Origin of the sequence: Natrinema versiforme, assembly GCF_005576615.1 — an archaeon.
Lineage (GTDB): Archaea > Halobacteriota > Halobacteria > Halobacteriales > Natrialbaceae > Natrinema > Natrinema versiforme_A.
Map to the genome: position 1 here is coordinate 342,931 of NZ_CP040331.1, position 56,535 is coordinate 399,465.

The 56,535-nt window shown below is 55.3% G+C and carries 55 protein-coding genes and 5 pseudogenes (2 of these 60 cut by a window edge); 43 read left to right on the top strand and 17 right to left on the bottom strand.

Going from position 1 to position 56,535, the window contains the following annotated elements; all coding sequences use genetic code 11:
- The 10 genes from FEJ81_RS20295 to tuf form a co-directional block, all read left to right on the top strand.
- Positions 1 to 626: the end of a TraM recognition domain-containing protein gene (locus FEJ81_RS20295; RefSeq protein ID WP_175416507.1), read on the top strand. It extends 2,428 nt beyond the left edge of the window; only the last 626 of its 3,054 coding nucleotides appear in the window; its start codon lies beyond the left edge, outside the window; the stop codon is at positions 624 to 626.
- A 356-nt stretch (positions 627 to 982) separates the two neighbouring features.
- Positions 983 to 2,239: a phage NrS-1 polymerase family protein gene (locus FEJ81_RS20300; protein WP_138247179.1), complete on the top strand. Its 1,257-nt coding sequence runs from the start codon at positions 983 to 985 to the stop codon at positions 2,237 to 2,239.
- Between the two features lie 193 nt (positions 2,240 to 2,432).
- Positions 2,433 to 2,708, top strand: a complete 276-nt coding sequence (locus FEJ81_RS20305) for a ribbon-helix-helix domain-containing protein (protein WP_006182422.1) — start codon at positions 2,433 to 2,435, stop codon at positions 2,706 to 2,708.
- Positions 2,689 to 2,982: a type II toxin-antitoxin system RelE family toxin gene (locus tag FEJ81_RS23905; RefSeq protein WP_138247053.1), complete on the top strand. Its 294-nt coding sequence runs from the start codon at positions 2,689 to 2,691 to the stop codon at positions 2,980 to 2,982. Before FEJ81_RS20305 ends, FEJ81_RS23905 begins: the two co-directional genes overlap by 20 nt.
- A gap of 242 nt (positions 2,983 to 3,224) precedes the next feature.
- Entirely contained in the window at positions 3,225 to 3,455 is a 231-nt protein-coding gene (locus tag FEJ81_RS20315; protein WP_006183651.1) for a UPF0175 family protein, read from the top strand.
- A 125-nt stretch (positions 3,456 to 3,580) separates the two neighbouring features.
- Entirely contained in the window at positions 3,581 to 3,874 is a 294-nt protein-coding gene (locus FEJ81_RS20320) for a PadR family transcriptional regulator (RefSeq protein WP_138247054.1), read from the top strand.
- A gap of 200 nt (positions 3,875 to 4,074) precedes the next feature.
- Entirely contained in the window at positions 4,075 to 4,434 is a 360-nt protein-coding gene (locus tag FEJ81_RS20325; protein ID WP_006183653.1) for a MarR family transcriptional regulator, read from the top strand.
- The gene (locus FEJ81_RS20330; RefSeq protein WP_006183654.1) at positions 4,431 to 4,772 is read left to right on the top strand and encodes a hypothetical protein; all 342 of its coding nucleotides are present in this window, start codon (positions 4,431 to 4,433) and stop codon (positions 4,770 to 4,772) included. The genes FEJ81_RS20325 and FEJ81_RS20330 overlap by 4 nt, the downstream gene beginning before the upstream one ends.
- Before the next feature lie 707 nt (positions 4,773 to 5,479).
- Complete coding sequence (locus tag FEJ81_RS20335) at positions 5,480 to 6,376, top strand: SOSS complex subunit B family protein (protein WP_138247055.1); 897 nt, start codon at positions 5,480 to 5,482, stop codon at positions 6,374 to 6,376.
- A gap of 749 nt (positions 6,377 to 7,125) precedes the next feature.
- Complete coding sequence (gene tuf, locus FEJ81_RS20340; RefSeq protein WP_138247056.1) at positions 7,126 to 8,397, top strand: translation elongation factor EF-1 subunit alpha; 1,272 nt, start codon at positions 7,126 to 7,128, stop codon at positions 8,395 to 8,397.
- 4 nt (positions 8,398 to 8,401) lie between these two features.
- Here the strand turns inward: tuf and FEJ81_RS23910 are convergent.
- Positions 8,402 to 8,635 (bottom strand): annotated as a pseudogene (locus tag FEJ81_RS23910) (PAS domain-containing protein); the annotation flags it as partial.
- Between the two features lie 389 nt (positions 8,636 to 9,024).
- On the opposite strand from FEJ81_RS23910, the gene FEJ81_RS20350 reads away from it, so the two are divergent.
- The gene (locus FEJ81_RS20350) at positions 9,025 to 9,948 is read left to right on the top strand and encodes a transcription initiation factor IIB (protein WP_138247058.1); all 924 of its coding nucleotides are present in this window, start codon (positions 9,025 to 9,027) and stop codon (positions 9,946 to 9,948) included.
- Between the two features lie 117 nt (positions 9,949 to 10,065).
- Here the strand turns inward: FEJ81_RS20350 and FEJ81_RS20355 are convergent, their stop codons facing one another.
- Positions 10,066 to 10,353, bottom strand: a complete 288-nt coding sequence (locus FEJ81_RS20355) for an amphi-Trp domain-containing protein (RefSeq protein ID WP_006431697.1) — start codon at positions 10,351 to 10,353, stop codon at positions 10,066 to 10,068.
- Positions 10,354 to 10,547: 194 nt separating this feature from the next.
- Between FEJ81_RS20355 and FEJ81_RS20360 the strand changes: the two genes are divergently transcribed.
- Both FEJ81_RS20360 and FEJ81_RS20365 read left to right on the top strand, forming a co-directional pair.
- Positions 10,548 to 11,486, top strand: a complete 939-nt coding sequence (locus tag FEJ81_RS20360) for a DUF955 domain-containing protein (protein ID WP_138247059.1) — start codon at positions 10,548 to 10,550, stop codon at positions 11,484 to 11,486.
- On the top strand, positions 11,479 to 11,709 hold the full coding sequence (locus FEJ81_RS20365; RefSeq protein WP_138247060.1) for a hypothetical protein: 231 nt from the start codon (positions 11,479 to 11,481) through the stop codon (positions 11,707 to 11,709). The genes FEJ81_RS20360 and FEJ81_RS20365 overlap by 8 nt, the downstream gene beginning before the upstream one ends.
- A 540-nt stretch (positions 11,710 to 12,249) precedes the next feature.
- Here FEJ81_RS20365 and FEJ81_RS20370 read toward each other — a convergent pair.
- Entirely contained in the window at positions 12,250 to 12,519 is a 270-nt protein-coding gene (locus FEJ81_RS20370) for a hypothetical protein (RefSeq protein ID WP_138247061.1), read from the bottom strand.
- 628 nt (positions 12,520 to 13,147) lie between these two features.
- Here FEJ81_RS20370 and FEJ81_RS20380 point away from each other — a divergent pair.
- Entirely contained in the window at positions 13,148 to 13,708 is a 561-nt protein-coding gene (locus FEJ81_RS20380; protein ID WP_138247063.1) for a hypothetical protein, read from the top strand.
- 468 nt (positions 13,709 to 14,176) lie between these two features.
- On the top strand, positions 14,177 to 14,368 hold the full coding sequence (locus tag FEJ81_RS20385) for a hypothetical protein (protein WP_138247064.1): 192 nt from the start codon (positions 14,177 to 14,179) through the stop codon (positions 14,366 to 14,368).
- 145 nt (positions 14,369 to 14,513) lie between these two features.
- Here FEJ81_RS20385 and FEJ81_RS20390 read toward each other — a convergent pair whose 3' ends face one another.
- A complete protein-coding gene (locus FEJ81_RS20390; RefSeq protein WP_138247065.1) occupies positions 14,514 to 16,160 on the bottom strand; it encodes an MBL fold metallo-hydrolase in 1,647 nt (548 codons plus the stop codon).
- A gap of 134 nt (positions 16,161 to 16,294) precedes the next feature.
- Positions 16,295 to 16,759: a hypothetical protein gene (locus FEJ81_RS20395; protein WP_138247066.1), complete on the bottom strand. Its 465-nt coding sequence runs from the start codon at positions 16,757 to 16,759 to the stop codon at positions 16,295 to 16,297.
- A 439-nt stretch (positions 16,760 to 17,198) separates the two neighbouring features.
- Here FEJ81_RS20395 and FEJ81_RS20400 point away from each other — a divergent pair, with 439 nt between their 5' ends.
- Together FEJ81_RS20400 and FEJ81_RS20405 are read left to right on the top strand one after the other, a co-directional pair.
- Positions 17,199 to 17,876 carry a nucleotidyltransferase domain-containing protein gene (locus FEJ81_RS20400; protein WP_138247067.1) on the top strand — a complete coding sequence of 226 codons (678 nt, stop codon included), beginning with the start codon at positions 17,199 to 17,201 and terminating at the stop codon, positions 17,874 to 17,876.
- Positions 17,866 to 18,363, top strand: a complete 498-nt coding sequence (locus tag FEJ81_RS20405; protein ID WP_175416508.1) for a hypothetical protein — start codon at positions 17,866 to 17,868, stop codon at positions 18,361 to 18,363. Before FEJ81_RS20400 ends, FEJ81_RS20405 begins: the two co-directional genes overlap by 11 nt.
- A gap of 1,488 nt (positions 18,364 to 19,851) precedes the next feature.
- Here FEJ81_RS20405 and FEJ81_RS23475 read toward each other — a convergent pair.
- A complete protein-coding gene (locus FEJ81_RS23475) occupies positions 19,852 to 20,028 on the bottom strand; it encodes a hypothetical protein (RefSeq protein ID WP_175416509.1) in 177 nt (58 codons plus the stop codon).
- 502 nt (positions 20,029 to 20,530) lie between these two features.
- Entirely contained in the window at positions 20,531 to 20,731 is a 201-nt protein-coding gene (locus FEJ81_RS20415; protein ID WP_138247068.1) for a hypothetical protein, read from the bottom strand.
- 145 nt (positions 20,732 to 20,876) lie between these two features.
- Between FEJ81_RS20415 and FEJ81_RS20420 the strand changes: the two genes are divergently transcribed.
- Positions 20,877 to 21,851: a hypothetical protein gene (locus FEJ81_RS20420; RefSeq protein ID WP_138247069.1), complete on the top strand. Its 975-nt coding sequence runs from the start codon at positions 20,877 to 20,879 to the stop codon at positions 21,849 to 21,851.
- A 4-nt stretch (positions 21,852 to 21,855) separates the two neighbouring features.
- Here FEJ81_RS20420 and FEJ81_RS20425 read toward each other — a convergent pair whose 3' ends face one another.
- Both FEJ81_RS20425 and FEJ81_RS20430 read right to left on the bottom strand, forming a co-directional pair.
- Positions 21,856 to 22,035, bottom strand: coding sequence for a hypothetical protein (locus FEJ81_RS20425; protein WP_138247070.1), 180 nt, complete (start codon positions 22,033 to 22,035; stop codon positions 21,856 to 21,858).
- 60 nt (positions 22,036 to 22,095) lie between these two features.
- A complete protein-coding gene (locus tag FEJ81_RS20430) occupies positions 22,096 to 22,488 on the bottom strand; it encodes a hypothetical protein (protein ID WP_138247071.1) in 393 nt (130 codons plus the stop codon).
- A gap of 798 nt (positions 22,489 to 23,286) precedes the next feature.
- Here FEJ81_RS20430 and FEJ81_RS20440 point away from each other — a divergent pair.
- Positions 23,287 to 23,382, top strand: a complete 96-nt coding sequence (locus FEJ81_RS20440; protein WP_229504826.1) for a hypothetical protein — start codon at positions 23,287 to 23,289, stop codon at positions 23,380 to 23,382.
- Positions 23,383 to 23,859: 477 nt separating this feature from the next.
- On the opposite strand, the gene FEJ81_RS20445 is transcribed toward FEJ81_RS20440, so the two are convergent.
- Together FEJ81_RS20445 and FEJ81_RS20450 are read right to left on the bottom strand one after the other, a co-directional pair.
- Entirely contained in the window at positions 23,860 to 25,137 is a 1,278-nt protein-coding gene (locus tag FEJ81_RS20445; protein WP_138247073.1) for a Cdc6/Cdc18 family protein, read from the bottom strand.
- A 1,189-nt stretch (positions 25,138 to 26,326) separates the two neighbouring features.
- A pseudogene (locus FEJ81_RS20450) lies at positions 26,327 to 26,854 on the bottom strand (DNA polymerase domain-containing protein); the annotation flags it as partial.
- A gap of 617 nt (positions 26,855 to 27,471) precedes the next feature.
- Between FEJ81_RS20450 and FEJ81_RS20455 the strand changes: the two are divergent.
- The 5 genes and pseudogenes from FEJ81_RS20455 to FEJ81_RS23915 form a co-directional block, all read left to right on the top strand.
- A pseudogene (locus tag FEJ81_RS20455) lies at positions 27,472 to 28,028 on the top strand (SOS response-associated peptidase); the annotation flags it as partial.
- Between the two features lie 397 nt (positions 28,029 to 28,425).
- Positions 28,426 to 28,713 carry a hypothetical protein gene (locus tag FEJ81_RS20460; RefSeq protein WP_138247074.1) on the top strand — a complete coding sequence of 96 codons (288 nt, stop codon included), beginning with the start codon at positions 28,426 to 28,428 and terminating at the stop codon, positions 28,711 to 28,713.
- A 55-nt stretch (positions 28,714 to 28,768) separates the two neighbouring features.
- Positions 28,769 to 28,969, top strand: a complete 201-nt coding sequence (locus FEJ81_RS20465; protein WP_006431713.1) for a hypothetical protein — start codon at positions 28,769 to 28,771, stop codon at positions 28,967 to 28,969.
- Between the two features lie 439 nt (positions 28,970 to 29,408).
- Positions 29,409 to 30,275: a ParA family protein gene (locus FEJ81_RS20470; RefSeq protein WP_138247075.1), complete on the top strand. Its 867-nt coding sequence runs from the start codon at positions 29,409 to 29,411 to the stop codon at positions 30,273 to 30,275.
- A 191-nt stretch (positions 30,276 to 30,466) separates the two neighbouring features.
- Complete coding sequence (locus FEJ81_RS23915; RefSeq protein WP_229504814.1) at positions 30,467 to 30,688, top strand: hypothetical protein; 222 nt, start codon at positions 30,467 to 30,469, stop codon at positions 30,686 to 30,688.
- A gap of 262 nt (positions 30,689 to 30,950) precedes the next feature.
- Here FEJ81_RS23915 and FEJ81_RS23480 read toward each other — a convergent pair whose 3' ends face one another.
- A complete protein-coding gene (locus tag FEJ81_RS23480; protein ID WP_175416510.1) occupies positions 30,951 to 31,109 on the bottom strand; it encodes a hypothetical protein in 159 nt (52 codons plus the stop codon).
- 214 nt (positions 31,110 to 31,323) lie between these two features.
- Here FEJ81_RS23480 and FEJ81_RS20480 point away from each other — a divergent pair, with 214 nt between their 5' ends.
- The 3 genes from FEJ81_RS20480 (at position 31,324) to FEJ81_RS20490 (ending at position 32,725) form a co-directional block, all read left to right on the top strand.
- A complete protein-coding gene (locus tag FEJ81_RS20480; RefSeq protein WP_138247077.1) occupies positions 31,324 to 31,650 on the top strand; it encodes a hypothetical protein in 327 nt (108 codons plus the stop codon).
- 52 nt (positions 31,651 to 31,702) lie between these two features.
- The gene (locus FEJ81_RS20485; RefSeq protein ID WP_138247078.1) at positions 31,703 to 31,924 is read left to right on the top strand and encodes a hypothetical protein; all 222 of its coding nucleotides are present in this window, start codon (positions 31,703 to 31,705) and stop codon (positions 31,922 to 31,924) included.
- Between the two features lie 78 nt (positions 31,925 to 32,002).
- Positions 32,003 to 32,725, top strand: coding sequence for a hypothetical protein (locus FEJ81_RS20490; protein ID WP_138247079.1), 723 nt, complete (start codon positions 32,003 to 32,005; stop codon positions 32,723 to 32,725).
- Between the two features lie 413 nt (positions 32,726 to 33,138).
- Here the strand turns inward: FEJ81_RS20490 and FEJ81_RS20495 are convergent, their stop codons facing one another.
- The 3 genes from FEJ81_RS20495 to FEJ81_RS20505 all read right to left on the bottom strand — a co-directional run bounded on the left by FEJ81_RS20495 (position 33,139) and on the right by FEJ81_RS20505 (position 40,607).
- Positions 33,139 to 33,492, bottom strand: a complete 354-nt coding sequence (locus FEJ81_RS20495) for a hypothetical protein (protein WP_138247080.1) — start codon at positions 33,490 to 33,492, stop codon at positions 33,139 to 33,141.
- A gap of 239 nt (positions 33,493 to 33,731) precedes the next feature.
- A complete protein-coding gene (locus tag FEJ81_RS20500; protein WP_138247081.1) occupies positions 33,732 to 37,169 on the bottom strand; it encodes a helicase-related protein in 3,438 nt (1,145 codons plus the stop codon).
- A 27-nt stretch (positions 37,170 to 37,196) separates the two neighbouring features.
- Entirely contained in the window at positions 37,197 to 40,607 is a 3,411-nt protein-coding gene (locus FEJ81_RS20505) for an Eco57I restriction-modification methylase domain-containing protein (RefSeq protein ID WP_138247082.1), read from the bottom strand.
- A gap of 172 nt (positions 40,608 to 40,779) precedes the next feature.
- Between FEJ81_RS20505 and FEJ81_RS24280 the strand changes: the two genes are divergently transcribed.
- Positions 40,780 to 40,905 (top strand): hypothetical protein, encoded by a 126-nt coding sequence (locus FEJ81_RS24280; protein WP_267877952.1) that lies wholly within the window; start codon positions 40,780 to 40,782, stop codon positions 40,903 to 40,905.
- Here the strand turns inward: FEJ81_RS24280 and FEJ81_RS20510 are convergent.
- Positions 40,902 to 41,536, bottom strand: a pseudogene (locus FEJ81_RS20510) (IS6 family transposase). The gene FEJ81_RS24280 and the pseudogene FEJ81_RS20510 overlap by 4 nt on opposite strands.
- Before the next feature lie 409 nt (positions 41,537 to 41,945).
- Between FEJ81_RS20510 and FEJ81_RS20515 the strand changes: the two are divergent.
- The 11 genes and pseudogenes from FEJ81_RS20515 (at position 41,946) to FEJ81_RS20575 (ending at position 51,439) form a co-directional block, all read left to right on the top strand.
- Positions 41,946 to 43,178, top strand: coding sequence for a tyrosine-type recombinase/integrase (locus tag FEJ81_RS20515; RefSeq protein WP_138247083.1), 1,233 nt, complete (start codon positions 41,946 to 41,948; stop codon positions 43,176 to 43,178).
- 325 nt (positions 43,179 to 43,503) lie between these two features.
- Positions 43,504 to 44,583: pseudogene (locus FEJ81_RS20525) on the top strand (site-specific integrase).
- A gap of 118 nt (positions 44,584 to 44,701) precedes the next feature.
- Positions 44,702 to 44,998, top strand: a complete 297-nt coding sequence (locus FEJ81_RS20530; RefSeq protein WP_138247085.1) for a toxin-antitoxin system TumE family protein — start codon at positions 44,702 to 44,704, stop codon at positions 44,996 to 44,998.
- A gap of 23 nt (positions 44,999 to 45,021) precedes the next feature.
- A complete protein-coding gene (locus tag FEJ81_RS20535; RefSeq protein ID WP_138247086.1) occupies positions 45,022 to 45,414 on the top strand; it encodes an HVO_A0114 family putative DNA-binding protein in 393 nt (130 codons plus the stop codon).
- 61 nt (positions 45,415 to 45,475) lie between these two features.
- Entirely contained in the window at positions 45,476 to 45,961 is a 486-nt protein-coding gene (locus FEJ81_RS20540; protein ID WP_175416511.1) for a hypothetical protein, read from the top strand.
- Between the two features lie 86 nt (positions 45,962 to 46,047).
- Positions 46,048 to 47,688: a hypothetical protein gene (locus FEJ81_RS20545; RefSeq protein ID WP_138247088.1), complete on the top strand. Its 1,641-nt coding sequence runs from the start codon at positions 46,048 to 46,050 to the stop codon at positions 47,686 to 47,688.
- Between the two features lie 328 nt (positions 47,689 to 48,016).
- Complete coding sequence (locus FEJ81_RS23920; RefSeq protein ID WP_229504827.1) at positions 48,017 to 48,217, top strand: hypothetical protein; 201 nt, start codon at positions 48,017 to 48,019, stop codon at positions 48,215 to 48,217.
- Positions 48,218 to 48,670: 453 nt separating this feature from the next.
- Positions 48,671 to 49,057, top strand: coding sequence for a hypothetical protein (locus FEJ81_RS20565; protein WP_138247089.1), 387 nt, complete (start codon positions 48,671 to 48,673; stop codon positions 49,055 to 49,057).
- Positions 49,054 to 49,281: a hypothetical protein gene (locus tag FEJ81_RS20570; RefSeq protein ID WP_138247090.1), complete on the top strand. Its 228-nt coding sequence runs from the start codon at positions 49,054 to 49,056 to the stop codon at positions 49,279 to 49,281. Before FEJ81_RS20565 ends, FEJ81_RS20570 begins: the two co-directional genes overlap by 4 nt.
- Positions 49,282 to 49,890: 609 nt before the next feature.
- A complete protein-coding gene (locus tag FEJ81_RS23485) occupies positions 49,891 to 50,067 on the top strand; it encodes a hypothetical protein (protein WP_175416512.1) in 177 nt (58 codons plus the stop codon).
- 937 nt (positions 50,068 to 51,004) lie between these two features.
- Entirely contained in the window at positions 51,005 to 51,439 is a 435-nt protein-coding gene (locus tag FEJ81_RS20575; protein WP_138247091.1) for a GlcG/HbpS family heme-binding protein, read from the top strand.
- A gap of 77 nt (positions 51,440 to 51,516) precedes the next feature.
- Here FEJ81_RS20575 and FEJ81_RS20580 read toward each other — a convergent pair whose 3' ends face one another.
- Entirely contained in the window at positions 51,517 to 52,335 is an 819-nt protein-coding gene (locus tag FEJ81_RS20580; RefSeq protein ID WP_138247092.1) for a TrmB family transcriptional regulator, read from the bottom strand.
- A gap of 428 nt (positions 52,336 to 52,763) precedes the next feature.
- Here FEJ81_RS20580 and FEJ81_RS20585 point away from each other — a divergent pair, with 428 nt between their 5' ends.
- From FEJ81_RS20585 to FEJ81_RS20595, 4 genes are all read left to right on the top strand, one after another.
- Positions 52,764 to 54,137 (top strand): ammonium transporter, encoded by a 1,374-nt coding sequence (locus FEJ81_RS20585; RefSeq protein WP_175416513.1) that lies wholly within the window; start codon positions 52,764 to 52,766, stop codon positions 54,135 to 54,137.
- Positions 54,130 to 54,477, top strand: coding sequence for a P-II family nitrogen regulator (locus tag FEJ81_RS24345; protein WP_175416514.1), 348 nt, complete (start codon positions 54,130 to 54,132; stop codon positions 54,475 to 54,477). Before FEJ81_RS20585 ends, FEJ81_RS24345 begins: the two co-directional genes overlap by 8 nt.
- Before the next feature lie 7 nt (positions 54,478 to 54,484).
- Positions 54,485 to 54,925, top strand: a complete 441-nt coding sequence (locus tag FEJ81_RS20590; protein WP_138247093.1) for a hypothetical protein — start codon at positions 54,485 to 54,487, stop codon at positions 54,923 to 54,925.
- 207 nt (positions 54,926 to 55,132) lie between these two features.
- Positions 55,133 to 56,535, top strand: partial view of a primary-amine oxidase gene (locus tag FEJ81_RS20595; protein ID WP_138247094.1) — the 5' portion only. The gene runs 583 nt beyond the window's last position; only the first 1,403 of its 1,986 coding nucleotides appear in the window; the start codon lies at positions 55,133 to 55,135; the stop codon falls past the right edge of the window.

The window sequence follows — 56,535 nt, forward strand, 5'->3', positions numbered from 1 at the left end:
TGCCAGCCTACTATAGCCATGATCGTGAAGCCGGGCAGTATACTGTCTACGAAGCTGGCGAAACCCATGTCTACGACTCGAGAGACGACTTTGAGGATGAATGGACGCCGATCAAACGGCCATTCCGACCTGCTGTTGACCTACCAGACTCGGATTATTCACGGGAGAGCTACCTCATTCTGATACTCTCTGACGATGAGCGTCCTGTACTCTTCCAGCAGGGCGAGACATACGGTTTGTCTGATTCGCCAACCGGTGAGGAACTATGGCCGGGCATCTCTTCAGGGAATCACTCTCGAGCAACGGAGTTGTCCTCATCAGTAGAGTCAGGTTCATCAGTATCGGAGCCAGTTGAGGTTGACCCAGACGGCGACGGCATTGAGGCGTTCGCAGCGATGTATATCAGAGAGGCGGATGGGGCACAAATTCCAAAGGCAGCACTGTTTCAGGCCTACTCGAGATGGACCGACCAGCACGATATTGATGGAACAAACGCGAGCTGGTTCGGTCGGAAGCTTTCGAACGTCGTCGACTATGAGGATACCCGAGTCAGAGACGGTGACGATCTCGTGACTGTCTATGCCGGTATCAATCTGACCAGAGATGGATCAGAGTTCCTTGAGTGAGAGATAATATCAGAACAATGAATATAATTCAGGCACTTGGCCCACTGAAAATCTCGCCCCACAACCTAAATTCCAAAATCCGATTAGTAACTGGTGTATCTGCCAGTATCCGCCATATAGCCGGATTTGTTCAGGGCAAATTTCCCGTTCAGGTCACGGAATTGGTACCTGTTCAGGGCAAAACCGCAGTACAGTGGCGGTGTTCAGGGCAAGTCGGCGCTCAAAACCAACTAGTATACAACGGGTTGCACCCGTTGGACAGGGTCACGGACAGTCTACCAGCCTACGGCATGTTTATCAGCACACTGATGGGTGGTATGCGACCAGATGGACGCGAAGTACGAGGCGGATCGGCGATGTCTGAACAGACGGTTTCGGTACTCCCCAAGCAGTTACGTGAGCGTGACCAGTGGGTGTGTTGGCGAGAAGAATCTCGAGATGGGAAACCAACCAAGATCCCGGTGACACCAGGCAGTGGTGAGTTCGCGTCTTCAACGGATCCAGAGACATGGGCGTCGGTCGAAACCGCGCTCGAGTACGCCGATTCGGGGGATGCAAATGGCATCGGGTTCGTGTTTACCGACAATGATCCCATTGTCGGCGTGGATCTCGATGATTGCCGAGACCCGAAGACCGAGACCGTCGACGATGCAGCGCAGGATATCATTGAGCGACTCGACTCCTATACGGAAATCTCCCCATCGGGAACTGGGTTTCATGTGCTCATCGAGGGAGAGCTCCCAGACGGCCGGAACCGGCGTGGAAGTATCGAACTGTACGACACGGCCCGGTTTTTCACCGTGACTGGTGCCACCCTCGAGGAGATGCCCAGTCGCGTTGCTCGTCGACAGGATGCACTCGAGGCGATTCATCGTGAATACGTCCAAGACAGTGAGAGCGATGGAGCGTCCGAGTCAGGGTACCGTGGTGTGACTGACGAGCAGGCTTCGACGGACACAGCAGGCGATGTTGATGTTGACCTCGAGGACGAGGAACTGCTCGAGAAGGCTCGAAATGCGTCGAACGGTGAGAAATTCGAGCGATTATGGCGTGGCTCGACTGCTGGGTACGAAAGCCAGTCAGAGGCCGATATGGCACTGTGCTGTCTGCTGGCGTTCTGGACCGGCGGCGACCACACTCGAATGGATCGACTCTTCCGGCAGTCAGGGCTTCTCCGCGAAAAATGGGACGACGTCCACTATGCCGATGGATCGACGTACGGCGAAAAGACCATCGAACGAGCGATTACAAGCACGTCTGAGTTCTACGATCCGGACGCTCGAGACGACTCGAGTGAAGCGAGTTCCAGACAGAACGAGTCGGCGATCACCGGCAGTCGTGACGAACCAGCGGAAAATCATGCATATCTGGTCGAGAAGAATCGACTGTTGACTGACCGCGTCGACGACCTCGAGGCTGCGCTCGAGGAGAAAGACGAACGCATCGATGCACTCGAGGCGACCAACGAAGCGCTTCGAGAACAACTCAGAGACTGTCAGGAGACACTCGAGCGTCGTGATCAGGCTTCGAACCCCGAGATGGATGAGGCCAGTGCTAATGAAGGCGACTCGATCTGGGGCCGTGCAAAGCAATTCGTTGGGGACGGCGACTGAAACCCGATTCATCGCTCCCCGCCGGGTTTATCGACTCCCGGAGGGGTGAGGAGTTCAACGATGACTGTAATCAACCAGGGAGACGAACAACGCATTGCGTGGTTGTACGGACCGGTTGTGAGGTGTGGCCATAATCTGATTTCAGCAATCTCGACGGTACTGTTTTGTGTATGTACTACGAACGTACAAGCGTATGTCCGAAGCTGAAACCAACAATGGTGATCCTGAGATTGAACGAATCAACCTTCGGATTTCCCAGTCTTTCCGCGAGGTCGTTGATGAGACGTGGCGCGAGCGGGGATTCAATAGCCGAAGTGAGTTTATTCGCTACGCACTGCGAGAGTCAGTGAATCATCCGGAGGGTGCTGGGTTCTGGAAGGACCTTGCAATTAGTGAAGCACAGTTTGATGACGGTGAGAGCCGCTCGAGCGAGGAAATCAAAGCAGCATATGGGTCCGACGACGAATGACGACGATTGGGAGTGGGCATTTTCGTCTCGAGCAGAAAACCAACTTGCGCAGTTACCTACAGAAACACAGGACCGAATCATCACGAAACTCGATGATGTCGTGTCCTCAGAGTGGCGCGAGCCAGCTGACTTCCTTGAGCCATTGACTAATTCGCCGTACAAGAAGTTACGAGTTGGGACCTATCGACTGGGGTGTCGGCTTCGATCGGAAGAACGCATCGTACGCGTGGAGAGCGTTCGGAAGCGAGACGGAGCATATTCAGCGGATGATTGATAAGTTGTTGAGACTCATAGTGTGGAGAGTTCAACGATAATACCTGAATGAAACGTTCTAATGGCTACTATAGTCCTCGCTTCTTGGATCGATAGCTGAGTTGGGCACTCGTAGTATGGAGTGGCAGCCTCTCGAAACACACTCGTTACTGGCATATTCAGGAATTGCCAGTCAACTCAAATCGACGACGTCAGACGAGGACACACTAATGACGCTGCCGCTCGAGTACACACCTATAACCCATGACAACTGATCGTTGCAGCCCCCATATCGACCATACTGAGGAGTTCGCCACTACTATCGGGCTCTACGTGCTCGGTGAAATCTCCCTAGGGAAGGCTGCAGAGCGAGCTGGTATCACCCGCTGGGAGATGACAGAGATTCTCACTGCAGCCGGTGTTGAGATTCGACTTGGCCCACAGACTATGGACGATCTCAAGGACGAGCTCGAGACAGCGCTCGACATCGAATGAGCGAGTCGTCCGCTGTGGTTTTGTCAAGATCTGAGACTCGCTTCTCACGTACATGCTATCCCTGAATCACGTTTTCTTTCACCAGTTCTCGGAACGCTTATAGCTCTATACTCAATAATTTCGATATGTACGATTTGACTGCCTTTCAGCGTGATGTCCTGTATGTAATCGCCGGCCAAGACGAGCCCCACGGGCTTGCGATCAAAGACGAACTCGAGAATTACTACGAAACGGAGATCCATCACGGTCGGCTGTATCCCAATCTCGACGAGGTCGTCGACAAGGGTCTCGTCGAGAAAGGCCAACTCGACAAGCGAACGAACTACTACACGATCACTGCCCGCGGCCAGCGTGAGCTCGAGGCCCGGCGCGAGTGGGAAGACCAGTACGTCGATGGATTTGACGCGAGCGACGAGTAGCTAGTTCAGCCGACTATCGGAGGATGATCCCTTCCTCGTTCGAATACGCCGTTTCCTCGGGTGCCGCGCCTGGTCGAATCGAACAGATTCTCCCGTCTCGAGTCTCGTTGTGACGTGTAGTTGATATGGAGTGTTTCTCCTCGCTATCGCTGTAACAAACATCCCAAACAGATATGGATCAACGGCACCAACATCAATCTATGTCGAGCGGCACCATCGATATCGACGAGTTCGAGAACGCCGACGACGACGAATTCGAGGGCCGAAATAACACCGAGCAAATCGTGCTGTTCCTGGACGAGAACGACGACCGAGCGTGGAAGGCGGCGACGATCGCTGAACAACTTGAGCTGGATACAGACGCTGTCAGTGCGATTCTCTCGCGACTGAAGGAACGAGGTCTTGTGCGGCACAAGCGCCCGTACTGGGCGATCACAGACAACGAGGAACGGCTCCGAACCGCCTACCGACTTCACCAGCACCACCAGACTGCAGACGAACAGTACGGCGAAGAGCATCTCGAGGAGTTGAAAACTGACGAGATGGAGGAAGTACGGTGACGGCGTTCGATGAACTGAAACGCGGCGACATCATCTGGGGGACCGATCCGCTCTCGGACAAAGGACGTCCAATGCTCGTTCTGGGAACACCTCAGTTCCCAAACCACGGTGTACAGCTCATCACCGTCCTAATCTCCACAAAGGCGTATCATGAAGAATCACTCACGCTCCGCGACGACGACTACGAGGGCGATCCACTCGGAGAACAGAGTCACGTACTTCCGTGGTCGCTTGCGACCCTCAACAGTGCCGCAGAGGTCGAACTTCATATGACGTCTCTTATCGAGGAACGCACTGAAGACATTGCGACACAATCGATCGGCTACATCTCCTCCTAAGGGAACTTGCTGCCATCAACAATCGTACCGGAACCACATGAACTGCTCTACCAAGGGCTGGGAAACGCCCCGCAGCAAGTACAAGCGGTTTATCAAGACCCGTGCGTCGCTACTAGACTCTCGATATTAACAGATTTCCGGCTGACGAGTTCCCGTGGGAGCAGAGCTTTCCCGGTGATCAAGATGGCCTCGCCCTCTCTGAGTCCGCTAGGCATCGGTTGTGTGACCGAGCGTCGAATCCGGATAGACGGTGTTTCCCAACGGCCCGCCCCGCTCGCCGCTGCCGCCTGCCGGTGAGCAAAGCTCACCGATGTCTCGTTCGCTTCGCTCACGAGACCTCCGCGTCGCTCGCGACCGACCATTCCGGGCTGCCTGCCTGCAGTCGCGGGCGGGCTGCCGGGCTAAAATGCATGTGCCCTCGGCGCCAGCACCAAGCGCGCTTTCGGTTGCGTCTCTCTCGCTCCTGACGTCGCTCGCTCGACGGACGCGAAACCGGCTTGTGTGCTGGCCGCTCGCTCCGGGCGGACGGCGCGCGGTACTGGTTGGGACACCTCAGTCAGGCGCGCTCTCGCTCGCGCCCAGTTGGGCGCTCGCGAAGGCGCGAGCGAGAGCGCGCAGATGGGTCTGTCGGTCGTTATCGTCGGAAAACCGCGATGTAGGGATCGCGGTGGCAGGCGCGTGAGCGCCTTCGGAGTGTACTGACTCCAATGTATAGTAACAACTCGAGTAGCAAGGTCGTTACGGTCGATGAACAGGCGCTCAAACAGGCGGACGAGCAGGAAGTCGATGACGATAGCTTTCCGGTCGTCGACGAGATACCGGCATTCGAGGCAACGGTCGAGCAAGAGGTCCAAGCAAAGGTGGATGCGAACCACCCGGACGGGATCGTCGATACAAACGACGACCGGATTCACGGTGTCACCCTCGAACAGGAAGAGCGGATTCAAGCCAGAGAAGCGGAACTCGAGCGGATCAGTGCACAGGCCGAGTTCGGACAACAGCAGGGACGAGCAAAGCGGGCGCGAGACATCGCTGCACGACGAAGTGCAGAGCGACGTGAGCGATTTCAGAAGCGGGCAGGGAGTGTGGATCCGAGAGCGGATCCAGAGCGGCCGGATCCCCGGACGGACCTCACACGATCGCAACTGGCGGCCGTGAACGAGCAGTCGATACGGTTGGCCGAAAAGATCGATGGCTGGTCTCGAGCGGCGATCAGTCGACGGCTGGCCGAGGCGGTCGTCGACGGACAGGATCTTCCGAGTACGGTCGTCAGCGTGTTCGAGGAGTTGCAGACAGCGCCAGGACAGATCGTACCGATCGGGACACTCGAGGATGTGAGCCGACAGAAGGTGAGCATCGAGGGGCGTGTCGAGACACTCTGGGATCCATCGCATCCAAGCATCGCTCAAGTCGGACTCATCGCAGACGACAGTGGCCAGACTCGAGTGACGATCTGGGAGAAATCAGGCGCGCCGTGGATTAAGGAAGGCGAACAAGTACGCATTCATGGGGCTGCACGGAACTGGTACGAGGGACGTGTCTCACTGGCCGTCACCGGCTGGAGCACGATTCAGTTCCCTGAACGCGGTCGATGGTGGGAGTAACTGACTAACGCGGCCTTCTTTTTTGCTACGTGCCAGACCGACCCAGACCCCACCTCCCCACCCTCCGCTCCGTGCTCGCTTGGGAAGACGAACGCAGTGAGTCTTCCCAGCTCTCGTTCGCACCGCTCACGAGACCGTCGCTGCGCGCGCAGCAACGACCTCAGAGAGGTCAGCCAAATACTATCCTAGCAGATCATTCCGTACCATGCGGAGGAGATCAGCGACGCTCGCAGCTGGGAGACGAATAGTTACGTGCAACGGGCTCACTCGTTGCTTGAGGAACCCTGACGCCGTCGCTGCCGCCCACTGATCCAGAGTACGATCCGAGTCCCTAGCTACGGGAGAATCAAGACGATGGCTGAGAGCTCCGCACCTACATCCACAACGATTCGTACACGCTGCAATGGAACGAGCGATCCCGTCTGGAGATTCGCATCGGCATGGATCTCAAAGACAAGTACGAGTTCAGAACGTACGAACGACTTCGGTTGCCAGTTCGGGGCAAGCCGAAGTGGCGTGGAGACGGTGGTCGACTCGAAATCTCGTACGACTCGGTCGAAGAGAGCAGATCGGATGGCACTGAGGCCGACGAGTTCATCGATCACTGTGAGACACCAGTGCCACCGACCCCACTCGAGGTAGACAGCCGAGCCCGTCGTACCTCTCAATCGAACGTTCCAGTACATCCTGGTAGGGGTTTACCAGTGTCTAGCGCGTATTTCAGATGACGGATCTCGAGACGATTCATCATGAGCACAAATAAACCCCACCAGAATCTGGCCATTATCGGCCACGTCGATCACGGGAAGAGTACGCTTGTAGGACGCCTCCTCTACGAGACGGGGAGCATACCCGAGCACGTCATCGAACAGCACCGCGAGGAAGCAGAGGAGAAAGGCAAGGGTGGCTTCGAGTTCGCCTACGTCATGGACAACCTCACCGAGGAACGCGAACGCGGTGTCACCATTGATATCGCTCACCAGGAGTTCTCGACGGATACGTACGACTTCACCATCGTCGACACGCCCGGACACCGCGACTTCGTCAAGAACATGATCACTGGGGCCTCGCAGGCCGATCACGCCGTCCTCGTCGTCGCCGCTGACGACGGCGTCGCGCCCCAGACCCAGGAGCACGTCTTCTTGGCTCGGACCCTCGGGATCGACGAACTCATCGTGGGCATCAACAAGATGGATATCCCCGATTACGAGGAGTCGACCTACAACGAAGTTGTCGAGGAAGTCAAGCAGTTACTCAAGCAGGTCCAGTTCAATACCGACGACGCATCGTTCATTCCAGTTTCGGCCTTCGAGGGAGACAATGTTTCCGAGCACTCCGACAACACGCCCTGGTACGACGGTGAAACCCTGCTTGAGGCGCTAAACGATCTTCCCGAACCGAAGCCGCCAACGGACGCACCGCTGCGACTTCCGATCCAGGACGTCTACACGATTTCGGGTATTGGTACCGTCCCCGTCGGACGTATCGAGACCGGCCTCCTCAACACCGGCGACAACGTCTCCTTCCAGCCCAGCGATGTAGGCGGCGAGGTCAAGACAATTGAGATGCACCACGAAGAGGTGCCCAAGGCAGAACCCGGTGACAACGTCGGATTCAACGTCCGCGGCATCGGCAAGGACGACATCCGACGCGGTGACGTCTGTGGCCCCGCCGACGATCCGCCAAGCGTTGCTGAGACGTTCCAGGCTCAGATTGTCGTCATGCAACACCCTAGCGTAATCACCGCAGGTTACACGCCAGTCTTCCACGCTCACACGGCACAGGTCGCCTGTACGATCGAGTCGATCGACCAGAAGATCGATTCCTCGAGCGGCGAGGTCGCCGAGGAGAACCCCGACTTCATCCAGTCGGGCGACGCTGCTGTGGTCACCATCCGACCGCAAAAGCCCCTCAGCATCGAGCCGTCCAGCGAGATCCCTGAACTCGGGAGCTTCGCCATCCGCGACATGGGTCAGACCATCGCAGCCGGCAAGGTCCTCGAAGTCCACGAGCGGACCTGACAACCTGTTGGAACCCGACATAGTTCGTGACAGCGCCCGTCTCGTCTTGGACCGGCGCGATGGAGACGCGGTTCCAGAACTGGCTGCCGTCCCGTCGGTAGTTCCGCAATTCGACGGTGACCGGTTGCGCTTCATCGATCGCCGTTCGCATTGCCTCGACCGGCTCCGAATCGGTGGCCTCGCCCTGACGGAATCGACAGATCCGGCCGACGATCTCTGCCTCGTCGTAGCCGGTGAGCCGCTCGGTACCGGTGCCGGAACGATGCTCCACGTCTAGCACAGGAAAGGGGACAAGTTCCGCGAGACACCAGCTCCGCGAGGACGTTCCCGTGAAAATTGTCAGCGACCGCTGTGACGTGTCCTCCAAATAGGACGCCCTCATACTCGAGCAGTGCCGGGAGATCGCTGAGAGCTGTCGACACGAGCGGTGACCGTCGAGGCAATACCGAGATCGGCACCGAGACTGAGTGAGAACTTCCTCTCAGCACTGGCTGCGGGATCTGCGTAAGTGTCGCGCGAAGAGATCCGGTGTCTCGAGAAACACCAGTCTCTGACCGGTGTTAGAGTGGTGTTTATCACCCCAGAAGCGGCGAAGGGGCTGATCAGTTGTCCTCTTCGGAGTTATCGATGGCAACGAGAGACATCTACACGACTGCGTTTGACGAAGACGTCCAGACGACTGCAACTGACTGCCCGGACTGTGGCGGCAGCGTTCGAACAACTAATTGCGAGACGATCTGTGAGGACTGTGGACGCATCCTCGAGGAGACCCAGATAGACCGAGGACCAAACTGGGGTCGAAGTGACGAGCAAGGATCCAATAGACGAACCGGCGCACCGCTGACACCCACACGCCACGATCGCGGCCTCTCCACTGAAATCGGATACAAGCGAGACGCGAACGGAAACACCCTCTCGAGTAGGAAGCGCCGACACCTGAACCGACTGCGTCGCGAACAGTCCCGTGCTCGGTGGCAGTCAAAAGCCGAACGGAACCTCGCCTACGGTCTCAGTGAAATTCGGCGGATCGTCGCGAGTCTCGGCCTCGCACAGAGTATCCGGAATCAGGCGTGTTCGCTGTTCCGAACGGCACAGTCCGAACAGCTCTGTCGCGGACGATCGCTCGAGGCGGTGGCTGCAGCCAGTGTCTACGCCACGTCTCGGTGTAACGGACTCGGACGATCACGGGCCGAAGTCACAGCCTGTGCACGCTGTGATCAGCAGAGACTCACCACTGCCTACAACGCGATGAACGTCGAACTCGAGCTACCGACACAGCCGATTGCAGCAACGGATCGGATTCCGAGGCTTGCGACAGAACTCGAGGTTCCAGATCATGTTCGTCGACGAGCACTCAAACTCGCACAGCAGGCACGCGAACGCGGACTGACGATCGGCTGCCGGCCGAGTGGCGTCGCAGCGGGCTGTCTCTATCTCGCTGCCCAGCGCGTCGGCTTGTGTCTCTCGCAACAGCGGATCGCCGGTATCGCAGGCACATCACCGAACACGCTCCGCAGTCGGCGAGACGACTTACTCGAGATCGATACCTGAGCCAGATACAGCAACCCAGAGGGATGCTTGCAACCAGTAGTTAGTGGCGCGGTTTCTTTATTCAGATATCTGGGTGAGTATGAATTGGGTGATTCGGTAACTACAGATGCGGAGTGACTACTCGATTTCTAACTGACCACTTTTGTTGCCCTCTCCACCATCGTTCTCGTCCCATTCGAGTTCGAACTCGATACTGCGTTCAGTCATGTTGCCAGCCGGACCTTCGCGTTCAGCTTTGACCTCGAAGGTCGGCCGGGCAGGGGGGTTCAGTGTTACAGACTCGGAGCCTGCTTTCAGGTTGATGGGGTCTCCGCTTTCGAGATTGTCCGCGACTTTCCGGAGGTACGATGCAATCTCTTCTCGACTCTGGTCTCTCTCTGATTTGAACAGGACTTCTTCAGGCATACAGGAGAACGTACACAGCCTGCACCGATAAATGCGCCCGCTGTACATAACGTGATTTTCGTGCGACATTCTGAATAAAGAAAGCGTACTACTAGCTACTGTAACGGAGCCGCTCGAGCGGTCCCTCGAGTGTGTTTTTCTTCCCCCGAAGGGGTGAGGGGCGTTCCAAAATGGAGCGTCCGTCGTCACAAACAATGACTCCGAGTGACTGTTCGCAGGTGTCCTTCAACGACTCGGACACCAGACGTGAGGAGATGCAGAGCACGATGGAAACGTGGGTCGAAGACCTCGTCGACGAGGTCGATGACGCAGTCTCGAGCGATGAGTTCCAGCGGTGGCTCGATGTACAGAGCCGCTTTCACGATTATTCACATCGAAATACGCTGCTGATCAATCGCCAGTATCCAAATGCGACCCGGGTCGCCGGCTATCGGACGTGGCAAAACGAATTCGACCGTCATGTGAAAGAAGGCGAGAGCGCAATTTGGATCTGGGCACCGATCATCGCGAAGCAGTGTCCCGAGTGTGAGAACTCACCGTCGTATCACGATCGAAGTGACTGCGAATACAACGAGACACCGCCCGAGGAGTGGTCAAAAGGACTCGTCGGCTTTCGGCCAGCGCCAGTCTTCGATATTTCGCAGACGGACGGGGAACCACTGCCCGAACTCGAGACCGAAGCGACTGGAACTGCGGATGAACTGGTGCCAGCACTTCTCGAGGTAGCCTCGTCACTCACCGTGGAGGTAGATATCGTTTCTCGAGACAACTGGCCTCACGGCGATGCCAAGGGCGTCTGTCAGTACCGATCGCCTGCAGAACGACCACTCGTCGAAGCACGTGACCGTGAGAACAGCGCCGATCTCGCTGTGACGCTCGTCCACGAGTACGCTCACGCGCTGTTACACAGTGGCATCGACGACGAGACTGAACGGTCGAAACGCGAACTCGAGGCAGAAGCAGTCGGCTACATCGTCGGCCGATACTTTGGACTCGATACGAGCGGTTCGGCATTCTACCTCGCTGCGTGGCAGGGCGACGAGCCGGAAGCGATTTTCGACCGACTCGAGCGGATCAGTTCAACAGCGGCGGAGATTATCGACACCGTCGACGAGGTGATCCTAGATGAGTGACCGGGAACTCCTCTTCGAAATCATCGACACGCTCGAGACGGAAGGACTCGATCGTGACGAGTACCAACTCCACCGAATGATCGATGTCGAGTCGCTCGAGCAGCTTGTGAACTCGGCTAATCCACACGCTGGGCTCGAGCTCAGGTTCTCAGTGGGTGAGTTTCGGCTCTGCGTGACGCAGTCCGATGTGCGGATTCTTACTTCAACAGAGGAAGACAGTTGAGTGGCTTTTCCTCTTCAGCAGTGGAACGGATCGGTAGCGATCAGTGGCAGGTAATCCGCAGTCGCTATAGATGCGTATCGATCAGCGTCAGAGAACGGAATAGCCACCACTTCTATATGTTCACTTAGCCTCGTTCACTCTATCGACGATGAATGATCAGGGAAGTACAGAGGAAGTATCTATCCACTGTACCGAATGCGGAGCAGTCTATCCCGCGTTTCGGCTTCCTGATGGGACATTGACGCGGGCCAGCAACAGGCCATCTTGCCGGTGCGGAAGTGATTCATTTGTTGAATTGAAGAGTGAGGACTGAGCAGTCTGCTACCTGTCTCTATCACTACAGCCGAATTCTATATTCCCGGGTTCTCGTATCCAATTATGAGTCCTCAGTTTCAGTTCCCAGTTGTACGCTTGACTAGAGCAGGTTGGTTTTACTGTTAGAGCCGACACCAGTCTGGTACTATTGAAGTTGAACGACCGATGTAGGATATCTGGCACCAGCTATCCTCTGGAGTGTGTAGTCACATTCGAATTGTGTACTCACACGTCAGTCTCTGGCGTCGTCACACGGAGGTCTCCGTCAACCGCATAGAAGTACCCTCGCTCAAGCAGCCGGGTGAGTGCGTAGTCTGCGTCCTCGGACTCGAGAGATATATCAGTATCATTGAGAAGAACCGTAAGCGCGTGCTCTCGAGAGACTGACTGGATATCTTCCCCATCGACTGGATCGAAACAAGACGTACAGAGGACATCGTACGCGTCCACGATCCACTCCGGCAGCGGCGGCCGCGGATCAGTAAGATCATTCATCTCGCGTTCGGTACCAGAATCGTCGATATTGAACGGCTTAAAAATACCCCCACAGCAACTGGGAGCCTACCGCTGTAAGACGCCTCGTGAATTTAAGACAGAGTCGATAAGACCGTACATGGGAGTGCCACAGAACAATTCGCATGGGGTTCCTTTCAGTCTATTTAGACTGAACTGTCTGTTCACTACAGGTGCGAACGTACCGAAGCGTGCAAACATTATCTCCGGTCTTCCTCTTCTCCCTGATGTTCGCGGATCTGCCTCTCTAACTCGTGACGCCGATAATATTGCTCACCCATGGAAAATCCGAGTATCAACCCTAACGCAGCCCCAAATACGTGAAAAAGGAAGAACCCAATAATCATAAACATAACTCCGGGGACGAGAATTGAGACACTTTTTGACGCCATATTTTTATCACTACTACTTACGTCCTTATTCGTTTCTAACAGTAAGTGCGTTAGCTGTACTTACCGCTCGTCGGGTAGTCACAGAATAGATCTGCGAGCCGTTCTCTGACTCCCTCTTGGACATTCGAATCAGACTGACTCCTCCACTACGTGCCGGTCTACAAGTATTTTTCGCGCCTGACAGGTGAGGCGCGACGACGTGTGCCTCGAGAGTACCAATGAGTACAGATCAACCGATCCATCGCGAGCAGCAGCAACCCAACCATGACCGCAGTAACACAGGTGACCGAGAGCAAAGGTATTCCGGAGACGTTGCTCGACTAAACGGGCATGAACTCATCGCAATCGATGAGTGGCTCCCAGGAAGGGAACCGACACAATACGATCTCGACCTCACCGATAGCTACGAGTATCGCACACGCTACTGGCGCTGTCGGAACTGTGGGCAAGAACGCAATCGTCGCGACGAGTTCAGAGACCAGTGTGAAACACCAGCACCACCGACCCCACTCGAGGCGGAAGGGTACTCGATCAACGACCCACGAACTCGCCGTGCATTGAGCGAGGACATGGACGTCCACTTTGCCACGGCGGGCGCTCTCTACGAGGTTGTGAGTGAGAGTGGACATACCTACGAGGTCGACATCGAGAAAGAGACGTGTAGCTGTCCAGATTTCGAGCAGCGCCAGCCAGATGACGGCTGCAAGCATCTTCGGCGTGTCGATCTCGAGATTCGAACTGGACTCGTTCCTGCTCTAGATGGAACATTCATTCGATAAGAGAGAGGACTCGCTTATTCGAGGTTATTTATCTCCCTTAGAGTGGTGCAGGGGACGCGAACAAAGTCCACTGTACGATGTATGGAATCCAGATTCACAGCAATAGCGTCCGGCAGAGCTGAGACGATTCAATTCATGAAACGAGGTATCGCCAGATGACCGACCGCGACGAGTGCCGAGTACCGACCTGTACGAGACTCGCCCGTGAACAGGCAGGGTACGGCCGGTTCTGTTCAAAGCGGTGTGAACCCGCTATGAGCACCTCCAAACGGACGCTTGAGACGCCGCTCAGGAGGATGTAATCAGAGGATAGGCCAGAACAGAGTGTCAGCGATGACAAGCGGGTTCCTCTCGACGATATTCACGAGTCGGTCCTGTCAGCGTATCCCATCCCTCTCTTCTACAAATGCCCCAGTCAAGCACCGATAGTCCTGAGGTTTATCAAAGAAGCCGAACCCAACATCGGCGATGTCTCTCACCGATCGACAGGAGGATCTCCTTGTCGCAGTTGCACTGACCGAGTTCAGTGTTCACTATGAGAACGCTGATCCCGAACTCGCTGAACAGGCGTGGCAGCTTGCAGCGAACCGTCTCGTCGAGTACGACATCGGGCCTGCCGAGGCCGTCGATGCACTCGAGATAGGGGAGACGGGATTTTGATGCTCTCCTCGAGAAAACTGTAAAAGCGCCCGACGAGTGGAGGTATCAACTGTCGCCGGCGAGATTTGAATAATGCCAAGGAGGATGGTGGGTAGATCGGCCATGTCACGCGGTGGAAGTGCAATAGAGAATATATGATACCGTATTATTCGTCGCTCAGTTCTGTTTTGATAGTTACCTCGACTATGTCACCACTGTCGACATCAGCGGTCTCTAGAAGTTGCAAGACCTGCTTGTCCGCACCATCGCTCAGTACACGGGCTGAAACCGTTTCCTCGGATCGGTCGAGTGTCGTTTCAATCGCCTCGAGACGGGCGAGGACGTCTTCCTCGAACGATTGATCGCTCTGTCGGTCGTCCTCGTCACTTTCAGCTGGTTTCGAAGCGTCATTCTCAGGATCGGGATCGGAATATGGGTCCTCGATAGCTCCTGAAAACGTCTCCTCAAGGGCATCGAGATCGACACCTTCTGCCTCGAGATCGATCGACCCATGTCGACAGCGAGGGAGTGAGGCGTCGATCTCGAGTGACTGTTCTTGGAGAGCTTCCCACTGTCGGCTTTGAATTCGGCTTGCAGTCGAGTCGGTGATCCAGTCGGGGACCTGCCACTCGCCGTTCTCGTAGAGACAGTGGATCCCTGTATCGTTCGTTCCCCACGTAAAACAGCGATCGAAGCGCTGCTGAAATTTCTTGAGTGTACGTCCGCTCGCGTGCTTGATGACGACCTCTTTCGGAGCGATATCGTGGACAATGTCGGTGATCGTCTCGCTACTGGGATGGTTCGACAGTGAAAACGCCTGTGTGGTACAGCGGGTGTCTGCTGGGTCGACCTCGTCTCCCGTCGTCAATTGAACGAACGCAGCAGCAGGATCGCCGCCGATCGCCTGCAGGAGTCGCTGTGTACTGCCGGTCGTCGGCATCTCGGGGCCGGCAATCGTGATCCCGCCATCTGCCAGTACCTCGTTCGTCCGGTCGAAGACCGCTGTCGGTTCGACCCCAGGGACATCGTACTCGAGTCTGTCGTAGAGTTTCGCAGCCTGACCGACGAGCGTGATCGGAACCCCGCGTTCGAGTATTTCTGTACAGTGACCCAGCAGTGTTGCGTAGTGAACGCCCGTCAACGAACTCGCTGCGACGACCACTCGTGAGCCAGCATACGCGTGCTCGAGGGTCGACTGAAGTGACTCATTCAGTGATGTCGTGTAGGAATCGTTGCTCGCAACGTTTAGCAGGAGACAGTCGATATCGAACGGGTACGATGTTTCCAGCCCCGGAAATCCCGCACACGGTCGCGTCGTGAAGTCCCCCGAGATGAGAATGTGTTGCTCGCCGTTGAGGGGGTCGTCAGTCGCCGTCTCATCGTGAAACCTGACCAAGAACCCTGCCCCACCAGGCGTGTGGCCAGCGGCGATCGGCCGGACCTCGAGTCCGTTGAGGATCGACGTCCAGTTGTCGATCGGTTCGAGGGCGTCGAGAGCGGCGGAGACATCACCAAGGTCGTTGTCCTGTGTGGCTTCCGGAAGGGACTGCTCGAGGATAGCGGCGGTTGTGTCTGCGGTATAGATCGGAGCATTGTGTCGGACGTTCGTTGCGAGCGTGTGATAGTGATCGATATGCGGGTGTGTGAGTAGGATCGCGTTCAGATACTCATCGTCTGCAAGTAGTGTGTCGAGATTGACGCCATCTCCTGCGTCGACGAGAATACAAGCACGCGTGCCATCCGCAGCTGTAAACCGTAGCAGCGTCGATTCGTTGCCGCTGTTGATATTTGCATGTTGATAGGAGACACGCATGCGTTTTATATACATTAATCACAGTCCTGTATAAAGGCAGAGGATCTTCTTCCGAAAGTGTCACCCGGATCACGCAGTCACCGTCAGTAGCATTGAACCGACTGGTGAGAGGAGGACGGTTGAATCAGGCATTTTCACAGCGAAATTGACACACGAACTCCAGTGGACTTCGTCGCATCCTTAACCAACACAATGGTCGTACGCGCAAGATTGTTGGTTAACACTCGAGGGAGCTGATGAATCTCGACTGTCCACTCTCCTATCTCCACCAACGAGTAACAGCTGTTTCCGCTCGTTTCCAAAGCGGTACAGATTGTTGTGTTCGTCCCGAAGTTGGTCCGGATCGAAACCGGTCCCCGTTTCGCCTCAATCATGACCGTCGTATCTGCATCCGCGATCAACACGTCTGGAATCCGTTCGGCTCGCGGATCGATGCGCGTATGAAACTCGACATAAAACTCATTCGATAGTTCACCTTCGGACAGTTCTAACACCTCGGTGAGCACCGTTGACCCGAGCAATTCCAGAAACCCAAAGACAATCCGCGTCAGGTTGTCTTCACTCTCAATGTCAAGGTACCTTGCGAGTGCATCCGTCATGTCCCGAGATACGACGAGTGGTTACTTTATCTTGTTATATAATAACATTACTAGTCGATGGGTACCTCTATGGATAGCCGGAAGAAATCAAAAAGTTCCTCTCCTGAGTGTTGCCTTCCAATCGAGAGTTTGCTACACTCTGGATTCCACTGTAGATTCAGGTCCGGATGCGGACGAATCTGAGGTACCGTCTATGTGGGACCGGACGAAACAGTTGTTCGGGAGCGACTCAGAGTGATGTCAAACCCGCTGCGTAGTGTTTTTCACCCCCGGAGGGGCTGAGGGGTTTCCACATTACCCCGGAACCGTATGTCTTCTGTACAACTGCACCAGCAACACTGGCGTATCGATCAAGTACCAGCCGAACCGGACGTATCAACGTCATTGGAGAAGACCGCCTTCCCAGAAGTTATTTATGAACCGGTGAAGTAATCTATCTATGGGCAGTAAAAGTATCCAAAGAGGCGCCTCACTTGAGCTGGCAGTCCCTGTCCCTTCTACGGACCTCTTCAGTCACGCCTGTACTGGGGAGATTCTTACATTGCTTGTCGACAATCCCTATACAGCGTTCGGGATTCGGGATTTGAGTCGGGCAACGGATAATCCACATCGAAGCATTTCAGCAGCCGTTGACGACCTCAAAGCGGTTGGCTTCGTCGAGATCGAGCATAGTGGGCGGAAGAAGCTCGTTCAGATTAATCGTGCCCGACTCAGCAAGCCTGACGATCCGATTATCCAGATCCCACAAACGGAGTTTCATGCCCCGATTCGAGAACTCGTCTCGAGACTGACTAACAACGTTGACGATATCCACGGAATCGTCGTCTTCGGCAGTGTTGCTCAAGGGAATGCTGATCGCCGAAGTGATATCGATTGTTTCGTCCTCGTCGACGGTACGCAGGCGACAGCCCAGCAAACCGCCGACGAACTCACGTCGGAGTTGAACGAGGAAGTCTTCGATGGTGACCGCTACAAATTCCACGTCCTCGTCGAATCCGTTGAGAGTGCGCGACGATATGGGGATCGGCTGCGCGAAATCTTCGCCACCGGACTGACGCTTGAAGGATCCGACTCTCTCACCCAACTCAAAGAGGAGGTACTGACGAATGGACGATAGCTACGTCGACGAAGCGCTCTCCGACGCTGAGGTGTCCTTTCAGCGGACCCGTGGACAAACTGGTGAGTCCGATCTGGATGTCTCTAACACCGCTCTCGTTCAGCTACGGAAGGCCTGTCGGCTCCTCGAAGCAGCACGAACGCTCCGCGAGCAGAACGGATACTATACGGTAGTGATCGAGGCATCGTTTGTGGCCGCCGAGCGCAGTATTCAGTTCTATCTGCTGCATCGTGGACACGCATCTGGGGAGGACTTACGCTACGAACACACAGAGGTGTACCAGCAAGGTGCGAAGGTGAATTTGTTCAGCCAAGAGTTCGCTGACCGCCTTACCCAACTCTGGAAGCAAAACCGAGCCGAGGTGTACTATCGCGAGACGGTTGCCAGTGCCGAACAAGCCGATGCAATGCTGGCACTTGCCGAAGCAGTTCACCGGTATATTCTGAATGCCGCAACACTACGGCATGAATGCGTCTGCTCTCAGTGAGCGATGTGAATGAGTCTCGTCCCAAACGACCCATATATCCATTCCAGGATGACTACTCTGTGACCTTGATTCAGGTGCGCCGGAGATTTCCCGGTGGGTTTGATCGGTGAGTGAGGTACGTCTACAAGACGATGAACGCAGAACTCGGGCTTCCAGCCAAGCCCGTAACTCCCAGTGGTTTGTGCCATGACTTGCGGTAAGTACAAAGGAGTACTGATCACTCAAGAGAACTCAAAGAAGTACGCGACGGGAAGGAATTGCACCCTCGGCACCCCCGTGGAACGGGCGTGTGTTACGCTACACCACCGTCGCACTGTCTGCAACGGTACTATCGCACGTATCAGGAAAGGTTATTTAGCCGATACCGGCGCGTAAACCGCCACCATCTTGTTGCCGTGGGCCGCCGAGAAGTCACAAACCACTGTTCACTACAGCTGGGTACTGAACGCACTGTGAGTGATCAAGGAACGGCGGCCATCGAATCGTCTCATGGTTGGGCCGGTGAAACGGTTGATGACCGCCACTCTATGGGAGGGACTGGATCCGATTGTAGAGGAGTACTGCATACACAGAATTTTTATACCGGTATTGAAATTCGAGCATTAGAACAGGGAGCGAGCAGCGGTAACGACCCTTGTTGAGCGCGACGACAGCCTCTGCCGGCCCGACGTCGTGATCGATGAGGCGGCTCGCTGCGAATTGCCACGCTCTTCTCGAAAGTTCGGGATCGGCATCTTCGTAGTGGACTGAGAACTCAGTCAGTGCAACGGCGATCAGAGGTTCTCTTGTCGTTCAGTGAGCATCGCCGGCGTTGGCCGCGGATTCCTTGATAAAACTCAGGACTCGGCGAGTAGGAATCGGAGGGCGAGGGTGATGTCAGACGGATGTTTAGCACAACCGACTTCCTCGCCAGATCAACGCAGATACTATCTCCTTATCAATCTCGTGGTCACCATTCCGTATCCGATTAGGCACTTTGAGAAGCGCTGGCCAGAGGCCGACGTTGGAACCCCCTCCCTCAAGTGGTGTGTCAATCAGGTGGGGTCTGAAATCGGGACCAAGTGATGTTCGGTGAACCGACCTCAGTGTAGCGAGAGAGATGTCTCGGAGTGAATTTGGTGAATCGACCAGGTCTCCTGTCTCTCGCTATCAGAACCTCAATACTCTAATCAATTAGTTCTATTGGCCCCATAGTAGGGGAACAGCACTGTTCCGGCCGAAATAGTTGATAGCATCCCTGTTTATTCGTCGCTCGTCGGCAGAATTCCACATGGCCAGTGGGACGATTCTTGCACACTCGGAATCAGGACGGCGTTGATATAGGTCGGTCCGAACATATTCACTGTCGCGTTCTCCACTACGCGACACGAAATCAGCACCCGAACCCCACCCCAACCATGTCCTGTATCCGCCTGGCGGCCATCCCCCCTGTGCCCATCCAGGCGGTCTTTTGAGGCCTTCTCGAGGCACTCAGACGCTGAGCGATAGCTATCCGATCTCGAGCGCGTCGACGGCCTCCGCGGGTTCGACGTCGTGATCGACGAGGCAATCGGCAGCCAGCTGCCACGCCTGCTCGGCGAGCTCGGGATCAGCTTGCTCGTAGTGGACTGAGAACTCGGTCAGTGCGACGGCCATCAGGAGGTCTTCCTGTCGATCGGTAAGCATCGCCAACGTTGGCCGCGGCTTCGTATTTAAAGAACAGTATGTGAAAAGCGCCGTGTGGCCCTCTAGTGGGTACGTGACGATGGCCGTGCCTCTGACGTTGGATCGACTCGAGCTGTGGTGGGTCCGATGTCCCAGATTGGATGGATGTCATCGACAGCCCGCTTCCACCCCCAGTAGATGATTCGGCCTGTCTGGAGAAAGCGTGGTGGCTGACAGGTAAGGGTGCGCCTCAAAGAAAATGTTAGCATTTGAGCCCCCTTCCGCGTTGAGATGTGCCTCTAGGGGAGGGTCCGAGACCGAGACAATTTGGCAATTGGCATCACATCCGAATGCAATCGATCTCGGAAGGCGAGGTATGTCTCGGAATGAACCGGTTGTGAATAAACGACCGGATCTTCTCCTCTCGCCACTATCGTCTCGAGTCCGTTCCAGAATAACTCTACTTCCCAAATAGGCAGGTAACAAAGATGTTACCGGAAGATGAACGGAAGAGAAGTCCTATCTATTCGCCAGCCGACTCGTCGCTGCCGTCTTGCTGCTTCTTGGCTCGAGCAGCGTCGGTATCCGGCCAATCGTCCCGCTGGTACTCTCCTGGGTGTTCGGAGTTAACGTGCTCGAGGAGTTCAGCTGAGCCACCGGTCGCGAACGAACAGTCGGGTGATGGACATTCCCACATCTTGACCTCCCCAGTGTTGTTAGTCATCCTCGAGTCGTTTGTCGTGGCCCTGCATTAACTTCTGGAATCAGTCAAAGGACCGCGATCTCGGCTATGGACTGGCGGCCGATGAGTAGCTATACTAGGTCAATTATATCCTAGATTTATATAATTGGATATTTATAGTTCTTGCATGGGGACAAAACGTAGATCTGTGATAGCAACACTGGGTAGTGGTCTACTCATCTGTGGTGGTTCTAGTGCAGTACAGGCGACCAACAGTGGGGATAACGATAACAATAGTATAGAGGATCAGTTATTAAATGATATTGAGAGGTCTATCGGAAACATCGGTAATGAATTTTACAACAAAAAAGAGGCAGGTCCAGAAGACCTCGCAAGTTCTGTATCGAAGTTTGATGCAGAAGGTGAATTCGACCTCGAGAAATTCAAGAAGGGTGCGTGGGATGCTAACCGCCAAACATACCGTCTCCAGCACATTGCTGAACTACTGAACACGGACTTCGGAGCAAAGATCCCCACAAGCTATATCGACGACATAAGTGTCTCAGCAGGAAAAATAAGCTCATACCTCCCGCTCGTAGCTGCTGGTCAGAATTTGATTGAGGCTGGAAAGAACTATCAGAAAGCGAAAAACAAAGACAACAATGTCGAAGAAGCAGAAGAGGAATTAGTAATCTCGATGCTGCTCTTCGTATGTGAACTCTGTCTTCTACAGTCTACAGCTACCTACCGACTTTCATTCAGCGGAACACGATATGTGGCGAATATGGGACTTGTCCGATTCCGGGCGATCTTAGGTATGCGTGGATATGCTCTCATACTAAGTGAGGTCCACTGGGCTATTCGAGGTAAATTAGCTGGTGTACAAAGTAGAATTGTTGAGAAGTCTGCAACTATTGTAGCGGAGCACCGTTCCGAAGTTCTCGCGGTAGACTATATTTCGCGAGAAGATCTGATTGAACTGGCGAATCTTAATGAAGACTCTCTCGACTATGAATTTCTGAATGAGAGTGTATCCAATGAAACTCAGGGAGGCAGCGCACCACCTGTAGTTGTTCCTGACCAAGATACTACACCTGGTTTTGGATTTATAGCTACAGCTGTAGGTGCCCTACTGGCAATCAAATACTTTGTATCTGAGTGAAATTTCATCTCCCAATTTCGAGCGCGTCGACGGCCTCGAGCAGTTCGACATCGTGATCGACGAGGCGATCGGCAGCCAGTTGGCACGTTCGTTCGGCAAGCTCGGGATTGGCGTCTTCGTAGTAGACTGAGAACTCGGATAGTGCGACGGCGACGAGGAGGTCCTCCTGTCGATCGGTGAGCATTGCCAGCGTTGGCCGCGACTTCGGATAAAAAGGTCAGCATCCACCGTAAGCTGTGGTGAATTAAGGGAGACGCTTTGCAACGAGTTCCGGAATAGTATTTTCCCGTAGAAGTTCTTGCTGGTGGTCGATCTGACTGTTGGCGCTTTCGGCTCTCCCAGAGGCCTTTTCCCCTAGATTTTCTACAGTCTCAACGTTGCTTTCTTCCCACTCTTGGCCCCTTTCATGCCAGTCCTCAGCCATACCTCGATTGGCTTCAAGGGTATCGATCAGATTGTTCCTAATTTGAATATCTGCATTCACCGCAGTACATTTCACATCAACCAGACTTGAACACTCCACCTGTTCGATTTTTTCAGGCCCAGCGTCTGTGGCACTGTTATGCGCGGCAGCCATCGGTGTCACGAACAGTATCGACACTGCCAAGAACATCGTGAGTATCGTTGCCAGTCTCATCACACCACCAACATCCACGAGTCCATGTAAATAACTTCTGCTGAAAAATACAGCAATTAGTCAGGATGGGCTACAAATACTCTGTATTGGTACCTCAAATCTGTCTATTATGGTGATATTTGAAGTGTCTACTCAGATTGCTGCTCGTAAACTTCGATCCGTCGCTCTCTTGGGCTGCTCCTCGGGATCACCGTCCTTGCAGACGACGTCGCGAAGTTCCTCAAGCAACTCCGTGTGGGGCCCTGGGGACCGACCGACACGACCTACTACCGCTGTACCGAGTGCCACGCCGGCGGTCATATCGCCGACGACAGGGGTAATGAGGTCCGCCAGGGTGGCATCTGCCCACCACTTCGGAACTACGCAACGCGGAGGGCTAGAGCAAGAGCGACAACGCAATCCGGAACAGCCAACCAGGTAGCGCTCAAGGGCATCGCCACCTCCCTATACGGGAAGTCGACTCCGGATGCGACATAACGCATGTTCCGCTTCGGGAAGCGCTCCCGCTCCCGCTGCGATCGCGACGGCGAAGTATGCCGGCGAGATTGTCTCGAACCCCATCAGGGACGCAATCGTCCCGACGATACCACCCGCAATCAAGACGAGCCCGGCTGCGTACCGGAGTAGCTCATTCACCCTATCCATGTGATCATATAGCACACAGGTCAAATTCAGAGTATCGCTTGCGATCAGGACAGACGAACGTTGAGCACGGTGATAAACGATGAGCGACGACCTCGAAACGGTCGACGAGCCGTCGATCGCTGATCTGCAGGACCAGTCGATCATATCGAACGAATCGCAGATAGCGGCCACCCACTCGAGGAGTCGAATCTCCAGACACTGTGTACGTACTGCACGAAGCAAAGACGGCCGACGAGAACAGTACGATAACTTGAGACACTGCACCAGACGTGACGCTGTCGGACTATCTGGAGCCATAGACTGATCCAGAACGATACAGACACACCCCTCGTTTTCAGTGAAAGGGGGTGAATGTGTGAAAACAACTCTGATCTCAGATAGAACTACATATAAAGGGTTGGCATTAAGAAAGACCATTTCTTTCCATCGCTAGTTAGAGAAATTATCTATCGACTACTACACTACTACTTTACCTATACCAAAAATAATATAATGTCCCGATCAGAGGATCCGGTCTCGAGTCGAACAGCAGGTTCTCTTGTACGGAGCCTTTCACTGAAAATCAGGGGTGGGTGTGTCTGGTATCCTCTCTTCAGCCAAGTTTCATCACGCAGTCCGGGTTGATGATAGTTGGTGTAGAAGGTGATATCAGGACACCCTTCATGTTCCGACGTATCGAGAGATACACTCGTGATCAGGGGTGTGGTGAGCGACCGAACCGGGGAGCTATGCCAGGTCTTCCAACCGGCTGTCCCGAAGCACAGATTTCAGCACGATTCCAGTGTCCTGAACCAGCCGATGCTCCAGATAACTGCCCTCACCTCGACCGCCACCAGTCCGAGTTGATTCAACGACACCGAGGAACGCCTGCTCTTTCAACAGTTCATAGACGCGATGTTCGCTGAGGATTTTTGCGTCGGCTTTCTCTGCCGTCGCTTGATAACGTTCGTAAATCCGGTTCGTCGAAAATCCGTCCTCATTCGGATTCTCTTCGGTGAGCAGCGCAAGGGAATAGAGGATGAATTTGACCTGCGTCGTCGATCCTCGTAGCAGTTCCTCGAATCGATCGATTTCAGCCCACTCTTGGGCATCACGAACGTGCTCCTCGACGACCATATCGACGTTTTCTCGCTCAGCAAGTTCGCCAGCGTGACGGAGAATTTCGATGGCCTTTCTGGCGTCACCGTGTTCCTGAGCGGCTAATGCTGCAGTCAGGGGGATCACGTCATCAGAGAGAACTCCCTCGTGGAACGCGTCTCGACGGTGCTTCATAATCTCGCGCAGTTGGTTCGCATCGTAGGGTTGGAAGACGAACTCCTCCTCACGAAGACTGGACTTGACGCGCTCGTTCAACTGGTCCCGGTACTCGATCTTGTTGCTGACTGCGATGACGCCTAAGTGGCAGTCCGCTTTCCCCGATTCGCGAGCACGCGACAGTTGCATGAGTATATCGTCGTCATCGAGTCGATCCACCTCGTCAAGGATGATAATAACTGACTCGTAGGCGGTATCCAAAATATCCCAAAGATAGTCGTAGTATTCACCACTCCCAATTCCTGCCCGTGGAATATCAAAGTCAGTCTCGTCCGTCTCGTTGAGTGTACGGGTCACCGTCCTAGCAACACGCGTCTGCGTATTGTGCTGCGCGCAGTCAACGTAAACCGAGCCAACGGACACACCGTTCGACTCCGCAGCTCGGCGAGCTCGTTCGGTAACGTGGCGAGCAACCAGCGACTTCCCCGTACCCGTTTTTCCGTAAATAATCACGTTGTTGGGCGGATCGCTACGAATGATCGGCCTGAGTTCAGCGGCAACAGCCTTGATCTCGCCATCACGACCGACGATACGTCCACTTTCAGGAACATGGCCTACTTTCAGCAGTTCCTTCCGAGCGAAAATGCTGGCACGGTCAGGGTCGTCTTCATCTAAGTTAAAGAGGGGATCGTCGGAAGGGTCCTCGTAGCCGCCGTCGAAGTCAGAGAGTTGGGATGGTTCCTCAGCCATCAACATCAGACATCGCGCACGGGAACTACTTAATGATTTGGCTACCTCGACAAGAGTGTAAATCGGGCTATGGTCATCTTCTGATGTTTTGTCTCTGGCGTATCATCCTCATAAAGAGTCGAGTCAATCCCGAGTGAAATAGGGTTCTGGACGACGGGTAACAACTTTAGTCGGCACCCCTGATCCAGAGTGAAAACACCAGAATCAGACGAGTTTGCCATACCCCCAGTCCAGAGTGAATAGCGCATCATCTAGTGAGCAGAACAAACGATCCAGGCCACACCCCTCGTCCCGAGTGTAACACCGAACGAGGCAATCATCAGTTTCCCAATGAATAAAGAAAATGTCTGACACGGCAGACACCCCTCGTCAAGAGTGAAAAACCCAACGAATAATGGAGTTCATGTATGAAATCTTTGAGAATCAGCTGGCACCCCAGGTCAAGAGTGAATCAGGAGGAACTGTGAAACCTCCTCAAGAATGCGAAAAACAGTTCCAGTGAAAGCAGACGAGTCTCAGTCAGATCGGTCGTGAACAGGATCTCCGATTTCAACCTGATGATACCGAATTGATGGAATTCATTCCAGATGCGGGATAATAGGTTTCTATGATCGATCATCAATCCAGATACGGATTGGTATCTCACGATGGATGTATGATGGAATAGAACCCACACACCCCTCGTCCAGAGTGAAAAACTTCGATAGTGTCTCAGTAGATCGGGGCGAAATCGGAGGCCGGCTCGAGGAGATAACACCGAAATCACGAGATGGGAGGGGATGTATTCATGAAACAGCCTTCACACAAACAACGACTTGCTACATATCAATATTAGTATTTCTATCTAGAAGTTTTATTACTGTCTCTTCCATACCATTCGCCAAGTGCATTCATTACAATAAGAAGGACGAAGACGGCATTCGTCCGGGTAGTTACGAACTGCTGCTCATAATCGCTATTCCTTTCTCTCTATATTTCTACGTCTTAGGCTATCTTTCCGTGGTTCTTTCTGGATACCCTTCTCGGCAACCTCCGTTTCTTGTGGACCTTGTCCCACTCTCTCGACTGGTTTTCACTCTTGACGAGGGGTGTGTGGGTCACGTGTTCCGTTTGTCTTCCTCCCACCTAGTATCGGGACAAACAGCCTCTATATTAACCAACAATCCTTCGGGACTCTCAATTTTGTTGGTTAACTCTCGTTGAGCTTGGTGAAGGCCGACAAGTTTGTTCCCCGAGTCTCATCGATTTCGCGTCGAATCTTCCTCTGACCCCATCCGAACGGTGACAGCACACTTTCGACAGCTCTGACGAGTTGGGTCTCGTAGTACGAGGCGTCGTAGGTCTCAATATCTTCGTGAGCAAGGGCGACGCGGTCCCACGAGGCTTTCTCGTCGTCGACGACTACGTACTTGATATCCTGTCCAGGATGGATGGCGAGGTTCTGGTCACGAGCCCGTTCGAGCGCCGCCACATTCTGCGTATTCTGCGTGTAGCCTTCGAGTGGCTTGGAGACGCGATTCCGTTCGACGAGCCGCTCTACAGCAACGTCTCCCGCATGGAGCGCTTCGATCGCTCTCTCGAGGCGACCGAGAACCGCTTCTGGAGACTGTGTTGCATCGAGACGCTCGAGACAGTCTCGCTGGACGTCTTCGATGAATGGCGGGGTCGACCGCTGGCGAGCCTCGATGCCTCGGATCTTGAACTCGTCGACGCCGGCGGTCGCGGGCATCTCGTACAGTGTCGAGATAATCCCGCACGTTGAACAGACCAGGATATCTAGGTTCTGATCCTCGAGGCAGTACCGAAACTCCCGCAAGAAGTTGACGTTGAAGCACGCGAGGTTCCTGACTGGATACGTGTTTAGCTGCCGTGCCTGCCGCACAAGTGGGGTGATGCGATTGATGTGTACGACGTCGACGGCGAGGACCGACTCCTCGTCGCGACGGAATCCGGGTCGTCGGGCAGTCTCTGGGTCACCAGTCTCTGAGTTATGAGGATCTCCGACGCATCAGGATGTTCTCCCATGATATGAGGTGGAAGAACTCATCTCTCAGGGTGCGACAGTACGTCAAAGGGCCACTCGATGTCGTGGCAGCTCAGATGCCTAGTAGAAACGGGAGGTCGAATCCACCATTCTAGAATCCAGGCTGAGTTGTCCGATTTCTCTCACCGCTCGCTTGTTCCGAGAATGTTTCCAGAATGTATTGGTCTGGACTGACAGCGTTAACCAACAGACCTGCTCCTCATGTGACGAATGTTGGTTAAGGCCCGAAATGTCGCCGACTACGATTCTGCGCGACCACGTTGAAGATGCTCTCCACCGAACCCGACGGTATGTGTGGACGTAATTTGCTCTTCACCGAGCAGGACGACCTCGAGGCCCGGTTCGATGCGGAGGTTGTCGCGGAGGCGGCTATACACCCCGATACAACATTGCGCCAGGTGAGGACCTACACATCATCACAAACGAGGCTTCCGACGAGATCGACGTATACCATTGGGGCCTGATACCGTTCTGGGAAGATGAGTCGGAGGAGGGAATCATCAACGTATGCTCGGCGACAGCCGACGAGAAACGTGTTCTCGAGCGGGCGTGGGAATCCCGTCTCTGCCTCGTCCTCTCGTCAGGGTTCTACGAGTGGAAAGCACCGAATGGCGGGACGAAACAGCCCTATCGGATTCACCGCGAGAATGATCTGGCGGTCGCGATGGTTGGCTTCTAGGACATCTAGGAAGGCGACGACGAGACAATCTCGTGCGTGACGATTCTCATGACGGATCCGAACGACGTGATGAAACCCATCCACGACCAGATGACGGTCGTCCTTCCAAAGGACGCTGAGTCAGACTGGCTCACCGCAGACTCGGATACCTGCTACGTCAAATGCAAGGATTGTAATTTCGAGTTGAACGTAGAGCAAGAGAAGCTCACTACCTGTCCTCACTGCTACGGCGAACTGAAAGAGATCGATGAGGAGGAATCTGATCCATGACTTCTGAAACGTCCGACACGGAACTCTATCTCGGATACTCGAAAGGTGAGCTTCGCCATTACGACAGTACAGTTCGAGACCTTCTCCGATCAGAGGTTGAGATCGATGTCCTTGGTGACACGCTTCCGTTGCCAGACTCAGACCAAGACAGTCGGGGACTTATTGAATACAATCTGGCTGATCTTGGTCCCGAATCCGATCTCGAGGAGATCCAGTCCGTTCGAGGTGGTCCGAGTGTCTGGTGAACCGTCTGAACACAGATAGAACAATATCCCTGAAGTACACACCAAGCACTATGATCGGTTCAATCCCTCACCCACTGACCCCAGAGATCGCCGAGAAGATCGAAAGTTCGCCGAAGGTTCTTGAGTTGCACCCAGAAGTGATGTCTCAGCGTATGTCAATGGGTTCGATTATCCCGGCGTTTTTCTTGATGACCGAAAACAGCGCATGCGCTGTCGTCGAAAACGAATCTCAAGACGGCTATCGACTGTTGACCAAAGGCGAGATTGAAGATGAAGATATGGTCTACTCAGCCCTCCAAGAATGGTGCGAACAGAATGGATACCAGGAAACACACTGACGAGTCCTGAGCAGACCTATCATCTTTATATTGCCCATCTGTGTCTACTTTGTCCATGGAAGAAATAGAGGTCGAACTACCAGACGAGAAAGTAGAGCAGATAGAAAAGTACGCGGATAAATATGATGTGGACCCTTCAGTCGTCTTTTCTGCTATAGTCGAAGATGGTATGGATGAAGTTGATAGGATTGCTGAGGAGTACGATATGACCCCTGGTGAGGTTTTGGTGGAGCATTCTCCCGAAGATTTCGATTAATAGCCCGGACGGATTGTGCAGTCTAAAAACGACCCCCTGAGATCGGTGTGGCGTCTGGCAACGACCGACGCCGAGTGGATCTGAGACGATGATCGTCTGTCGCGCAGTCGGGCGCGACGTGTGACGTTATCACACGCAGCGCTATCAATCTCGTGGCCCGCGGGTTCACTCGAAATCTGGTGTGTTGAAAACGCCACGAACGGCGCAGGGGAGTGCAAATGCCCGCTCGCGGCGTACTGGGGATGTCGCGCATGTGGAGACGCGACAGGCGAACGGATGCGTGCTGGCCTGTTGAATCTCGTGCCAACAAGGATTGGCCTACTCTGCCCAATTGGTTTTACTGACGAGTAATACTGTCCAAGCATACTGGGTTGTTTGAACAGTATTACTGGCTTGTCTGCCGAGTATTTATGTGGGGTTAGAACGACACTCTGCCTGTATGATACCATACACGGTGTACTCGGAGGCCGGCGGCGTTGGCAAGACCACAATCTCCGGGGGATTACTCCGAGCGCACGTCGAACGAGGGCAGAAAACGTTGGGAATCGATATGGACCCACAAGACGGCGGGTTGACCCACCACTACGGCCTTGACGAGGATAAAGCGAACCCGGATGCAGACAACCTCGCGTTGCACATGATCGACCGCGGAAAAGGACCACTCGAGGACTTAATTCGCACAAGCGAGGGAATCGATATCATTCCGAGCCACAATATGCTCGGCAACCTCCGGGATCTACTCAAGAAGGCCGCTGACCTGCAGGATGAAATGGGTGCGGGAGACAACGAGTTTGTCAAAGAGAAACGGTTGCGCGAAGTACTGGTTGAGGCGGGTATACCCGAGAAATACGATGTCATTGTGATTGACCCGCCAGCGTCGCAAGGGCAACATCTCTACAATTCCGTCTACGCGACGGGCAACCTCCTCATCCCGTTCGAACCATCCCCGAAGGGCGAGCAAAGCGTGAAAGGTCTCCGAGACGTTATCAACGGACTCGAGGACGAACTCGGAGATATTGACGTGGGCGTGATCGGCACCGTCCCGAACAATTTCAGTGGGACGAATATCAATCAGAAATATCTCGATATACTCGAGGATGAAGAACTCCCGATCGCGCCCGTGTCGATCGGCGAACGCGGGTCCATGCTCGGCGAAGCCTGGGACAATCAGGTATCGATCTACGAGTTGGCAGAGAACGATGCGTACCGCGACCTCCGAGACTACGAGCAACCGACCCTCGAGAAATTCGATGAACTAGCGGAGTACATCACCGAACAGTTCGCAGCAACCGAGGCTACAGCATGAAAACAGGCACGACCGATCCGTTTGCGAACGACGACGAGGACGAACAGACAGAACAAACAGACAGTAGTGACAGTCAGACTGACGAGTCAGACTCGACCGAACCGTCCGACAGTACGACGGACCAATCCGGCGAGAATCAGTCGCCGTCTGGCAGTAATACCAGACAGTTTGACCGGTCAGACTTACCAAGAATGGTCGGCCGAGAGAAAGTCAAAGATGATCGCGAGGACGTGCATCAACTGTTCGTCTACGATGACACCGACACGAAAGAGGAGGAGGCCCGGTATGATCTGAAACAGCGGTTCGACGACAAGCTCTACAAGCTCGACGCCCGGGAAGCGATCTATCTGGCTGGGATGCAGAACTTAGACGATGCCGAAGAGATCCTCCGCGAGTGGGGACAGGATTTCTGATAGGTTCGGGTCTTTTTCACCGACTCGAGCGGATAGCCGGGAAGAATTGGTACGTGCTTTTAACCGGACAATAGCTTACGCACACCGAAGTATCCCAACACACCATAGGCGGGCATGGTGGTTAGGATTCCTGATATCAGTACGGCCATGACAATTAATTCTGTTGCCATACCGATAGACACGACGTTCCCCTATTTCAATTATCAAGGTGGGGGTGGGGTGTATCGAATCATCAAAAAGCTAATCCACTGGCCGGCTGGTTCTACCACTCGATAACCTCCATGCCGCCCTCGGGACCGTCGTCACCCTTGTCACCGTCGTCCTCGAGCGCGTTGCCGAGACGCTTAGCTACGGAAATGATACCCGCACTAATCGCACCGCCGATCGCGGTCACAACAATCCCGAGTAGTATTTTTATCATACAACTCGACTCGCGGACGAACCTCTCTTAAGGGTGGCGGGGGTCTGTACCCGGTCGCTTGAGACCTGCTTAGACGGTCTGCTACCACCGATAACCACCCAAACCAACTTAGTCGCGCTTAGTCTGTCGAACGAACAGTCGACCCGCTGGCCGACCGAGGAATAACCCATCTGTCGGCGGATTCTTTATCTGACTGTTCTCCGAATTGTCTCTTATGGCGACCCCGGTCGATTCAGTCCACTATACCGGCACCAACTACGAGGGCCGGTTCGGGCAGTTATGCAAGTATATCCCGTTTCTCGACGCAAGTGCGCCGGATGGATGGGTTGTGATGAAACGGTCGTTTGAGGGCACAATCTGGCTGCACCTCGAGACCGATATCACGATCCACTGCCAGAAGTCGGCCGATGGATGGAACGTGACGCTCGTCGATAATCACACCGGTACAAAATACCGCGCACTCCCAACGAACGCGAACCGATGGAACGCCTACGGTGCGATCCGATCGTTCTTCGACGGCGAACCGCTACTGCCAGCGTAGACAGACGACGGCCCGCGACGGAACGGATTACTCACACTCGAGCGAATCCAAAATGACCGAGACAACTGACGAAATCACCGAGTTCGACGCCGTCGAGGAGGACATACTCGAGGCAACTGTCTCGGACGGGACGACCTACGAATTTCCCGCATCCCACCTCCCGCAACTCAAAGGGATGTTCGACAGCCTCGAGATCGACGGCGCGGAGGTGCCGGAGTTCAACGGAACCAGTGAGAACTTTCGGGAACGGGTTTCGGCAGACGGCAGCGAGTAACCACTGCTCGAATATGTCAGTTTTATTATCTTGTGACCGGCGTGATTTATAGTTGATAATCACGATAGAGAGAACGTCATGTCTACTGGACGATTTGCGTTCGATATCGAGACGATCAATCCGCAACTCGAGACCGGTGAGGAACCCAGCGATTACCAAGACCCGGGACAATTCGAACTGTTCTCGCTGTGCTGTGCCTATCAGCCCGATCCCGACGCGGAGATCGAACACGAGGTATTCTTCCGGGAGGGCCGCGATCCCGAGTCGGAACTCGAGTTGGTCGATCGCACGCTTGAGTGGGTCCTCGAGCACCAGGGTGACACGGTCATCACGTACAACGGCGACTATTTCGATTTCACGCAGTTTGTCGGGCGCACTCGCCGTGCAACCGAGGCTGCCGAGGCGAACAGATCAATCCTCGATCGAGCCGAGCAGTGGGTCCATACGGCCGATAGTGTCGATCTGAAACACGATTCATGGGACCACTTCGGCGACTACACCTCTTTCGAGGAAACGTGTGAGTACTGTGACGTCCAGGTCCCACGAACGATGCTTTCAGAGTACGATGTTGATACCGACGATTACCCCGAACATCGGGACACGGCCGATGCGATGAAACCGTATTTCCTCGGCGGCGATGTGCCGGTCGTCGGTGAGCGGTATCTCGATTTACTTGAGGCCGGTGCGACGGAAACAAAGACGTTCCGAGAGATGCACCGGATGCTCGAGCACTACGCGGTGACTGACGTGGTGCCGCTGTTCGAACTCGCTGACTCGCGACCGTTTACGGAGTACGTCTAGGACTCTCATCTACTGCAACCGTCCCAAAGCCCTATCCTCGCGGCCGATGAGCCACCGTATGGGCCCGGCCGGACGACAAGCCGTCTCGCGTACCACCTCCTTTCGTGCGATGGATTCACGGCACTACAGTCCCGACTCTCTCCTATGCCCGAATCCAGAACCCAACGCTTCACTGAAGACCAGTTAGTCTTCCCAATGCTTCGCCAGGCGTTCGGGTACTCACTCCGCCCACAACCGAAACAGTACGCACTGGGAGGTTGCCCGCAATCTTGAAGCCAACAAACGACTGCTGAAGTACGTACTTGAACCATACGACAATGCCTGGTCAGTCCACTACGGTAAGAAAGGGACTCCATTTTCGGATAAAACCTCACCGTAACCTACTCAGGACCCCTATTAGAAGGTTGAAATATCTAAGTCGAACTCTTTTTCGATATTTCCAGAACGGTCTCAAGGGTGAAGTTAGAGAATTCTTGAGTGTCGATGCTATTCCGAACTTGGTGTGGTTGATATGGAGCCGTCTTCATATTCCGTGTTCGGACGGTTTTCAGTGGGTCCTGCAGACTGGCTTTAGCGTGTGGGTTATCCAAGTCCTCGACTGACTCTCCTTTTGGTCTAATCCAGAGTTCCCATTCAAACCCGTCAGTAAGGATGGCAACGGCGTGCACATCGAGATCGCTGTCGAGGTAATCTACCATGTCATTCCGTGCATTTTCGATCTTCTTCGGGGGTTTCACCTCCCCAAAGAACCGAACGTCGTTCTGCATTGCGACATCGATTGGGAGAGACGTAATGGCGAAGTCAGGAACACCGCTACTCCTTGGCCACCGCGCACCACTGGATAGACGACGTCGGCTGGGGAATCATTCGGACAACCCAAGCGAAGGTGACAGAGTTGGGGTGACAACGACAGTGGCAGTGCTCTGGTGAGTCTGGCGTCTACCACAAGATGAGGATGGTCTCGTGAAGGTTTGACTGGCAGTTGGAACACTCAGCCTGCCGGTTCTTAGGAGTGATCTATGTCATTGTCTGGGTTATCCATACCCATCTTACCAGTCAAGGCGACATCTACGTCTGTAATCCGTTCAGGTTCAACGAGCTCAATTTCCGACGTGAGTTTATGGTGGAGTCGCTCAATTGTCCCTACACGACCATACCTACGTCTCCGTCTGTGAATTGTCTCAATTTGCTGCTCTGCCCAGTCACTCATCTCGTGTTCGGAAATCATTTCGATGATCTCTGCTGCCTCATCTTCTACACCCAGCTCACGGTCCGTGTTCAACACCGACTGGCAGAGTTTCTTCACCCGTGTAATCGTCCGACTTTCGGCAGCCTCCCGTTGAAGGATATCATCCTCCCAAGTACTCGGTGAACTCAAATCTTCGGCGAATGACGTCAGCACGTCGTAGGCATCTTCAGACAGGTTGTATCGCGTCGGGTCGGCAGACGCGATCGTCGTGAAAATCTCAATTTCATCTGTCGTGCGACGCGGGAACTCTGCGAAGATCATTTGTCCGGCGACCTTATCGCGCTGTAGGTTGTCCTCATCGAAAATCGTGGTTTGCCACTCCTCACGCCCGGAATTGTACGCTATAAGGACCAACGTGACGATACCCGTCTCATTCGTCTCCGGCACCACGAAGAATTGCGGCTCGTTACGGTGTTGGACCGCATCAAGTGTCTCCTGTAAATCAGTAATGTCGATGCCATGCTCGTTACAGAACGCTCGGGCGGTTTTCCGCAGATCATCGTATTTTGATCCAATGCCTTCCAACCGATCGTCACCGAAGTTCGCTCCGGCCTCATCCAATCGTTCATACGTCATAATCGTCTTATGCACCTGTTCTTCCGCGGTATCCAGTATTGGCGCAGCGTGCCCGAAGGTGCGTGCAATCGCCTGAATCTTCTCCTGAATCCGCTCCATCAGACCCAACTGGTCTTTGAGATTCCCTGTCGGAACAAAATTGTAGATGAGCAGTTCGTCGTGTTGGGTAGTGATGCGGTCGATCCGCCCGATGCGTTGCTCCATCTTCATCGGGTTCCAGTGTAAGTCGTAGTTCACCAGCACCCGAGAATCCTGCAGGTTCTGCCCGACGCCGAGCACGTCCGTTGAGATGAGGATATCCACTTCCTCATCAGGCGTCACGTTAGCATCCTGTGCATGCGGTGCAAACCGTTCTACGAGGCGTTCATCGAAGTGCCCACCACCATGGACGTACGCAACTGTGCGACCGTCCACGGTCGCTATCTGCGTACTGTCAGGATTCTCGCCCGTCAATTCCTCAAAGATGTGGTGGACAGTCGGGACGTACTGGCTGAAGATGAGAACCTTCTCGGACTCTAACTCGCGCTGCAGGATAGACTGCAAGCGGTCTACCTTTGCGTCACGAAGCCCACCGCTCCCAGTCTCCGTCTGCAGAACTGTTTGGGCTTTTTCCCGAAGTTCAGTGAGCGCGGTTAGGTCCTCGTCGATATCCTCGATGATTTGCTGACGCTTGGATTCGCTCACCCGATCGATAGCGTCCGTGATTTCATCGAAGTTGATATCCTTTGCGAAGTCATCCGAGAACGTCGCGCGGATCTGGTCAACCGCTTGCTCGCGGGTGTGAGCATCGGTCAATTCTCCGCGAGCAATTTGCTGCGTGATGCGTTCTCTCTGGATGAGCCGGTCGATAGAATCCTCGAACGCGGCGAAGCTGCTTTCCAGCCTCTTCAGCAAGTTAATCAGCATTAGCACACTTGCGTTCTGATACTCCACGATGAGTTCCTCTTCTTCGTCGCCGTCGGCGTCGTATCGGTCGGCGCTCACGTACGGGATGTTGAGCCCACCGTCCCCGTCGTCTTCCGGCCCGAGAATCGTTTCAATGATTTCTGCGTAAAGCTCGTCCAGCCGTGGGTCATCTGGCGTAACCAACCGTGGAACGCGGTCGGGAACCTTGATTTGCTCACCGCCAATCGTGATGTTGTCGTACTGGTCAAGGATGTACCGACGGTCACGGGAAATCACGACCTCACGAAGGATGGATTCAATACTCTCCTCCAACTGGTCGAGTTGGGACCGCTCGTGTGCGGAAAGTTCTTCCTCACTGCTGAGCTTGTCATAATCCCGGAACACATCCGAGGGCGTGCGACCGTGAAGCTCCAAGTCGAAGTCGTCATCGTCGGCGAAGATCTTCACGACGTTCTCGACGTCGCGGACAGAGTTCTGAATCGGTGTCGCGGTTAGCATCACGAACTTCTTTCCCCGACGACCAATGGACTGCAGTTTCGCATACCGTTGTGTCCCGGTATTTCGCATGTTGTGTGCCTCGTCAATCAACACGAGGTCCACGTTCTGCAGGCGCTGTATCTCTTGCTCGTTCAAGCGTGACAGGCCCGTGAAGCTGAGGAACATCTTCTCCGCATTCGTTGGGAATTCGCCATCCTGCTCGTCTAACAGGTCGTCCATCCACATGGATCGAAGCCGATTCGGCGCGATAATCAGGACCTCATCAAGCGATGTGGTGTACTCTTGGACGAGTGGCGCGCCGATGTAGGATTTCCCGAGGCCGACGCTATCCGCGAGGATCACACCGTTGTACTTATCGAGCGGGCGGCGAGCAGCGTGGAACGCATCCTCTTGGAACGCTGTGAGTTGCTCTTCGTACTCGCCACGAATCTCTTCTAGGAACGTGCCGTCGCTGACTTCGTACTCAAATTGCTCGACGATGAACCGCTTCGTAGCCTCGTACGGGGAGATAGTCTCAACATCGGCAACGGGCGGCCCCTCGACTTCTGGTGGCTCTGGACCGGTGTCATCGTCATCCCCAACGACGTCACCGAACTGCGATACTTCGATTTCCTCCGCCATGTGATCTGTGTCGAATGCTTCGGCTTGCTCCCATAACTCGTCGTACCAGGTGTCCAAGTACCGGATCGTAGCGTTATCTTTCTTTTCGACGTTTAACTCTACGTTCCCGTGCAGACCGCTTGCAGAAAGGTTTGAGGACCCAATGACGGCGCGACCGAGATCGATAGCGTCGGGTGGATTCCTGAACAAGTACAGTTTAGGGTGGAAGCGGGATTCGTTGTAGACCTTCACGTCTACCTTCCCGAGTTGAATGAATTCGTACAGCCGCTTCACACCGGCCTCTGCTTCGTCCTTGTCGTACTCATCGAGGCTATCGCTGAATCCGCGTTGGAGTTCTTCGATCGTCCGGTCGGACGTGTGCGTCCCGATGATGAGTTGGATATGATCAGCGTCTTTGAGGTTCTCTTTCAATAGTTCGAATCCGCCGAGGTAGAAATACCCGACCGCGATTTTCACGGTATGAGCGCGCGGTGCAAGGGCGTTCACGCGATCACCGACGTCGAACTCCTTGTTGTCGAGAACGTCAGAGTAGTCTGACCAGTCCGGTTCCTCATCGCGGTCGTCAGGTGCGGCGGGTGGCGTGGAATCCGTCATGAGTTACAGGGGGAGAGGTAGTGTCGGTCAGTACCAGCGCGGGATGTACTCAACGTCAAGGCCGTAGAGGTCAGCGATTTTCTCGTCGATTTCAGCCTGAACCTCATCAAGTGACCGATCGGTCTCGCCTTTCTGCAGCGCGATGGCTTCATCGATGCTCTCGATGATGTCGTCCAATTGTTCCTCGGTTGGAACCGGTACCGGGATGACGCGCATGTCCGCAGCCTGCACGTTCAGTGTCCCGTTGATGAAGTGGTACAGGACGTACTTGGTGACCTCCGAGTTGAGGATGCCGAGCAGGTACTTCGGTGGGAGTCGATCTGTCGTGGAGATGAGTACGACACCGCTGGAGTCCACAACGGCGTTGTTGATATAGCGAGCCTTAGTCTTGTACTTCCCTGCACCACCGCGTGATGCGAAGACAGCCGAGCGGAAGTAGTAACTCGGGTCACGAATGCGGCCACCGCGCCGGTTACTGATTTTCTCCAGGCTCTCCTTGCTCCAGTCGATGTACTGCTCGGTCGGCTTGTAGTACACGTCTGATGTGGACGCGCCCTTCTCTATCGGAACCCACGTCCGATTATCACGTTCGTCGGTATCGATCCCGTTGAATCGTTCTTCTTCGGATAGTTCCAATGGGTCGATTGTGTGTTCATCCGTAATGACGCGGTTAATGAAGTTGTACGCGTTTTCGTTCTGCTCGACGTATTGGAAGTCCTCGTTCCGGTCTTTAACGCGTTCTGCGCTGTCAGTCCCGTCGATGTACGCGATGTGCTCCTTGTTGTTGTTTGTTTTCAGCCCTTCGCCGCCCCATGTAACCAAGCCGAGAAGTGTAACATCACCCGGTTCAAGTTGGTTGATGTGTTGCTCGCGGATCTCATCCAAGTTGTCACGCTGCCGATCCACGTCGTACAGCTCCTCTTTCCACTCGCCGATAAGGTCGTTCGCTGGGTCGATATAGTCCCGGTAGACCTTCTGTTTGACCTCGTCCGGTTCGAAGAAGCTCCCTCGGATGCTGTTCCGGTACATATTGATGGGGACCTGATACGCGTGCAGGTCTTCGTTGTCCGTGAGCTTCCGGACTTCGTTGTCGCCGTTGTCCGGCAGGTTGGGGAAGTGGATGAGGTTTCGGTAACTCGTGATGGGGGATTCCAGCCCGTTGACGTACCGCATCTGGTAGTTTCGATCCCTCGCATCTTCGTGCTGGAGTGAGAAGATGGCAGCGTTGACCGCAGCGTCGAACGTATCGATGTTCGTGAGAAGGATTTCCTGTAGCCGGTTCGACTGGAGCAGGTTCCGTGTAGAGGTTTTCGTAGCGATCGTGCGGAATGTCGAATTAACGATGTACGAGAAGACACCGCCGTCACGGACGAGTTCCTCACCGCGGTAGATGAACTTCTGGTAGCGGTCGTACACCATCTTCCGCACCGGCTTCACGTACTCGTCGCGGTGTTCCTCGTAGAAGTCGCTGAGTGCGGTCACGTAGTCTGGATTCGTTCCGCCCTTGTATGGGGGGTTACCGATGACGATATCGAACCCGCCTTCCAGAAGGACTTCCGGAATGTTGATACTCCACTTGAATGCCTCCTCGTCCGTGTCGAGCTCACCAACGGCTTCCGACATCCAGTGATCGGATGAGTCCCAACTAATCTTCTTATCGAGCTCGTCCGTCAAGCGCTGTAATTCGTCATGTATCTCCTGTTTCTCATCGTTATGCGCACCGACGTACTCTTTCCGCAGCGTGGAGATACGGTCAATAAGGTCATCTTCGCCGTAGTCACCGGTCAGGCTACCCTGGTAGTCGCCTTCGCGGAGCGTATCGCGTAGCTCGGTCGGTTCGTAGTCACCGACGAGACTGTTCCCGACGAAGAACTTGAGACCAAGGTTCGGAAGCGCGTACCGGTCGTTCTGTTCGAGAAATTCGTCGATGGAGATGTGGAGGTCTTGAATGAGGTACAACCAGACGCGGAACTTGCAGAGTTCAATCCCACCACTGTCGATATCGACGCCGTATAGCGAGTCGCGGATGAAATCTTGCTTGAGTTCGAAGCGGTCGATGTCGTCGTCTAACGCGTCTGTCAGGGCTTCAACGATGGCGACCAGTTCCTCACTCATGGCGATGATGAACGCGCCACTCCCGACGGCCGGGTCAACCACTTGGACGTCCCTAACCTTCTCACGCATCCCATGAACAATGTCTTCGGACAGATCGGTTGGTGCACGGTGGTTCCCGACTAACTCGATCACCGCGTCTTCATGGTCGGCGTAGTCCTCCAGGAGGAACTGCTTGAGCGCGTTCTTCGCCATATACTCGGTGATTGGTTTCGGGGTGTAGAACGTCCCTTTTTCCTCGCGCTCAGCCTCCTGCATGAACATCTCGAAGATACGCCCGATGAACTCGGGGTCAACAATCAACTCCTGTTCGCTTGGATTGGACTCGCTGAGCGAGAACTTGTACTGTCGGAGGAATCCTTTCGGGTCACCGTCTTCCGTTTCCGTCGGGTTGAGCAGCGCGTCGAAGAACGCGGGTTCGACAGTAACGTCTTCCTCGATCGATTTCTCTTCAAAGAGCCCACCGTTGAAGTACGGAATACGACCAAGGAAGTCGTAGGACTGATGTGTAGCGTCACACAGCGCGTTGAAGAACAACGGCTCGAAGAAGTCATGGTAGACATGCATATCGGGGTCGTCCCGGGCGACTTCGTACTTGTTCTCGATGTAGTCTGTATCGCCGTTCAGCCAGCCTTTCTCCTCAACGAAAAGCAAGAACAGGACACGGTTGACTACTAAACGCGTGTACGCATTTAGGTTCTCGCCCGGATCCGGAAGCCCAGTGATAGACTTCTGCAGATCGTCGCGGAAAATCTCACCAAACTGCTCGTAGAAGGTGTTCGTGACCTCCCGGATGGAGAACGTGTCTTCAACGTTACTGAGTAGGGAGTCCCGGTCTTGCCTACTGGTGACGTAGAGAGTGTCGAGAAAGTCGAGGTAGATTGGTTCAATGTCAGTGAGGTTAACAGTAAAGTACTTCAGGTCAAAGGTGAGTTCGACATCTTCGGAGGAAAACTGCTCGTCAATGTAGAGGAAGGTAAGTTCGTTAGAAACCGGGCTGGTAAGCGGCCCGTCATCTTCTTCTCGGTACGCTACAACGACGAACAACTCGTCAATCGGGGTTCCGTATCGCTTGAGATGTTTTTTGACATCGCTGAAAGAGGGAGAGTCACCGCCCTGACTAAGCTCAATGTACCGGATGACCCCCTCTCCATCCAAATCAACGAGGTGCGCTTCATACCAGTCATTCGTTCCTTGGTTCCGGCGGAGGCCATCCGGGATCGTCACGAACTCACCGTAGTTCAATCCGCTTTCGTCGAGAAGGTAATCCAAGACGTCGAATCCCGTCGTTATGTCAGAAAGTCGTTCCGGACGTACCGTGGACATGTTACTTCCTGCCTTTCCCCTACACCCGCTTAAAAACTTGCTTAACTGATGAACGGCAATTCTCCCCAAATTTGGACGCTTATCGCTTCAAAACCGGAATATTGGGAAATAAGTAGTTACTTGGCCCAAGATGACGCATCAACTGACAATGGGGTCACTGAGTACGTTTGATATGAGCAGGCTGGATTCCAGCGAGATAGAGGTCGTCAATATCGTTGGTTCCGGTGAATTCGGCAGGGAAGTCGATATTGAAGTTCTTTCCGATGATCTACCCTCAGCGAGATACGGTCGTGTTTAGTTTGTAGCATTCTGCCAGACAGCGAAGGCTTGGAGCCACGATTCTGCGGTTGATGGTTTAGCATGACTGAAACAGTTTGAGAATGAAGAGATGCGTCGTTTTATCTCTCGAAAGATACGTTCGACAGCGTTCCGATTTCCCTGTTTTCGTATCGAAATCGGAGTCCGTGTCGGCGGAGTGCTGTCTGGAGATGCTGTGCGCCATCGACGAGAAACACAGTGTTTTCGACATCGTGTTTCTCGATTAGTTCTCGCAGAAAGCGTTCAGTCACTGCGGTCGTAGTCGTCGAAAATAGCCGTATGTGAAGAATTCTGTTCGTTTCAGGATCGACTGCAGCATACAGCCAATACTGGTGATCATCGATTCGAATCACGGTTTCGTCGAGCGCAACGTGATTCGGATTCGCATCAGTTGTTGGCTGTAGATCGGCTTTCTGCACCCAATCGTGAACAGCCTTTCGCGAACGCTTGACATCGAACTTCTCGAGTTCCCGAACGGTATTCGAAAGCGATAATCCAGCAAGGTGGAGTCGAATACCAAGCTCCATCAGCCGGCGCGGTGTCCGTTCTCTCTCCACAAAACTCAAATCAATCCAGTCGCTACAACCATTGAGGCAGTCGATTTTTGCCATAGACCAGCACAAAATCGTGCCGCCTCACTTTTCACGCTTAACTAAACACAGCCCGGCAGTAACTCGTTTTTCGGCTAAATTTTTGTTCCTGTGTACGAGTTTCAGCTAACGGACAGTTTAATCGGTTGCTTTTCGGCGTAGATCGGCGTCCTAAAGCCTGAGAACTGGGTTTCTCGTGAACGTTTTGACCGGCATTCGCAACTCCAGGGCCGCAGTTTGATATGGCGATATGTGGTTTACGCCAATTTGGCCGACTGCCTCCGCTATGTTACTAAACTCGTGTGTCCTACGTGCGACACACGGACAAGCAGTAGTTTTACATGACTGTCAGTTGTATTCAGATACGTGAAAATGAGGGCCTTAGAATGCACCCAACCCGGAGGAACGGGGTTCTCGAGCGGGTGGGCGCATGAATAGCCAGCAGGAAACGATCAACTGGTCGCAGAAGAGCCTCGACGAACTCCGTGAGTTCTGGTACGCCGAAATCGAAACGGCGCTGCGACGTGCCGGCCACGATCTCGAATCCCGGCCGACCTACCAGGACCTCGTCGACGCCGGCTTTTCGGGCATCGCCTACACGCTGCGCGAGCACCACGACATGACGCTGACCGACTTTCTCAGGTCGGTCGGCTACGACGGCCCCGGTTCTGAGGACTCGTACCAGTGGGGTATCGGCGACGAAACGACCATCGACGCGCTCGAGGCGTTCTTGCGACGGGCCGAACGCAAGCGTGCCTCGTCGACGGCCGACTCGAAACGATATCGGCTCGCAACCTACGTGCGGCTGTACGAGGCGGTCCACGAGATGGCGGCGATCGTCGACCGAGTGATGGACGTCGACAACGAGTACGATGAACTCCGACGTGTCGAGGCCGTTCTGAACGAACTCGACGATGACCTCAAAAGCAACGAGTCGAAGCTCCGATATCTAAGCGACATTCGGCAGTTCTACGACCACCTTGAGACACGCCACGGCGCACCGTTCAACCCAACAGACAACGTCGACCACACCGAGATCTGGACCCAGCGACTCGACGGCGAGAAAGACAATCCCGCACTCTCGAGCGCGCAGGTGGGAACGCTATACACCACCGCCGACGGCCCCGAGGAACAACTCCTCGTGCTCGCGCTGTGCGCGTGGGGACTTCGCCGCAGCGAGGTCGCGGGGTTGCACGTCTCACAGCTCGTTCTTGACGGCGACGACCCGCATATCGCGTTTGACGACCGAAAGAACGGGCCGGGGACGGTCGCGCTGATCTACGGCGTTCCCGAGCTCACCGACCGACTCGACGCGCTCGGCAGCGGCGATCGGGAGTGGAACGGCTATCTGTTTCCCTCAACCGAGTCCTCGAGCGGCCACGTAACCGGCGAGACGATACAGGCCCGGTTCAAGCGACTGGCACAGCGAGCAGAGGTTCGCGTTCGCGGCGAGTGGCCGACCTCCAAAACAGGCCGGCGGTTCTGGTATACGACCTACAATCAAGCCATGAGCGACCTGCTGGACAATCTCGACGTGATTGCCGGCGAACAGGGGAGTAGCGATCCGTCGGTGGTACTGAAAAACTACCTCTCGGAAGCGGAACGGCGGAAGTATCGGCGCGAGTTCATGCGGGAACGGCTTGCTGAGGCATTTGAGGGGTAATCATGGGCTCGAGAGTCACCCACAGGTGTTCCTGTTCAACGTGCGGGTACCGCCGCGAGTTCCTCGAGAAATCCAAGGCCAAGCGGGCTCGGAACTATCACAAATACAAAGCAGGCGGGCACACTGTCAGTGTCGACACGGCCCCTCGGAATATGAACGGAGAACTCCTTAGCCGGTTAGAATACTGGACCTACGAGCGGTCGTATGAGTTCGAACGGAACTACAAGTGGTGGATGTGGTTCTACCAGTTCCGCTAAATCTGGCCTACGAACTTATCGGAGAAGAAGACCAGTCGAGTGACCTCGAAGACCGTGGAGGATCGCTGATGTCTGATCAGGCACTCTCGACACCGCTCGGCGACAGCTTCGAGCGGTACCCCTGGACAAGGGAAAGGGCTGCGGTGGCGACGGCGGGAACTACCGACGCAACGCAGGGCGCGAACTCAAGCGGTTCGCCGAGTGGCCACCGGCAACCGCAGTGACGACGACTGGACCGGGAGCATTCCAGACGATATCGACCGTGAATCCACCTTTTGAGGACCTCGACGAACGCGTGTTCCGCGAGTATCCGGAACCTCGCCGGTGACCGAGGGATCAAACAGAACACTGTACAAACCTATTACCGCTATATCTTCGCGTGGTGTGGCTGGTGCATCAACGAGGCCTACCTCGAGGCCCCCTATTCCCAGCGGGCGAGCGCGATGGCACCGCTTCCCGAGGATGACGACCGTAAGCCCGGTAACCAGCAGGCTTGGACGTCCGAATAACGTCGCGCGTTCACCCGCTATGTCGACGAGCGAGCCCGCGAGGCCATCGAGACGTACACGAACTTCCGGAAGATGCCGATCCCCTCGACAGGTAGCAAGCGCGCTATGAGGCGCTGAAGATGTCTCGTGACCGTGCCCTCGTGTTCGTTCTCGCGTATACAGGTATTCGGGTTGGAGAACTGCTCTGGGACCCGAACGATCCGCGCCGGCGCGGCGTCCGCTGGGAGGAAATCTCGCTCGAGGGCGGGAGTATGGACATCTATCGGAAGAAAGAGCAGTAGGATGCCGCGAGCCTCCCTGACCCGGTAATTTCGCCGTTGCGGAGCTACCAGAAGCTCATGGATCCACCACGGAGCGCTGGTCGGTGTTTCTGACATTCGATCAGCGGACGCTTGCGGAGATTGTGAAGGAGGAGCTAGCCGACCGAGGAGAACACTCGAATACAATCGACGAGCAACATGGAGTACGCTCGCGACCTCTTACTAGCGCTCGACGAGGACATCTAGCCGTCGTCGATCACCACAGACGGCGCACGGTCAATTCTCCGAGGAAATGATACGGGCGCGGTATTCGCATATTGAAACCGGCAAATTGGGCGATGTTGCTACGGAAGCGCTTAACGGGATTGATTCTACTTAAATTAGATTACAATTCCGAATGTCGTCTTGGTGTGATCATTGCTACTTCGAGATAAGCGGTGCTATGTTAGCTTTGAGCCTAACATTTATTATGTTAGGACTCATACTAACAGACAGGGATGAGCGAGGACGTTACTGTCGTTCGCGATGAGATCGAAGCTTATGCGGATGGCACCGTTGCTCGCGTCCGCATACTCGCGGTCCCTGAGTCGGAGAAGTTCCCGGACGGCATCAAATATGCCTTCCACTACGGCGACGCCGGTGCAGACGACCCGATTATCCGGTTCGACAACCACCACGGTGTCCACGAACTGCACCTCGGCTCACGGGTAGTCGAAGCTGACTACCCGGGATTACAGACACTGTATCGTGCTTGGCGCGCGGCGCTTCCGTTCGACAAGCGAACCGATTGGTGACCGACCCAACCCTATCCCAAGCCATGACCCAAACACTCCACGTCCGAATCAATTCGTCGTCCGACCGCAGCGACCTCGAGGACACGCTTGCAGCTCTCGATGCCGATGAGAGTGTCGACCCGAAGCCGTCGACGCTCTCCGTTGCAGACCTCGAGACGTTCGGCCGGATCTTCCGGTCGACGAACCTTGAACTGCTCGAGGCGATCGCGGACCATGAACCTGAGAGCATTCGTGAACTCGCCCGGATCGTTGACCGTCACCCGCCGGAGGTGACTGACAACGTCACTGAACTCGCCGATTACGGCCTTGTCGACCTCGAGGAGAACGGCCGAGCAAAGCGCCCGGTTGTCTGGTACAACGAGATCGACGTCGACATTCCGATCGGCCAGCACTCGCCCGATGTCGCGCCGGCGTAACTACCGAGCTGACAGCACATTATCACAAATATCTTATCAATTGTAGAACTTATAGAAAACCATGAATCCGACGCGTCGAGAGACAATCGCAGCGATCGGACTCGCCGGTCTCGCCGGATGTACCAGTTCCGATTCGAACGGTAACGATGAGGCTTCGGCGGAAGAACCTATCGAGGTGGGTGACAGCGGCGGTGGGGTATCGATCGTCCGCCATCATTTTGAGTACACTCCCGATCTCGGACCAGAACTGTTCTTGACGATCCGCAACACTCGTGATGCCGCTATCGAGGGTGGAGAGGTATTCTGTCGCGTGTACGACGGCGACGCACTGGCCGGGGAGACGTACGGAACCATTTCCATGTCGCCGAATGAGACCACGGAGTTAGACCTGCTGTTCACCGATGTCCAGACCGACGGGAGCGAACTGGGATCGACGACGCATTACGAAATCATCGTTGACGCACCGTACAAGAACGGGGTCACCGACGAGATACAGAAGGAATTCGACCAGCCGGTGAAGTTCGGTGAGTCCACTGATGAGGAGTGAGGGGCACCGGGATCTTTTCGCGCCAAACTGGTGTCCAGCTATAGGGCGATATTGAAGTGTTCCGAATAATAACGAATCCGTAACAGATGGAGTTAGCCGATCTTATTGACAAGAACTGGAACAGCTATGAACGTAAGCGGTTCATCAAAGACGACACCAAGACTAAGACTGACGACTTTGATCCTGAAGCATTCAAACACGACGGCTTCGATGACCGCGAGGCATACTTAGAGACGTATGCCCCAGCGCTCGCCGCTGAGGAACGCCTCGAGCAAGAGCTTAATAACTTCACACCGCCAAGGCTCAGCGAAATTAACAATTCTCCCTATCAGGCCCTTGTGATCCGGTATGGGATTCTTCGCCAGCTCATCCAGCAGGCTGACTATAATATGGAGAAGTCAGAGCTGATTGATGCTGTTCAGGACTGGCAACGAGACCTCATTCAATCCTACGACGAAGACGACTTCCCCGAAACTGACGATCTTCTCCACCTCGCACAAGCCGCTGTCGATTATAAAGGTCAAGTGGATGATTCTGAACTCCATATGGTGTTCAGCTACTTCGAGCTTCACAACAGCGCCAACGACAGCAAACACGAGTTCTATACGTGGCTGGACTTCTTCCAACGACTTTCTGCCCTCGGTCGTTTCCCGAAGGTCTCGCGGTCGGATAGCCCCGAACACGCTCACGATACTATCGAGAAAGGGATCTGGTCACTCCAGGAGCAGGCGCTCGTCTACGAAGTAGATGCGTCCGGTTACGATGAACTCGTTGGTATCCCCGAGGACTATATCGACAAGATCCGGGACTGGCTATACTACGAGATGTCGGACGAGAACTATCGCCAGATGCTCGAAACGCTCGAGGTCTTTGACCGCCAGTCCGTTTTGATCGAGGCCCGCGAGCATTTCGGTGTTACTGGGAAGAATTACGGCAAAAACAAAAACCGCCGGGAAAATATCGTTCAGGCAGGTGTCTACCCAAGCGAGTTGTTGACAGAAGTCGTCCCGAAGGATGACCTCAAGGACATCGTCGACAAGTACGGACTCGATGCTCACAAGCTAAAGACAGCGGATATGGTTTCTACAATTATTGAGTACTTCGAGCTATCCCAGAAGTCTGTCCAGGAGGATGAACCAAAGGTCGACCTGTATTTGGATGCCTACGGGGATATCGCAGATGGGGCAGTCACTGACGTGCCACCGCAGCTTCAAGATATCGTTGATGCTGACAACCCATCGGAGAAGTTGGACGTCCTGTTTGAGGATGCGACCGGGGAGATATTCCGGGAAGTGTTCAATCTCGAGGGAACGAACCAGCTTGGCCAACAGGCAACTGGTGTAGTCGCAGATGGCGAGATCGAGCAGAACAGCCAATGGCTTCTCTGGGATAATAAGCGCCGTCGTCAGGAGTTCCGTCTTGGGAGTGATGCCCGCAGTAAGATTAAAAATTATATTGACACAAAGAGTGAACAGCACGACGTAGAGTGGTTCCTCATCATCGCACCTGATTTCACTGATCAAGCGGCATCGAACGCATTGCAGTTGGAGATGCAGGTCGGAACAGATGTTCGGTTAGTGCGAGCGGAAGATCTGAAACGGCTGGCTGAGTTGTGGCGAGAAAATTATGCAGCAGACGGGCGTGAATTACCGTTGTCGGTCTTTACCGGATCGGAGATTTTCGGTGTGGAGACTGCAGCTAGCTTGCTTGAGACACAGTTTTCGTAGTCTTCACCGTGAATACTGGGTGGCTGGTAGGACGTATTGGTTATGACTGAGTAGCCGCCGCTGGCAACTCGAGCTGTGGCTCGATGTCCACTGTGACCACGCGGTAGGTCCGGTCTCGAGTCGGCCCCTCGCACTCCACGAGATCGTACTCCGTGAGTTTCGTGAACCATATGGACAATGCGATCGCGAACCGTGCAAAGGAGAGTGGGGACAACACGTCGTTTTCGCCGCCGCAGGTTGAGTTCCCACAAACCGATGCCGATCGACTCTCGAGGACGCCGACCCCGGGTCCGGTGGGAAGGTGCCGATCATCGTTGCCCCGTCGGGGATGCTGACAGGTGGGAATTCGCCGCGATATCTTGTCGAACTCACAGCGCGATTCCACTCGGCGACGGTTATGCTCACGGGCTATCAGGCTCTGCAGACGACTGGCCGGACGATCCAGAATCAGGTCGATAAGAGCGATTCGAGTAGCAAAACGCGGATCCAACGCTGGGACTACGAGTCGTCGGTATCCTCTTTTTCGTAGTCCTCGAGTACCTCGGACCCGGTCGCAGCGTTCTTCACGACATCAAGAGCACAGTCTCTGTAGTCGAGCAGAGAATCGTGATCGGTTGCTGGGTCTGTGGTCGCTTGACCGATCACCAGCGCCCAGAAGTTTGCTTCGGACTCGAGGCGATCGAACAGACTCCGGAGTCTCTGAACGCCAGAGTATCGATCGACGGCACGCTCTTGCCGCCGCTTGCCGAGATTACCGCTCGAGCCGTGGGCCACGATCTCGGCTACTAGGGCGACGGTGGCGCACCCTTGGGCATGCGCTTGAACAGCGGGACGCTGAACGTGAACGGAGGCTATTCTCCTGGCTCAACTGAGGCCAGAACGGGAGTCCACGCTGAATCCCACCGCTTTAGCGGTGGGTAGCTCAAGACCCCGCTGTGGCTACTCACGAGTCTACTGGAAGGCGACGACGGTCTGAAGAGCATTGACACCTCCGGACCTTTCGGGAGGCAACGACCGAATTATCTCTTTCGAAGCCAGCGAAGAGGACTCGATCGAATACCAGCCGACCGAGGACACACTCGAGGACGCGGCCGCGTCCCCACACGAGTACAACGTCTACACCGAGCGCCGCGTCGAGGTCGGTCCCGACCGACTCGAGGAGTGGGCGCGAGCGAACTACGACGACGAGACGCGCGTCAAAATCACGATGAAACACGGAACGGACGTGTTCACTCGCGGCGAGCACGTCACGACCGAGTGCCCTGTCTGTGGCGAGCAACCGACGCTTGTGAAAGGTTTTGGTGACGACCGCGAATGGGTCTATATGGGAGACTATCGGAGTTGCACGCTCGAGGTGACCGACCGATGAGTAGCCAGATCCCCGACGGCAAGTACGTCAATCTCTACTGTCCCGAATGTCAGGCGCACCCGGACGATATCGAGGTCGTATTCGACCGCGAGGACTGGTCGGTGCTTCGCCATTCCTACTGTCTCACGTCGCTCAACGCGACGATCGACGCCGACCAACCAGTGACGGCGAGTCACCCGCCGAACGGGGAGTTCGATGACCGATTGTTTCGAACCGACGACTAACTGCTTTTCATTCGGCACGAGGGATGTCCGCAAAACCACGAGGAAACGTACCCGGCGCAGCGTGGGCAACGACCGACGCCGGGCGGGTCTGAGACGATGATCGGATGCCGCGCACGAGAACGCGGCATGCCACTCTATCACATCCGTCCCTATCAACTTCATGGCCCGCAGTTTCACTCGAAACTCGGTGTGTTGAAAACACCACGAGCGGCGCGGGGGAGTGAAAACGCCCACTCGCGGCGTACTGGGGAGAGTGTCGCGCGGTCGGAACGCGACAGGTGAATGAATGCGTGCTGGCCTGTTGAGTCCCGTGCCTACAAGGGTTGGTGGGTGGTCGGAAGGAACACTCAACCCACAAGGGGCCCGACGACGGGAGGGTAGCCCGCCGCCGGACAGGGCCGAGAAGGTGGGCCAAGCGGTAGATGTGGTGCCTATCAGTCTGCGTCGCGTGTGGGGTACGCGACATAGAACATGTTCGCTCGGATCTATATCAACCCGGTCCCGATTCTAAGTTCCTTGGAATCGTCAGTAGTCACCACAACCCACAGATGCACTGTCCCATGTGTCTGCATGCTGACTATTGAGTAGTGACAGGCCGGACTGCTATGTGTGGACGAACTTGATCCGACTGGCTTTGAAGACCCGGAACAGTTCTGTGATGCGATCGCCGAATTAATCGATGCACTCGAGGACGCCGATCTCCTGACCGAGGACAAAGCAGCGGATCTACGATCTGAAATCTACCAGTCACTTGAGTTCCAAGACCCGTCTAACGGCACCGTCTAGTTAGCGCAGTTTGAGGAACGAGCAGGTCTGCGAGCATTGTTTCAAACCAACTCTACGACCTGCTTACTTCTCAAACCGCGCTAACTAGACGGTGCCGAGATAGCCATCTTATCTTATGGATACACGTTAGCGGCGTTCTGATCCAACGTTTTTGTATCGGAATCCGGGACCGTATTTAAGAAGTTCAGTTTGGAGGGATTTTGCACTATCAACGAGAAACGTGGTGTCGTCTAGGGCAGTGATCTTCAGTACGTTCCTGCAGAAACCGTTCTGCCAATGCGGTCGTAATCGGCGGAAACAGCCTCGTATGGAGCGTTTTGTTTGTTTAGTAATCAACAGCAGTGTACAGCCAATAGCGATATTCGTCGAGTTGAATCACGGTCTCGTCGAGCGCGATATAATTCGGATTCGCGTCAACTGCCAGCTGTAGATTACGCTTTTCCCCTAGTTGTTTACAGTTTTTCGACTGGGAGTGATACCAAACTTCTCTAATTCACGTATAGTATTCTGACGGGTTAGGTCATCGGGTTGAATAGAATGTCAGTATTATCAGCTGATGCGGTGTCTGCTATCACTTCACAAAACGCAAATCGATTTAGTCGCTGCACCCGCTGAGGCGGTCTATTTCGGCATGAGCACCGCGAAACCGCGTCGGCTTACCTTTCACGCGTAACGGAACAGCACTGAGCGAACCATCGTGACCAGATGAGTTGATTCCGATACGAAGACTGAAACGCGCGTTTTTGGGCAGATCATTTCGAAAACGTCACGCCTCACTTCTTCAACCTGATCTGAACACCGTCTGAATTGCGAGCCTCTTCGTATCAATGTTGGGGACTCGGAGTAGTGCTCCCTGACTACTAAACTAAAACTAACCGTTGATTAGCACGACGGCTCCGTCATCGGATCCTCGTCTGGTGGCTGAAGCCGAGTAACCATGGATACACAACGAACAGTACAAACGATTCGTCTCGAGACGGCAACATCGATTATCGAAGCAGCCGAACAGCGCGCAGAAGAGATATCGAACCCGATGGTCATCACTGTCGCCAATCGCGAGGGCAATCTTGTCGCGCAGCATCGGATGGACGATGCGTGGCTCGCGTCGGTCGATATCTCGCGTAATAAGGCGTTCACTGCGGCCTCGTTGAAAATGCCGACACACGAACTGGCCGAACCGTCTCAACCCGGTGAATCGCTGTATGGTCTTCAGAACACCAACGACGGTCGCATGGTTATCTTCGGGGGCGGCTACCCACTCGAGCGAGACGGGGAAGTCGTCGGGGCGATCGGCGTCAGCGGCGGCGCCGTCGAGCAAGACCGAGATGTCGCGGAAGCCGGCGTCAGTACGTTCGAAACGCTCACGTCGTAACGTCTCACTCACAGCGCCGGAACAACGACTCCCTCGGACGCGTCACTCGCGTGATCGCCTCGCGGTGCTTGAGTCCGTTACGCAACGTCGTCTCCCCTTTGAACGGTCTCGACAGGTCGGGGGACCGTTTTACGCCCGTTCTCCCAGAGGAGATCGAAGAGTTGCGATTGGGTCCGATAGAGCGTATCGCTCGTGGTCGAGACTCCGACGTAGCCGTTGGCGTTGGTGGCGGCGAACGCGACCAATACGTGCGCGTTATCGTAGAGGTAAATCCTTCCCTCGATGGTCTCGACACGGCGAATATCCATGATTTCCTCGGCGCGATCGTAGACGGCGGGTTCGATCGTCTGGCCCTCCGAGACGACCGCCTGGATCGTCGTTCCCGTCTCGGCCTTCCGCGTCAGCTCCTCGACGTGGTGGTTGAGAATGCGCTCGAAGCTGACCGGCGTCGTGATCATCCGAATCTCCGCGGTCGCTGCGGTCGTGAGTTCGGAGAGCTTCTCGAGGATGCGGTGGCGATCGGAATATGTCCAGCAGATCTCCGATCGCTCGGTCGGCGCCGTTTCGTCGTCGACCGCATCCGCGAGCCGTTCCCCGAGGAGTTGCATTCGAGACAGTTCCTCGTCGTACTGGCGCTGTTTGAACTCGCAGAACCGCTCGATCGCAGTCTCAGGGTCGACGGGACCGAATTTCTTCGGTCGGCCCGGCTGGATGTCGACGAATCCCTTCTGCGAGAGATCGTCGAGCGCGTCATACACTCGCGGTTGCGGAACGTCAGCGCCGTCGGAGATTTCCTGGGCGGTCGAGATGCCGCGCTGTAAGAGACACGCGTAAGCGTGGGCCTCGTATTCAGATAACCCGAGTTCCTTGAGGTACATCGACGGATCAGTTTCCATACGCTACTGAGCGTAGGCTGTAGTTGAAGTGTTTTCCCTATACCACACACAATGTGATTGTGAGTGGCTAAATGGGAATATATATACGTCATATGTTTGGATAAGATTGGGTTAAAAGCCCATATTTGTAATAGTGTATCTCCCCGCTTACTACTGACCAGTTGTGACTAGTGTATAACTCCCATCCGTCGATAGAGATAGGAGAAGATGTTGCAGAACCCCATCAAATACAGGGATTAGAAAATTATGAGTGATAAAGTTCCGAGAAAACACAATATATGTCCGGGCACTAATCATCGATGTGTATCGTTCGCTGATCCGACTTCTCGGACGCCGCGCCATTGGACGGGGCACGACGTTGCGGTCCCGTCAGTCGGACAACAGTCCTCAAGTCAGCGGCTTCCGACCGGCTCGAACCGGGTGAGTCGATGTTAGCGGTCCCTTTGCAGGCCGATCCGGAGATCGTCGCCGAAGGTGTCAACCTCGTCTGGGTCCTCGTGGCGACCTTCCTCGTGTTCTTCATGCACGCGGGCTTCGGCATGCTCGAGTCCGGACAGGTCCGCTCGAAGAACGTGGCCAACCAGCTCACGAAGAACGTGCTCACGTGGGGCGTCGGCGTCATCGCCTACTTCTTCGTCGGTGCCGGCGTCTCGGCGGCCGTCGCCGCACTCACCACCGGTGGGGGAATAGACGGTGCATTCAGCTACATCAACGGCGGGTCGACGGTCTGGGCGAACTGGCTGTTCGGCGCGGCGTTCTCGATGGTGGCCGCGTCCATCGTCTCGGGCGCTGTCGCCGAGCGGGCACAACTCGGCGGCTACCTCGTGTTCACGGTGTTCGTCGGGGCGCTGATCTACCCCGTTGCGACGGGGCTAACCTGGGGCGGCGGCTTCCTAGCGGAACTCGGATTTCAGGACTTCGCCGGCGCGGCGATCGTCCACATGACCGGCGGCGTCTGCGGCCTCACCGCCGCGTACGTCATCGGACCGCGGGTCGATAAGTTCGACGAGAACGGGACCGCCAACGTCATTCCCGGCCACTCCCTCCCGTACGCGATCCTCGGGACGCTTATCCTCGCGTTCGGGTGGTACGGCTTCAACGTCGGGACCGCAGTCGAGGTCTTCCAGGTCTCCGACGGCGGCGAACTGGCGCTCGGCGACTACGCCTACGCGGGCCGGGTCGCGCTCAACACGGCGCTGGTGATGGGTGCCGGTAGCATTGGTGCCGCGGCCGTCGGCTACGCCCGCCGGGGCAAGGTTGACACGCTCATGACCGCCAACGGGCTCCTCGCGGGCCTCGTCAGCGTCTGTTCCATCGCGGCGGTCTCGAGCTGGACCGGGACGCTCGTAGTCGGTCTCGTCGCCGGTATCCAGGTCCCACTGGTGTTCGACCTGCTCGAGCGCGTCGGTATCGACGACGTCTGTGCGGTCTTCCCGGTTCACGGCTCCGCCGGCGTCCTCAGCGCCCTCGCCTACCCCTTCGTCGACACAACCTCGACGTTCTCGGTCTCGCAGCTCGTCTCCCAGATCGCCGGCGTCGTCGTCCTCGCGATCTGGGCGGCCGGGATCACTCTCCTCATCTACGGGATACTGAAGGCCATCGGCTGGGCTCGTGTGACCCGCGAGGAGGAAATCGAGGGGTTGGACGCATCGGAGCACGGGATCGAAACCTACCCCGAGTTCGGGTCGAACTTCGTCGATGATGTCACCGGTTCCGGTCGCGTTCCGGACGGTTCCGACGGGACACCTGCGGCAGACGGCGGTGAGCGAACCGACGGCGGCGAGGTGAGCGACGATGTCTGATATCGAAATGGTCGTCGGCTATGTTCGGTCTGACAAGCTAAGTGCGGTCAAACGGGCGCTTTCCGAGGTCGGTGCGCCCTCGCTGACGGTCACGAACGTCTCGGGTCGCGGCTCGCAACCCGTGAAAAAGAGCCAGTGGCGCGGCGAAGAGTACACGGTCGATCTCCACCAGAAGGTCAAAGTCGAGTGCGTCGTGGCGGATATTCCCACGTCCGACGTCATCGATGCCATCGCCGACGCGGCGAAGACCGGCAAACCGGGCGACGGCAAGATCTTCGTGATACCGGTCGAGAGCGCGTACCAGATCCGCACCGGTGCAACCGGAACGGACGCGGTCTGAGTCGGCCATGGATCGATTCGACGATCGACTCGTCGACGCCTGCCGACGAAACGGCGACGTGACCGACCGCGACGGGACGACGAAGCTCATCCGAAGGCGCTTGCGGCTGCTCGAGGCCGACGATGCGCTCAAAGACGTGGCGGTCCGCGTCAATTACGACCGACTCGGTTATCGCACCGCGGTCATCTGGCTGACGGTCGATATGGCCGTCGTCGATCACTGCATCGAGCGACTCCAAGCGCGTCCGGCCTTCGTTACCGTTTACGAAGTGTCGGGGACGCCGAACGTGTTCGCCGTCGGCAAGTTCCGGCACGAACTGGCGCTTGCGACCTGTCTCGAGGATCTACTGACGGCGACCGACGTTCGATCGGTGTCGGTCGATCGCGTAGAGGCGGTCGTTGAGGAAGGGCCGCCAGTCAATCCACCGGACGCAATCCGTTCTCGCTGACCGGCGAGTGACCGTCGATTTCGCCGCGAGACGTTCCGTTTTCGCCGCTTTCGATCTGAGTCGATAGCCGCCGGTCCCACGCGATCGGTCCCGTCTCGCCGCTTACTACGCCTGGGTTGTAAACAATCCCCAATACGAAACCGACCACAGAGTAGACCGTCGGCTCGCTCACTCGACGAACGTCCGGTGATCGGGCCAGATCAAACCATGAGTAAGCAACGAAAACCCGTATCTGTCGACCATCCACTCGATCAACTCACTGCCGAGGAAATCGAAACCGCTGCCGACGTCTTCGAGGCGGAAACGGATCTCGGCAGCGAGATCCAGTACCACAACATCACGCTCGAGGAGCCGCCCAAGGCCGCCGTTAGGGAATTCGAACCCGGAGACACGTTCGATCGAAAGGCGGCGATCGTCGCGAGGGAAGATAGCGAGACGTACGAGGGGACCGTTTCGCTAACCGAAAACACCGTCCTTGAGTACGAGCATCTGCCCGAAGCCCAGCCCGCGGTGATGCCCGAAGAGATCGAAGAGGCCCGCGAGGTCGTCAAGAACGATCCCGAATGGCGGGAGGCGGCGGCGAAACGCGGCGTCGAGAACTTCGACCTCGTCATGGTAGACCCCTGGGCGGCCAGCGGGTTCGAACCGGAGGAACACGAGGGGAAACGCCTTTGTCGAGCGATCTCGTGGATTCGAACGAGCGAGAAAGACAATGGGCGGGCGCGACCGATCGAGGGTCTGTTCGCATTTGTCGACCTCGACGAGATGGAAGTTGTCGAGATCGAGGACAACGGCGTTCCCGATCCGGACAGTCCGCTCCCGCCCGAGGACGCGGACTACCGGGCCGACAGAGTTGAAACAAGGGACGACTATGAGCACTTGGACGTCGTTCAGCCGGACGGCCCCAGCTGGGAGGTCGACGGAAACAAAGTCGAGTGGCTCGACTGGGAAATGCACGTCGACTGGACTGCCCGTGAGGGGCTCGTCTTCCACGACGTCAAATTCGACGACGGCGACGAATCGCGCCGGGTTCTCCACCGCGCGTCTGCCTGCGAGATGGCCGTGCCGTACGGCGATCCGGACCCGAACCACTCCTGGAAGAACGCCTTCGACATCGGCGAGTACCACGTCGGTCGGATGGCCAACCGGCTGACCGAAGGCTGTGACTGCCTCGGCGTTATGAAGTATTTCGACGTCGAAATGAACACCATCGAGGGTGAAGCTGAAACCCTTGAGAGCGCGATCTGTATGCACGAGGAGGACGACGGGATCCTCTGGAAACACACCGATGAGCGCAAACCCCACACCGAGGTTCGCCGCCGCCGCCGCCTCGTCATCTCGTTCATTGCGACGGTGTACAACTACGACTACGGATTCTACTGGTACTTCTACCCCGACGGGAGCATCGAAGCGGAGGTGCGACTGACCGGCATTGACTCAAACGGGGTCGTCCCGGCCGACGAGACCGCCGAAGACACGTACGGTCAGTACGCGCTCGTCGCGCCGCAGGTGAAAGCCCCCATCCACCAGCACTTCTTCAACTTCCGGCTAGACTTCGACATCGACGACAGCCCGATGCGTGCCTACGAGGTGCACAACGAACCGACGGG

What these genes read in the sequence shown, in the direction of transcription:
- FEJ81_RS20300 (WP_138247179.1), top strand. Translation starts at nt 983, where the DNA reads ATGTCTGAACAGACGGTTTCGGTACTCCCCAAGCAGTTACGTGAGCGT.
- FEJ81_RS20305 (WP_006182422.1), top strand. Translation starts at nt 2,433, where the DNA reads ATGTCCGAAGCTGAAACCAACAATGGTGATCCTGAGATTGAACGAATC.
- FEJ81_RS23905 (WP_138247053.1), top strand. Translation starts at nt 2,689, where the DNA reads ATGGGTCCGACGACGAATGACGACGATTGGGAGTGGGCATTTTCGTCT.
- FEJ81_RS20315 (WP_006183651.1), top strand. Translation starts at nt 3,225, where the DNA reads ATGACAACTGATCGTTGCAGCCCCCATATCGACCATACTGAGGAGTTC.
- FEJ81_RS20320 (WP_138247054.1), top strand. Translation starts at nt 3,581, where the DNA reads ATGTACGATTTGACTGCCTTTCAGCGTGATGTCCTGTATGTAATCGCC.
- FEJ81_RS20325 (WP_006183653.1), top strand. Translation starts at nt 4,075, where the DNA reads ATGTCGAGCGGCACCATCGATATCGACGAGTTCGAGAACGCCGACGAC.
- FEJ81_RS20335 (WP_138247055.1), top strand. Translation starts at nt 5,480, where the DNA reads ATGTATAGTAACAACTCGAGTAGCAAGGTCGTTACGGTCGATGAACAG.
- tuf (WP_138247056.1), top strand. Translation starts at nt 7,126, where the DNA reads ATGAGCACAAATAAACCCCACCAGAATCTGGCCATTATCGGCCACGTC.
- FEJ81_RS20350 (WP_138247058.1), top strand. Translation starts at nt 9,025, where the DNA reads ATGGCAACGAGAGACATCTACACGACTGCGTTTGACGAAGACGTCCAG.
- FEJ81_RS20355 (WP_006431697.1), bottom strand. Translation starts at nt 10,353, where the DNA reads ATGCCTGAAGAAGTCCTGTTCAAATCAGAGAGAGACCAGAGTCGAGAA.
- FEJ81_RS20360 (WP_138247059.1), top strand. Translation starts at nt 10,548, where the DNA reads ATGACTCCGAGTGACTGTTCGCAGGTGTCCTTCAACGACTCGGACACC.
- FEJ81_RS20365 (WP_138247060.1), top strand. Translation starts at nt 11,479, where the DNA reads ATGAGTGACCGGGAACTCCTCTTCGAAATCATCGACACGCTCGAGACG.
- FEJ81_RS20370 (WP_138247061.1), bottom strand. Translation starts at nt 12,519, where the DNA reads ATGAATGATCTTACTGATCCGCGGCCGCCGCTGCCGGAGTGGATCGTG.
- FEJ81_RS20380 (WP_138247063.1), top strand. Translation starts at nt 13,148, where the DNA reads ATGAGTACAGATCAACCGATCCATCGCGAGCAGCAGCAACCCAACCAT.
- FEJ81_RS20385 (WP_138247064.1), top strand. Translation starts at nt 14,177, where the DNA reads ATGTCTCTCACCGATCGACAGGAGGATCTCCTTGTCGCAGTTGCACTG.
- FEJ81_RS20390 (WP_138247065.1), bottom strand. Translation starts at nt 16,160, where the DNA reads ATGCGTGTCTCCTATCAACATGCAAATATCAACAGCGGCAACGAATCG.
- FEJ81_RS20395 (WP_138247066.1), bottom strand. Translation starts at nt 16,759, where the DNA reads ATGACGGATGCACTCGCAAGGTACCTTGACATTGAGAGTGAAGACAAC.
- FEJ81_RS20400 (WP_138247067.1), top strand. Translation starts at nt 17,199, where the DNA reads ATGGGCAGTAAAAGTATCCAAAGAGGCGCCTCACTTGAGCTGGCAGTC.
- FEJ81_RS20405 (WP_175416508.1), top strand. Translation starts at nt 17,866, where the DNA reads ATGGACGATAGCTACGTCGACGAAGCGCTCTCCGACGCTGAGGTGTCC.
- FEJ81_RS23475 (WP_175416509.1), bottom strand. Translation starts at nt 20,028, where the DNA reads ATGCTTACCGATCGACAGGAAGACCTCCTGATGGCCGTCGCACTGACC.
- FEJ81_RS20415 (WP_138247068.1), bottom strand. Translation starts at nt 20,731, where the DNA reads ATGACTAACAACACTGGGGAGGTCAAGATGTGGGAATGTCCATCACCC.
- FEJ81_RS20420 (WP_138247069.1), top strand. Translation starts at nt 20,877, where the DNA reads ATGGGGACAAAACGTAGATCTGTGATAGCAACACTGGGTAGTGGTCTA.
- FEJ81_RS20425 (WP_138247070.1), bottom strand. Translation starts at nt 22,035, where the DNA reads ATGCTCACCGATCGACAGGAGGACCTCCTCGTCGCCGTCGCACTATCC.
- FEJ81_RS20430 (WP_138247071.1), bottom strand. Translation starts at nt 22,488, where the DNA reads ATGAGACTGGCAACGATACTCACGATGTTCTTGGCAGTGTCGATACTG.
- FEJ81_RS20445 (WP_138247073.1), bottom strand. Translation starts at nt 25,137, where the DNA reads ATGGCTGAGGAACCATCCCAACTCTCTGACTTCGACGGCGGCTACGAG.
- FEJ81_RS20460 (WP_138247074.1), top strand. Translation starts at nt 28,426, where the DNA reads ATGATCGGTTCAATCCCTCACCCACTGACCCCAGAGATCGCCGAGAAG.
- FEJ81_RS20465 (WP_006431713.1), top strand. Translation starts at nt 28,769, where the DNA reads ATGGAAGAAATAGAGGTCGAACTACCAGACGAGAAAGTAGAGCAGATA.
- FEJ81_RS20470 (WP_138247075.1), top strand. Translation starts at nt 29,409, where the DNA reads ATGATACCATACACGGTGTACTCGGAGGCCGGCGGCGTTGGCAAGACC.
- FEJ81_RS23915 (WP_229504814.1), top strand. Translation starts at nt 30,467, where the DNA reads ATGGTCGGCCGAGAGAAAGTCAAAGATGATCGCGAGGACGTGCATCAA.
- FEJ81_RS23480 (WP_175416510.1), bottom strand. Translation starts at nt 31,109, where the DNA reads ATGATAAAAATACTACTCGGGATTGTTGTGACCGCGATCGGCGGTGCG.
- FEJ81_RS20480 (WP_138247077.1), top strand. Translation starts at nt 31,324, where the DNA reads ATGGCGACCCCGGTCGATTCAGTCCACTATACCGGCACCAACTACGAG.
- FEJ81_RS20485 (WP_138247078.1), top strand. Translation starts at nt 31,703, where the DNA reads ATGACCGAGACAACTGACGAAATCACCGAGTTCGACGCCGTCGAGGAG.
- FEJ81_RS20490 (WP_138247079.1), top strand. Translation starts at nt 32,003, where the DNA reads ATGTCTACTGGACGATTTGCGTTCGATATCGAGACGATCAATCCGCAA.
- FEJ81_RS20495 (WP_138247080.1), bottom strand. Translation starts at nt 33,492, where the DNA reads ATGCAGAACGACGTTCGGTTCTTTGGGGAGGTGAAACCCCCGAAGAAG.
- FEJ81_RS20500 (WP_138247081.1), bottom strand. Translation starts at nt 37,169, where the DNA reads ATGACGGATTCCACGCCACCCGCCGCACCTGACGACCGCGATGAGGAA.
- FEJ81_RS20505 (WP_138247082.1), bottom strand. Translation starts at nt 40,607, where the DNA reads ATGTCCACGGTACGTCCGGAACGACTTTCTGACATAACGACGGGATTC.
- FEJ81_RS24280 (WP_267877952.1), top strand. Translation starts at nt 40,780, where the DNA reads ATGAGCAGGCTGGATTCCAGCGAGATAGAGGTCGTCAATATCGTTGGT.
- FEJ81_RS20515 (WP_138247083.1), top strand. Translation starts at nt 41,946, where the DNA reads ATGAATAGCCAGCAGGAAACGATCAACTGGTCGCAGAAGAGCCTCGAC.
- FEJ81_RS20530 (WP_138247085.1), top strand. Translation starts at nt 44,702, where the DNA reads ATGAGCGAGGACGTTACTGTCGTTCGCGATGAGATCGAAGCTTATGCG.
- FEJ81_RS20535 (WP_138247086.1), top strand. Translation starts at nt 45,022, where the DNA reads ATGACCCAAACACTCCACGTCCGAATCAATTCGTCGTCCGACCGCAGC.
- FEJ81_RS20540 (WP_175416511.1), top strand. Translation starts at nt 45,476, where the DNA reads ATGAATCCGACGCGTCGAGAGACAATCGCAGCGATCGGACTCGCCGGT.
- FEJ81_RS20545 (WP_138247088.1), top strand. Translation starts at nt 46,048, where the DNA reads ATGGAGTTAGCCGATCTTATTGACAAGAACTGGAACAGCTATGAACGT.
- FEJ81_RS23920 (WP_229504827.1), top strand. Translation starts at nt 48,017, where the DNA reads ATGCTGACAGGTGGGAATTCGCCGCGATATCTTGTCGAACTCACAGCG.
- FEJ81_RS20570 (WP_138247090.1), top strand. Translation starts at nt 49,054, where the DNA reads ATGAGTAGCCAGATCCCCGACGGCAAGTACGTCAATCTCTACTGTCCC.
- FEJ81_RS20575 (WP_138247091.1), top strand. Translation starts at nt 51,005, where the DNA reads ATGGATACACAACGAACAGTACAAACGATTCGTCTCGAGACGGCAACA.
- FEJ81_RS20580 (WP_138247092.1), bottom strand. Translation starts at nt 52,335, where the DNA reads ATGGAAACTGATCCGTCGATGTACCTCAAGGAACTCGGGTTATCTGAA.
- FEJ81_RS20585 (WP_175416513.1), top strand. Translation starts at nt 52,764, where the DNA reads ATGTTAGCGGTCCCTTTGCAGGCCGATCCGGAGATCGTCGCCGAAGGT.
- FEJ81_RS24345 (WP_175416514.1), top strand. Translation starts at nt 54,130, where the DNA reads ATGTCTGATATCGAAATGGTCGTCGGCTATGTTCGGTCTGACAAGCTA.
- FEJ81_RS20590 (WP_138247093.1), top strand. Translation starts at nt 54,485, where the DNA reads ATGGATCGATTCGACGATCGACTCGTCGACGCCTGCCGACGAAACGGC.